General features: G+C 41.8%; 49 protein-coding genes and 3 pseudogenes (1 of these 52 running past the window's edge). 25 read left to right on the forward strand and 27 right to left on the reverse strand.

Features of this window, described 5'->3' with window-relative positions:
* Positions 1 to 1,135 carry the 5' portion of a potassium-transporting ATPase subunit KdpB gene (gene kdpB / locus ACWM1W_RS13260; RefSeq protein ID WP_448765122.1) on the reverse strand. The gene continues 908 nt to the left of window position 1, outside the view, so 1,135 of the gene's 2,043 nt are visible here — the first part of the coding sequence; its start codon is at positions 1,133 to 1,135; its stop codon lies beyond the left edge, outside the window.
* An 11-nt stretch (positions 1,136 to 1,146) separates the two neighbouring features.
* Positions 1,147 to 2,871 (reverse strand): potassium-transporting ATPase subunit KdpA, encoded by a 1,725-nt coding sequence (gene kdpA / locus ACWM1W_RS13265; RefSeq protein WP_298893953.1) that lies wholly within the window; start codon positions 2,869 to 2,871, stop codon positions 1,147 to 1,149.
* 313 nt (positions 2,872 to 3,184) lie between these two features.
* Between kdpA and ACWM1W_RS13270 the strand changes: the two genes are divergently transcribed.
* Positions 3,185 to 3,982 carry an undecaprenyl-diphosphate phosphatase gene (locus ACWM1W_RS13270; protein ID WP_448765123.1) on the forward strand — a complete coding sequence of 266 codons (798 nt, stop codon included), beginning with the start codon at positions 3,185 to 3,187 and terminating at the stop codon, positions 3,980 to 3,982.
* 55 nt (positions 3,983 to 4,037) lie between these two features.
* Here the strand turns inward: ACWM1W_RS13270 and ACWM1W_RS13275 are convergent, their stop codons facing one another.
* From ACWM1W_RS13275 to ACWM1W_RS13310, 8 genes and pseudogenes are all read right to left on the reverse strand, one after another.
* A complete protein-coding gene (locus tag ACWM1W_RS13275) occupies positions 4,038 to 4,973 on the reverse strand; it encodes a recombination directionality factor (RefSeq protein ID WP_261635334.1) in 936 nt (311 codons plus the stop codon).
* Between the two features lie 195 nt (positions 4,974 to 5,168).
* Entirely contained in the window at positions 5,169 to 6,227 is a 1,059-nt protein-coding gene (locus ACWM1W_RS13280; protein WP_448765124.1) for a YqaJ viral recombinase family nuclease, read from the reverse strand.
* A 195-nt stretch (positions 6,228 to 6,422) separates the two neighbouring features.
* Positions 6,423 to 7,454 (reverse strand): DUF932 domain-containing protein, encoded by a 1,032-nt coding sequence (locus tag ACWM1W_RS13285; RefSeq protein WP_448765125.1) that lies wholly within the window; start codon positions 7,452 to 7,454, stop codon positions 6,423 to 6,425.
* Between the two features lie 22 nt (positions 7,455 to 7,476).
* Positions 7,477 to 7,755 (reverse strand): hypothetical protein, encoded by a 279-nt coding sequence (locus ACWM1W_RS13290; RefSeq protein ID WP_448765126.1) that lies wholly within the window; start codon positions 7,753 to 7,755, stop codon positions 7,477 to 7,479.
* 104 nt (positions 7,756 to 7,859) lie between these two features.
* Entirely contained in the window at positions 7,860 to 8,729 is an 870-nt protein-coding gene (locus ACWM1W_RS13295) for a YagK/YfjJ domain-containing protein (protein ID WP_048882503.1), read from the reverse strand.
* A 458-nt stretch (positions 8,730 to 9,187) separates the two neighbouring features.
* Positions 9,188 to 11,641, reverse strand: a complete 2,454-nt coding sequence (locus ACWM1W_RS13300) for a hypothetical protein (RefSeq protein ID WP_448765127.1) — start codon at positions 11,639 to 11,641, stop codon at positions 9,188 to 9,190.
* A 273-nt stretch (positions 11,642 to 11,914) separates the two neighbouring features.
* Positions 11,915 to 12,088: pseudogene (locus ACWM1W_RS13305) on the reverse strand (tyrosine-type recombinase/integrase); the annotation flags it as partial.
* An 87-nt stretch (positions 12,089 to 12,175) separates the two neighbouring features.
* Entirely contained in the window at positions 12,176 to 13,345 is a 1,170-nt protein-coding gene (locus ACWM1W_RS13310) for a hypothetical protein (RefSeq protein ID WP_448765128.1), read from the reverse strand.
* A gap of 96 nt (positions 13,346 to 13,441) precedes the next feature.
* On the opposite strand from ACWM1W_RS13310, the gene ACWM1W_RS13315 reads away from it, so the two are divergent.
* Positions 13,442 to 13,657 (forward strand): hypothetical protein, encoded by a 216-nt coding sequence (locus tag ACWM1W_RS13315; protein ID WP_448765129.1) that lies wholly within the window; start codon positions 13,442 to 13,444, stop codon positions 13,655 to 13,657.
* Here the strand turns inward: ACWM1W_RS13315 and ACWM1W_RS13320 are convergent.
* The 4 genes and pseudogenes from ACWM1W_RS13320 to ACWM1W_RS13335 all read right to left on the reverse strand — a co-directional run bounded on the left by ACWM1W_RS13320 (position 13,646) and on the right by ACWM1W_RS13335 (position 20,098).
* Positions 13,646 to 14,848, reverse strand: a complete 1,203-nt coding sequence (locus ACWM1W_RS13320) for a tyrosine-type recombinase/integrase (RefSeq protein ID WP_448765130.1) — start codon at positions 14,846 to 14,848, stop codon at positions 13,646 to 13,648. The genes ACWM1W_RS13315 and ACWM1W_RS13320 overlap by 12 nt on opposite strands.
* 215 nt (positions 14,849 to 15,063) lie before the next feature.
* Positions 15,064 to 15,135: pseudogene (locus ACWM1W_RS13325) on the reverse strand (hypothetical protein); the annotation flags it as partial.
* A 288-nt stretch (positions 15,136 to 15,423) separates the two neighbouring features.
* Positions 15,424 to 17,481 (reverse strand): annotated as a pseudogene (locus ACWM1W_RS13330) (bifunctional diguanylate cyclase/phosphodiesterase).
* 427 nt (positions 17,482 to 17,908) lie between these two features.
* On the reverse strand, positions 17,909 to 20,098 hold the full coding sequence (locus ACWM1W_RS13335; protein ID WP_005232197.1) for a carboxy terminal-processing peptidase: 2,190 nt from the start codon (positions 20,096 to 20,098) through the stop codon (positions 17,909 to 17,911).
* A 199-nt stretch (positions 20,099 to 20,297) separates the two neighbouring features.
* Here ACWM1W_RS13335 and nagZ point away from each other — a divergent pair, with 199 nt between their 5' ends.
* Together nagZ and ACWM1W_RS13345 are read left to right on the forward strand one after the other, a co-directional pair.
* Positions 20,298 to 21,320 (forward strand): beta-N-acetylhexosaminidase, encoded by a 1,023-nt coding sequence (gene nagZ / locus ACWM1W_RS13340; RefSeq protein ID WP_312307678.1) that lies wholly within the window; start codon positions 20,298 to 20,300, stop codon positions 21,318 to 21,320.
* Positions 21,321 to 21,443: 123 nt separating this feature from the next.
* Positions 21,444 to 22,307: a class I SAM-dependent methyltransferase gene (locus ACWM1W_RS13345; RefSeq protein WP_005232201.1), complete on the forward strand. Its 864-nt coding sequence runs from the start codon at positions 21,444 to 21,446 to the stop codon at positions 22,305 to 22,307.
* Positions 22,308 to 22,336: 29 nt separating this feature from the next.
* Here the strand turns inward: ACWM1W_RS13345 and ACWM1W_RS13350 are convergent, their stop codons facing one another.
* Complete coding sequence (locus tag ACWM1W_RS13350) at positions 22,337 to 23,674, reverse strand: alpha/beta fold hydrolase (RefSeq protein WP_034169889.1); 1,338 nt, start codon at positions 23,672 to 23,674, stop codon at positions 22,337 to 22,339.
* 324 nt (positions 23,675 to 23,998) lie between these two features.
* On the opposite strand from ACWM1W_RS13350, the gene ACWM1W_RS13355 reads away from it, so the two are divergent.
* From ACWM1W_RS13355 to pta, 3 genes are all read left to right on the forward strand, one after another.
* Complete coding sequence (locus ACWM1W_RS13355) at positions 23,999 to 25,264, forward strand: glutamate-5-semialdehyde dehydrogenase (protein ID WP_005232205.1); 1,266 nt, start codon at positions 23,999 to 24,001, stop codon at positions 25,262 to 25,264.
* A 405-nt stretch (positions 25,265 to 25,669) separates the two neighbouring features.
* On the forward strand, positions 25,670 to 26,893 hold the full coding sequence (locus tag ACWM1W_RS13360; protein WP_005232206.1) for an acetate/propionate family kinase: 1,224 nt from the start codon (positions 25,670 to 25,672) through the stop codon (positions 26,891 to 26,893).
* A gap of 54 nt (positions 26,894 to 26,947) precedes the next feature.
* Positions 26,948 to 29,086, forward strand: a complete 2,139-nt coding sequence (gene pta / locus ACWM1W_RS13365) for a phosphate acetyltransferase (protein WP_312307680.1) — start codon at positions 26,948 to 26,950, stop codon at positions 29,084 to 29,086.
* A 307-nt stretch (positions 29,087 to 29,393) separates the two neighbouring features.
* Here the strand turns inward: pta and ACWM1W_RS13370 are convergent, their stop codons facing one another.
* Positions 29,394 to 29,633 carry a DUF2171 domain-containing protein gene (locus ACWM1W_RS13370; RefSeq protein ID WP_004781996.1) on the reverse strand — a complete coding sequence of 80 codons (240 nt, stop codon included), beginning with the start codon at positions 29,631 to 29,633 and terminating at the stop codon, positions 29,394 to 29,396.
* 770 nt (positions 29,634 to 30,403) lie between these two features.
* Here ACWM1W_RS13370 and ACWM1W_RS13375 point away from each other — a divergent pair.
* Positions 30,404 to 31,930 carry a fumarate hydratase gene (locus ACWM1W_RS13375; RefSeq protein WP_005232211.1) on the forward strand — a complete coding sequence of 509 codons (1,527 nt, stop codon included), beginning with the start codon at positions 30,404 to 30,406 and terminating at the stop codon, positions 31,928 to 31,930.
* Between the two features lie 61 nt (positions 31,931 to 31,991).
* On the opposite strand, the gene ACWM1W_RS13380 is transcribed toward ACWM1W_RS13375, so the two are convergent.
* The 4 genes from ACWM1W_RS13380 to tig form a co-directional block, all read right to left on the reverse strand.
* Complete coding sequence (locus ACWM1W_RS13380) at positions 31,992 to 32,708, reverse strand: DUF2846 domain-containing protein (RefSeq protein ID WP_005232213.1); 717 nt, start codon at positions 32,706 to 32,708, stop codon at positions 31,992 to 31,994.
* A gap of 167 nt (positions 32,709 to 32,875) precedes the next feature.
* Positions 32,876 to 34,186, reverse strand: coding sequence for an ATP-dependent protease ATP-binding subunit ClpX (gene clpX, locus ACWM1W_RS13385; RefSeq protein ID WP_005232215.1), 1,311 nt, complete (start codon positions 34,184 to 34,186; stop codon positions 32,876 to 32,878).
* Positions 34,187 to 34,215: 29 nt separating this feature from the next.
* Positions 34,216 to 34,821, reverse strand: a complete 606-nt coding sequence (gene clpP, locus ACWM1W_RS13390; RefSeq protein ID WP_004781985.1) for an ATP-dependent Clp endopeptidase proteolytic subunit ClpP — start codon at positions 34,819 to 34,821, stop codon at positions 34,216 to 34,218.
* A 190-nt stretch (positions 34,822 to 35,011) separates the two neighbouring features.
* Positions 35,012 to 36,343: a trigger factor gene (gene tig / locus ACWM1W_RS13395; RefSeq protein ID WP_461603267.1), complete on the reverse strand. Its 1,332-nt coding sequence runs from the start codon at positions 36,341 to 36,343 to the stop codon at positions 35,012 to 35,014.
* A gap of 502 nt (positions 36,344 to 36,845) precedes the next feature.
* Here tig and ACWM1W_RS13400 point away from each other — a divergent pair.
* From ACWM1W_RS13400 to rdgB, 8 genes are all read left to right on the forward strand, one after another.
* Positions 36,846 to 39,098 carry a TonB-dependent receptor gene (locus ACWM1W_RS13400; protein WP_004781982.1) on the forward strand — a complete coding sequence of 751 codons (2,253 nt, stop codon included), beginning with the start codon at positions 36,846 to 36,848 and terminating at the stop codon, positions 39,096 to 39,098.
* A 71-nt stretch (positions 39,099 to 39,169) separates the two neighbouring features.
* Positions 39,170 to 39,853 carry a Fe2+-dependent dioxygenase gene (locus tag ACWM1W_RS13405; RefSeq protein WP_005232220.1) on the forward strand — a complete coding sequence of 228 codons (684 nt, stop codon included), beginning with the start codon at positions 39,170 to 39,172 and terminating at the stop codon, positions 39,851 to 39,853.
* Between the two features lie 428 nt (positions 39,854 to 40,281).
* Positions 40,282 to 41,979, forward strand: a complete 1,698-nt coding sequence (gene leuA / locus ACWM1W_RS13410; protein ID WP_034169885.1) for a 2-isopropylmalate synthase — start codon at positions 40,282 to 40,284, stop codon at positions 41,977 to 41,979.
* Positions 41,980 to 42,091: 112 nt separating this feature from the next.
* On the forward strand, positions 42,092 to 43,252 hold the full coding sequence (gene metX, locus ACWM1W_RS13415) for a homoserine O-succinyltransferase MetX (RefSeq protein ID WP_004781977.1): 1,161 nt from the start codon (positions 42,092 to 42,094) through the stop codon (positions 43,250 to 43,252).
* Positions 43,252 to 43,845: a methionine biosynthesis protein MetW gene (metW, locus tag ACWM1W_RS13420; protein WP_004781976.1), complete on the forward strand. Its 594-nt coding sequence runs from the start codon at positions 43,252 to 43,254 to the stop codon at positions 43,843 to 43,845. Before metX ends, metW begins: the two co-directional genes overlap by 1 nt.
* Entirely contained in the window at positions 43,842 to 44,432 is a 591-nt protein-coding gene (locus ACWM1W_RS13425) for a tetratricopeptide repeat protein (RefSeq protein WP_004781974.1), read from the forward strand. Before metW ends, ACWM1W_RS13425 begins: the two co-directional genes overlap by 4 nt.
* Positions 44,433 to 44,538: 106 nt before the next feature.
* A complete protein-coding gene (locus ACWM1W_RS13430) occupies positions 44,539 to 44,769 on the forward strand; it encodes a hypothetical protein (protein WP_004781972.1) in 231 nt (76 codons plus the stop codon).
* Positions 44,770 to 44,875: 106 nt separating this feature from the next.
* Complete coding sequence (rdgB, locus tag ACWM1W_RS13435) at positions 44,876 to 45,502, forward strand: RdgB/HAM1 family non-canonical purine NTP pyrophosphatase (protein ID WP_004781971.1); 627 nt, start codon at positions 44,876 to 44,878, stop codon at positions 45,500 to 45,502.
* A gap of 258 nt (positions 45,503 to 45,760) precedes the next feature.
* Here rdgB and ACWM1W_RS13440 read toward each other — a convergent pair whose 3' ends face one another.
* Both ACWM1W_RS13440 and ACWM1W_RS13445 read right to left on the reverse strand, forming a co-directional pair.
* The gene (locus ACWM1W_RS13440; RefSeq protein ID WP_004781969.1) at positions 45,761 to 46,642 is read right to left on the reverse strand and encodes an AEC family transporter; all 882 of its coding nucleotides are present in this window, start codon (positions 46,640 to 46,642) and stop codon (positions 45,761 to 45,763) included.
* Between the two features lie 112 nt (positions 46,643 to 46,754).
* Positions 46,755 to 47,537, reverse strand: a complete 783-nt coding sequence (locus ACWM1W_RS13445) for an NRDE family protein (protein WP_004781968.1) — start codon at positions 47,535 to 47,537, stop codon at positions 46,755 to 46,757.
* A 93-nt stretch (positions 47,538 to 47,630) separates the two neighbouring features.
* On the opposite strand from ACWM1W_RS13445, the gene lgt reads away from it, so the two are divergent.
* From lgt to ACWM1W_RS13460, 3 genes are all read left to right on the forward strand, one after another.
* Positions 47,631 to 48,443, forward strand: coding sequence for a prolipoprotein diacylglyceryl transferase (lgt, locus tag ACWM1W_RS13450; protein ID WP_004781966.1), 813 nt, complete (start codon positions 47,631 to 47,633; stop codon positions 48,441 to 48,443).
* A gap of 89 nt (positions 48,444 to 48,532) precedes the next feature.
* A complete protein-coding gene (locus ACWM1W_RS13455) occupies positions 48,533 to 48,925 on the forward strand; it encodes a hypothetical protein (protein ID WP_004781964.1) in 393 nt (130 codons plus the stop codon).
* Positions 48,918 to 49,304 carry a hypothetical protein gene (locus ACWM1W_RS13460; protein WP_004781963.1) on the forward strand — a complete coding sequence of 129 codons (387 nt, stop codon included), beginning with the start codon at positions 48,918 to 48,920 and terminating at the stop codon, positions 49,302 to 49,304. The genes ACWM1W_RS13455 and ACWM1W_RS13460 overlap by 8 nt, the downstream gene beginning before the upstream one ends.
* 49 nt (positions 49,305 to 49,353) lie before the next feature.
* Here ACWM1W_RS13460 and ACWM1W_RS13465 read toward each other — a convergent pair whose 3' ends face one another.
* Complete coding sequence (locus ACWM1W_RS13465) at positions 49,354 to 49,899, reverse strand: CHAP domain-containing protein (RefSeq protein WP_208461842.1); 546 nt, start codon at positions 49,897 to 49,899, stop codon at positions 49,354 to 49,356.
* Positions 49,900 to 50,287: 388 nt separating this feature from the next.
* Here ACWM1W_RS13465 and ACWM1W_RS13470 point away from each other — a divergent pair, with 388 nt between their 5' ends.
* The 6 genes from ACWM1W_RS13470 (at position 50,288) to msrA (ending at position 54,664) form a co-directional block, all read left to right on the forward strand.
* The gene (locus ACWM1W_RS13470; RefSeq protein ID WP_005232256.1) at positions 50,288 to 50,779 is read left to right on the forward strand and encodes a lipocalin family protein; all 492 of its coding nucleotides are present in this window, start codon (positions 50,288 to 50,290) and stop codon (positions 50,777 to 50,779) included.
* A 171-nt stretch (positions 50,780 to 50,950) separates the two neighbouring features.
* A complete protein-coding gene (gene thyA, locus ACWM1W_RS13475; RefSeq protein ID WP_034169878.1) occupies positions 50,951 to 51,793 on the forward strand; it encodes a thymidylate synthase in 843 nt (280 codons plus the stop codon).
* A 98-nt stretch (positions 51,794 to 51,891) separates the two neighbouring features.
* A complete protein-coding gene (gene dfrA40, locus ACWM1W_RS13480; protein ID WP_005232285.1) occupies positions 51,892 to 52,404 on the forward strand; it encodes a trimethoprim-resistant dihydrofolate reductase DfrA40 in 513 nt (170 codons plus the stop codon).
* 25 nt (positions 52,405 to 52,429) lie between these two features.
* Positions 52,430 to 53,476, forward strand: a complete 1,047-nt coding sequence (locus ACWM1W_RS13485) for an Lnb N-terminal periplasmic domain-containing protein (RefSeq protein WP_005232289.1) — start codon at positions 52,430 to 52,432, stop codon at positions 53,474 to 53,476.
* A gap of 103 nt (positions 53,477 to 53,579) precedes the next feature.
* Positions 53,580 to 54,041, forward strand: coding sequence for an META domain-containing protein (locus tag ACWM1W_RS13490; RefSeq protein ID WP_034702341.1), 462 nt, complete (start codon positions 53,580 to 53,582; stop codon positions 54,039 to 54,041).
* A 98-nt stretch (positions 54,042 to 54,139) separates the two neighbouring features.
* Positions 54,140 to 54,664, forward strand: a complete 525-nt coding sequence (gene msrA / locus ACWM1W_RS13495) for a peptide-methionine (S)-S-oxide reductase MsrA (protein WP_004781907.1) — start codon at positions 54,140 to 54,142, stop codon at positions 54,662 to 54,664.
* Positions 54,665 to 54,753: 89 nt separating this feature from the next.
* Here the strand turns inward: msrA and ACWM1W_RS13500 are convergent, their stop codons facing one another.
* The 4 genes from ACWM1W_RS13500 to purU all read right to left on the reverse strand — a co-directional run bounded on the left by ACWM1W_RS13500 (position 54,754) and on the right by purU (position 57,643).
* A complete protein-coding gene (locus tag ACWM1W_RS13500) occupies positions 54,754 to 55,158 on the reverse strand; it encodes an ExbD/TolR family protein (RefSeq protein ID WP_004781905.1) in 405 nt (134 codons plus the stop codon).
* Positions 55,158 to 55,781, reverse strand: a complete 624-nt coding sequence (locus ACWM1W_RS13505; RefSeq protein WP_004781903.1) for a MotA/TolQ/ExbB proton channel family protein — start codon at positions 55,779 to 55,781, stop codon at positions 55,158 to 55,160. The genes ACWM1W_RS13500 and ACWM1W_RS13505 overlap by 1 nt, the downstream gene beginning before the upstream one ends.
* A 25-nt stretch (positions 55,782 to 55,806) precedes the next feature.
* Positions 55,807 to 56,583: a hypothetical protein gene (locus ACWM1W_RS13510; protein WP_005232296.1), complete on the reverse strand. Its 777-nt coding sequence runs from the start codon at positions 56,581 to 56,583 to the stop codon at positions 55,807 to 55,809.
* A 193-nt stretch (positions 56,584 to 56,776) separates the two neighbouring features.
* A complete protein-coding gene (gene purU, locus ACWM1W_RS13515; protein ID WP_005232297.1) occupies positions 56,777 to 57,643 on the reverse strand; it encodes a formyltetrahydrofolate deformylase in 867 nt (288 codons plus the stop codon).
* Between the last annotated feature and the right edge of the window lie 28 nt (positions 57,644 to 57,671).

The raw sequence follows: 57,671 nt of genomic DNA on the forward strand, positions 1-57,671 counted from the left end.
TGGACGCATTAAAAGCGATAAATTCAGCCTGTTCAGGCTCGGCCACTCTTTCACCTTGCTCTTTGGCCAAAGCAACCACCGATTTACCTTCTGGCGTTGGATCGGCCAAAGAAGTCAGTACCGCCGCTTGGCGAAGTTCAGACTCCGTCACTCCTGTTAAGGGATAAAAAGCAGTCGCCTGACGGTCACCGTAAGTAATAGTTCCGGTTTTATCGAGTAGTAAAACATCTATATCGCCTGCAACTTCAACCGCCTTGCCTGATTTGGCAATCACATTGGCTTTGAGCGCTCTGTTCATCCCTGCAATTCCAATAGCTGGCAATAAGCCGCCGATGGTGGTTGGAATCAAGCAGACCAATAGCGCCACCAATAAAATCGGGCTGATTTCAATATGCAGGAAATGTCCAATCAACGGCAGGCTGACCACGACGATGATAAAAGTCACAGTCATCACGGTCAGTAAAATACCTAAGGCAATTTCATTCGGTGTTTTTTGACGGTTTGAGCCTTCGACTAAAGCAATCATTCGGTCGAGAAAGCTATTTCCCGCCTCTGCGGTCACTTGCACGATGATCCGGTCGGTTAAGACTTTGGTTCCGCCAATCACCCCAGATTTATCTGTGCCCGCTTCACGGAGTACCGGCGCAGATTCACCTGTTACTGCAGCTTCATTGATCGTAGCAAAGCCCTGAATTATTTCACCATCTGCGGGAATCAATTCCCCTGCACGCACTTCAATCAAGTCATGCATGTTCAATTCAGCCGCTGAAATCTGCACCCCATCCATATCATCTTTAGAATGGATCCGGCGCGCCGTCAAATTCTGACGCGCTTGACGCAGGGATGACGCCTGTCCGCGGCCTTTGGCTTCAGCAACCGCTTCGGCATAATTGGCAAAGAGAACCGTCACAAATAAAATCAACGTCACCAATAAGCCAAAAACCAAACTAGATTGACCTAGAATTGTACTAACCAGTGTAATCAGCGTCCCAAGCCAAACGATGGCCATCACCGGATTTTTAATCACATGCTGCGGCAGCAGTTTAATAAAGGCATTTTTCCATGCTTCAGCTTGAACTAAGGTTGAAGCTATGGTGTTTTGCTGTGTTTGAACAGTGTGTTTTGAATGATTCATTGTACTCACCCTTAACCTTGAACCAATAACAGATGATCAGCAATTGGCCCCAAGACCAGGGCTGGCATAAATTGCAATAAGGTCAACATCACCACAATGGCAATTAAAGTCAGTGCGAATGTTGGCGTTTCGACTTTTAAACTGCCGCTGCTTTCAGGTGCTTGGCGTTTAGCAGCTAAACGTGTAGCGATGATTAAAGGAATAATTAATGTCGGGAAACGGCCGAGCAATAAAGCAATACCGCATGTGACATTCCACCACACGGTATTGTCTGATAGCCCTTCAAAGCCTGAGCCATTGTTGGCAAATGCAGACACATATTCGTACAGCACTTGAGAAATGCCGTGGTATTGCGGATTACTGTTGCCCGTCAATTCAGGAAAAAATACAGTTATTGCGGTTAAACCAAGAATGACGATGGGTTGGATCAAAATCACAACAGCGAGCAGCTTGATTTCACCGGCTTCAATTTTGCGGCCAAACAATTCTGGGGTGCGGCCGGTCATTAAGCCTGCAATAAAGACTGCTAAAAACAGATAAATAATGAATTGCTGTAAACCACAGCCAATCCCGCCCCAAATGGCATTGATCAGCATATTGGACAATTGCACCATACCTGTGAGCGGTGCAGATGAATCATGCATCATATCCACTGAGCCGTTATTGACTTGGGTGGTGACCGCTGACCACAAAGCAGATGATGCCTCGCCAAAACGCACTTCTTTACCTTCCATGGCGGAAAGCAATGTCGAAGTCGATGAAAGGCTTTCTGACCAGATAGCGCTAGTCGCAGAAATGATCGACATCAGCAGCATTGAAGCAAAGACCAAGCCTGCGAATTTGGCGCGTTTGGTGAAAAAGCCCAGCATAAAAATCACCGAAACAGGGATCAGTAAAATCGCAAGCATTTCCAGAAAGTTTGACAATGGTGTCGGATTTTCCAAAGGTACACTGCTGTTCGGACCATACCAGCCACCACCATTACTGCCCAATTGCTTAATTGCTACCATGGGCGCAACAGGGCCTAAAGGTATTTTTTGCGTTGTTAATTCGCTGCTTTGGTCGATGACTTGAACTTCTGGGCCGCCTTGAAAAGTCGATGGTACGCCTTGGCTAGTGAGCAATAATGACCAAACCATGCATAAAGGAATCAGAAAGCGGAACGTCGGACGAATCACATCGGCCCAATAGTTGCCGACATTAATTTGTTGCACTTTATGCTTAAAGCTGGTCTGTTGATCGGTTTCAGAAAGTGCATTGGATTGTTTGTAGAACAGTGCTCGAACTGTAGCCACCACCATCGCCAGGCCCATCATCGGCGTGATGATCTGCAAGCCGACAATGCCGACCATTTGCGATAAATATGACAGTTGCGCCTGTCCTGAATAGTGCTGCTGGTTGGTATTGGTCAGAAACGAAATCATGGTATGCAGCGCCAAATCCCATGACATATTCGGTGCATGGTTTGGGTTCAACGGCAGGCTGGCTTGAACCATAAATAGAGTCCAAGTCACCAAACCGATCACTGCACAGCTCATGACAAAATTGAATGAATAGGTTTTGACATTCATCCCCCGTTTGGGATTGATTCCTAAAACCGCGTAAATGGGCTTTTCAATCCAATTGAATAGAGGATCAATTTTCATATCGCGGTTGTGCATAATTGCTGCGAGGTATTTACCCAAGGGATAAGCCAGAACAAAGACGATGGCTAAAAGCAAAGCAAACTCTAACATGGCATTTCACTCCTATGTTTCAGAGCTGAAATCTGCTTAAAGAAGTTGAAATAAGATATATTTTGATTGTTTTGTACAACGCAATTTTTTTGATGCTGTACCTGCTGATGCGCGTGAATGACCGCACTCATGTTTTTTATCCTAAGCATTGGGATATTCCACTATCTAGTATGAAAAATAAAACCGTAAAGTCTCTATCCATAACTTTGGATGCCGCGTAAAGAAAGCGTAAAAATTTGGCTCAGTGAATTTATAAATGCAGAAAAATATCTTAAAAGTGATGGCTATTATTATTCTGTGACTCACTTTATTTATGGATATAATTTCAGTACTTAAAGCCTTATTTTTAGGTTTTATAGAAGGTTTAACGGAGTTTTTACCCATTTCCAGTACTGGTCATTTAATTTTATTTGGCCATTTAATTGATTTTCATTCAGACTCAGGCCGTGTCTTTGAAGTTGTCATTCAACTGGGCGCAATCTTAGCCGTTTGTTGGCTCTACCGTAAAAAAATTATTAATCTACTATATGGTTTTATATCAGGTGATTACCATGCGAGACGTTTTGCGATAAATGTCTTCATTGCATTTATTCCTGCAGTAGTGATCGGAGTTATAGCTGTTGATTTTATTAAACAAGTTTTATTCAGTCCTTCGGTTGTTGCATCTGCACTGATTATTGGTGCACTGTTAATTTTTGCTGTAGAAGCTAAAAATTTTAAAGTCCAAACCATTGAGGCAACCAATATTGGATTCAAACAGGCCATTGTTATTGGTTTGGTTCAATGTCTTGCGATGATTCCGGGGACTTCACGGTCTGGTGCAACCATTATTGGGGGGATGTTGGCGGGTTTATCACGTAAAGCAGCTACTGAATTTTCTTTTTTCCTTGCCATACCAACAATGCTTGGTGCCGCTACTTATGACATATTTCGCAACGTTGATGTTTTAACTTCAGAAAATTTATTGAATATTTCCGTAGGCTTTGTAACCGCATTCATCGCAGCTTTGCTTGTAGTAAAAGCCATGGTTAAATTTGTAGAAAAACATACTTTAAAAGTTTTTGCTTGGTATCGTTTGGTATTAGGTTCAATCATCTTATTTATTTTTTAATACAAGCAAAAAAATAAATAAATTAAAGAGAACTCGCTGTTCTCTTTAAGTTTTTTTAATTTACAACCCGTACATTCTGCTGCAAGCTTTTCTGAATCTCTTGTACAACACCCTCTCCCTGATGGAACTTAGGCCCTGATTTAGATTCCTTTTTGGTTCTAGTTTGCAGGGGTTCAGATTCAATAAGTTCATCTATATCAAACTCCTTAACTACCTCCAAGCCTTCCTCTATATCGACCTCCATCCTTCCATTCGCAAAACCCTTCCTTGCAGTAAAGTCTAAAGCCTCCTGATAAAACCCAGCCTGCTTACTCTGCTCATCAATCTGCTTTGCCTGAATAATGGCTTCATTCAAGCTAATCCCCTCCCTTAAAGTTAGATCCACGTAATACACCGGCTGACGATAGCTTTGTGTCGTACTCTTGCCCCGCAATATCAATTGCAAGGGTAGACATGACAGCAAACCATTTGATGCCGCATGGTAATAACTCAGCCGTGCAGCCAAAGTACGGATACTGTTAAAGCCTGTAGTTCTAAAGATGAAGGTGCCAAACTCATCCGATTCATCTAAGTTCACATGCAAACGACCATAGGGCTTGCAGTTCCCTCCTTGAGCCAATGGACATAAATCAGGGGATGGACAGGGAAGTTGCTCCACGCCTTGATTGGTTAAACGCTGGCAGGTTTCTCCATTACCGACACAGACAGGTCTTCCAGTCTGTCGGTCAAACAGGCTGTATTCTGCACGCAGGTTTAAATCAGGATCATTAAAGATCATTCTGACGGGGATTGAACGTAGCTTTTGATTCGAAGCATTCGCTCGCAGCTGATCATCCAGTGGATGTTTAACCCAGCCTTCTTTGCTTTGAATCTGGGAAGTAATGGTGAACTGGTCATCCTTTTCCGGTAGGCGTTTGCCATTCTTCTCGATCATTCGACCGATACTGATACGCCCTAGGATTGGAGGGGTAATTGCTAAACCTTTAATCATGTTGATATTCCTTAATGTATTACCTTACAAATTTGGGTCTATGTATGTAGGTCGGAACAAGGACCAAATAAGTTACCCAAAGAATGTAGAGCCAGATAAAGTGCTACAGAGATCGCGACCGATTTGCTCTCTACCGAAGGGTAGAGAGCGGGGAGCGATTTTTGTGAATTTTTGATTTGGCGCTGTAGATAGGACTTAGTCGGTATAGATGTTGAATCGACGACTGCCCTGCTTTTGAAGTGGATAAAGGTCGATGAGTTCAGGCTGGTGCTGAAGCAATGCCTTGGTATTTAGACTGATAGAATCCTTCGCTTTCTTCCAGACCACTGAGCCATGAGCAAAGACAGCTCTTTCCTTGTCTTGCATCATCATCTGAATTTCATGTTTAAGTTGGTCAAAACGTTCCTGCTTATGCTGAATCTCTTCCTTCATTTTGATGAGCTTGTCGAACATCAAATTAGCATTTTCATTTTGCGAGAGATCCTCTACGGTTAAAGGTACATGGGCTGGGTAGAGCTGTTGAATGGCTTTAGCTGCCGATTCACTGGTATCTACTGATGGCGGTATATCCTTTTCTACACATTCCCAAAAATATCGTTCTGCTTTGACAATATGCTCAATCACTGATTCAGACCGTGTCACTTTGAAGATCTTGGTTTCATGCCCACAGATCAAGACACAAACATGTGCTGCCTGTTTACCAGTCACTGCCAGTTGATGTTGTACCTGACACAGCACGTATAAAGGCACACCATCACGCCACAACTTTGCTCCATGCTCACCTGCGGTTTTACATTCCAAGATCTGAACGTCATCACTGCCAACCACGCTGTAATCTAGATTGGCTAACATAAAGTGTTTATCGGGATCAGGATGCTGAAGTACCGCATTGATCCGTCGCACCTTGTTATGGGTGTGCATGCTATAGAACTCTGCCACCAAAGGTTCCAGCTGCTTGCCCCAATACAGCGGTGCTACACCTGAGCTTTCATCTTCTATGGATTGAGCCTGCCGTCCGGTTTTGATCAGCCAGAGTTCCAGCATCGACATATAGGGATTGAGACCACAGGCAGTCGCGGCATCACTGCTGCCAATGCCTTGCTTACGAACTTCGAGCCAATCCTGATATTCCATCCCTTTGGTATTGACCAATCGCTTGGCTGCTGTTGAGCGTTTGGTGGTGATGGTTGGATTAACTACAATCTTTGATCCTACAGTCGTAGGCTGATGGGAAATAGGTATAATTTGATTCATGGAATGATCCTTATAAATTCTGATCTCTGTAAAAGAAATGCATAAAAAAGCCATACCCGACACGAGGTCGGGTATGGCGATATGCATGCTGATTCAGATTATTGATTGTGAGTAGTAAGTAGAGAGAGTTACGTGTGTGCTGTACTCAGCGATTGTTGAGACTTGCGGGGTTAATGTTGGATGAATTACATGAGCTTAGGCTATCAAAGATAAAGCCTGTTCCAGTCCACGTTGCTTAAGACCTGCGCCTGCACCAAACCAAGCTGAATCAAGACGATGATCGGTACTCATGGCACGTCGTTCATGATCCACAAATTCTGTGATGGAACACAGTAAGCCATAAGCAGTGTCTTTGGCGGATGACAGGTCAGCACCACGTCCTTGCCCATTGAACATGTCCAAAGCTTTATTCATGGCACGACCATTTGGTTCAGGCTTTTTCTCTTGAGCTTGCTGTGCGACATTACGATAGAACTGAATGATGTTTTCTTCAGGATCGGAAATTGACATGGTGCTGTTGTTGAATACGGCATCAAAATAAGCTTTGGCTTCCTGCTGACTCACCTTACGCTGTGTGAGTTGTTTCATTTCATACATGTGCTCATCCCATGCACGAACTGAAATACCCAATTGTTGTTTCACTTTCTCTGCATCAAACTTGGTGCTATGTGGAACCTTCACTACACCTGCACTACTGCTCTGTCCACGTAGAGCAATGGCTAAGGTATTGTTACAGACCACTCGGATACTAGTGAACTGTGCTGTAGTTGCCAAAGTGCAATCACATGCAGTAGCCAGCAGAATATAGCCATTACTGACATCCTTAGCCTTTAATGCGGTACTTTGACCTGTACGCGCCAAAGCCCAGAACTTCTTCCCGCCTTTCAAAACCCCTGCGGTTTCTAGCTCAAAGCCGGATTGCTCAGTCAGATCCCGGTAGAACTCCAGAATTTCTTTAGGCTGAACTTCCTGATAACGCTGACTGACCACAGATAAAGGCGCATGTGTATCTGAACGATACAACACTCGCTGTTCTTCAAATGGCATGATAATGCTCTGACCACGTTCATTCTGTGCCATATAGCTGACGTTCGAGGATTCAATCCGCCAGTCCATCCCGGCTTGCTGTGCCCAGACTTCCAGTGGTTGTTTCGGACTCAGCTGATTGCCTAGACCATGCCAAGGGGTTTCGCCAACATAGGCGATTTGTTCGATTTGATGTGCCATCGTTCTTATCTCCTATGATAATTCAACGAAAATTCTGCTGACAGTGATTGCAGTGATAATAGGTCAGCGTGATCGGCTTTTTCGGCTCATCAAACATGCTGCTAAATAGACCACCAATGACCGCACCTGCAATACCACCAATGAATGGAGATACAGGCAGTGGCAAACTCTTTGAAATGGATGCACCAATGGTTGCGAACGATGCAGATGCGGCTAGACCTGTAGAATCAGATCCACTCACCTGCTGATTGACCACTTGAATGACTTGATTCGATAAGCAATAAGGGCAATTTAAACTCATAATATATACCTCTAGAAATGACAAAGGCTCACCGATGGGTAAGCCTTGCAAAGTTAAAAAACTCGTTTTCATCTAGATAATGTATATCTAAGATTATTTTCAATTCATTGAAATGTACGCATCTTGGCTTTGCATTTCACACGCAGATGTTGCGCATCTTTTTCAGGTCGTACTAAATAGCGCACAGCATTAACCATTTTTTCTACTTCAGTAGAATTATTTCTGTGGATTCGACCAATCCCTAAAATACCCAATTCCGTGTATTCTTGGATCTGCTCAGGATCATGACAGTTAAAAAAGTATCCTAACTTGCCTGTGATTTTCTGCCATGCCTTTCCAACTTGATGAGCAATACCCCATCCCTCCTGCTTTAAATGCCCATTAAAAAATAGTACCAGATGACAGTGATAACCCTTATCTACTCCTTGCTCTAATGCCCAAGCATAATCAATCAGAGCATTGAATGGCTTTTCCCGCTCGCTTATCTGCGCTCTTAGCTCTTTAACATCCTCATAAAAATCAGCAATGTTGATCAAGTGTTGGTACTTTTTAATGTAACCCAAATCAATGCGAACAACCTCTGTCCTCGCATACCGCTCTACAGCGCTCCTAGCTTTCCTTTCTAGCGATCGAATATTCCGTGTCTCATTTTCACGGTGACGTCTTAAAGCTTCTCGATGTTCAGATTGATACCCCTTAAAATATCGCTGATACTCAGCAAATGATTTTCTTTTAAGTTCTTCAATGAGTTCATCTAACCTTAGACCCGCAATGTCATTCTCTTCTAACCAATTACACCATGCATTGATATATCCGAAGTAGTCATAAGACCGTATGTACACTTGATCTAATTCCGTCAGAAGCTCAGCAAATTCTAAATAGAAATCATGCGGTCTACGATGAGCTCTAATCCATAGCTCAGTGACGACTTCAAGTTGGATAGTTAGTTTAGATTCATTAATTGGCTTACTCATGTTCAATACTCAATCTGGAAATAGCTCCATATGAGAGGGTTAAACTGTATGAATATAATTTTTAGGTTGAATCTAGTCAGGTATACAACTCTATGAATAGTCTAATGATTAGTCTCCATATAGATATATTTAGTTGTATTTAATTAGTTGTATTTAATAATCTTAATCAACCTGCGAAAATTGAACTATAGCTTTTAGATTTCCCTTGTGATACTCACCTAATTGAGCAGTCTTCAATGATCAAATTTGCTGAATCTCTTAATTATTAAGTCACTCCCAACATCTTTTGATAAAAAAAAGTTATGCGGTAAGTATTTAGGAAGACAAACGAAGGAATTTACTTGAATAACCTTTCCCGAATATATCCCCAACCCGTATACGAGTTTTCTCATCATACTATGTAGCTATAACTTTTTGCCTAAACATCAGCCTTAATATCATAAACTTATCAAACTACTTTAGACTAGGGATTGTAGAGAATGGGCTATTCTTTCTACTCTATTCTCTTGAATATCAGCTTGCTTATTCATATCCTCTTGAGATGAATTACCATTGATTTCATTTACGCTTTCTTTATTTTCAGATGGGCTCACTTCATTGTGTGGAGTGTTTTTTTCATCCGTTTTTTTGGTCATGTCTTTTCTAATTCTGCCTCTTAAAAATAGCTCTGGTCTTTTATGATTGCTATGTCTTGTATTTTTATATCCACTGAAATATTCATATGCAGTATAGAAATTCACAAGATCATTTATCAGCTGTGGAATAAGCTTGTCTCTTTTATTTACAATAAAATACTGAGGTCCGCCTTCTTTAAACCACAAACTAGGAATTACTCTCAAGTCCGGGAATTCTAGGGTATCTTTTTGCTTAGCAGTATACCTCTTAGTGAATTCCTTCCAATAGTTCTCGAATTCAAATTTCACATCTTCTACAACAGCCTCTGCACGAAGATAAAAAATAGCCGTACAGTCAATAGAGTAGTATCTCCCCTCAAGAAGAACAAAGTATCCAATAAAGGCATCTAAATATGCTCCTATACTCCTTGGAGCGCGTTTCGCTTTCTTTAGAAACTGAGTAATAATGATTTTTAAGCTACTAATATCCAATCGACTTTTACTGTTATCAATTTTAAAGCGTAGTAGAACTGTAGTTTCTTTAAAACTATTTTTTAAATAACGCCTTGCTGATATCGCGTTCTTTTGTGCCAACTTCTCCATGTAGCATAGTTTGCTTTGGGAAATTGAAATATTGCGTTGCTTCACTATCTCTAGCTCTTGTGCTATTAGATCCGTCATCTCAGCCAGATTTCTATCACGTAACTGATGTTTTAAAGATGACCTACTTAAATTTCTCTGAAGCAATGAAGTATTATAGATAGTCCAATTAGCTAACCCAGAAAAATTAATATCCCTACTATTCTCTAACAGAGCTAAATACATCCTGACCAGACTCGGCCATTTAGAAGGATTAGGGCTAATCGACAGTCTCGTAGCTAAATTGTCAATAGATCCACCCTCCAAATAAGCTAGGAACAAATTGACTCTTTGCAATATTTTTATTTGCCAGCTCTCTAATTCTTCAGAGTGTTGTAACTTTCCATAAAATTGATGAATGGATTTCGCATATTCAGGAGCATATTTAATTAAACCGGTGTCCTCCCAAACTGAGTTAAAGTCATATGACTTTTTCTCTAAGTCATCCTTTTCTTGTCTTTTTGACTTTTTCTTATCATTTCGATCTTTTAAACGACTATCAGCTTTTCTTGTAATTAGACGTATAGGCGTATCAACTAGTTCACTCTCAGCAGTATGGTTATCAGGACTAATAATCTTTCCCATTCCATAAAACAATCCCACAAACCACTTCAACATAAGAGCTAATTTTTTGCGATTAGGGAGTTTGAATTCTTTTATTTCTTTTACACCTAAGTGATCAAGAATTTGATCAATCGCAATAATTTCTGACCGAATAAAAGGAGTGATCTGACTACTACGAAAATATATCTTTAACTCACGATGTAATGACGCCTTGATTTGATTGGTATCTATTTTATGTGTTGAACTGTCTAGAATAAATCCAAGCATTAATCGGACTTCACCATTCAGCTCTATCTCACCTTTTACAAGGATAGATAACCAAGGTAAATCGGTTCCTGGCTCAAGATCATTTAACTCCTCTACTAATAATTGTATTTTTCTTTCGGCCGGAGCTGTAGCTATTATGTCATCTACTTGCCTAGTATGAATTAGATTTTCAATCTCCTTATCAGAAAAATCCTGTACCTGAAATTTCACTAACACAAGTGCTTGTCTAATTTTCTTAACGTCATGTAGCACATCCAAAATTTCATGGGCAATCTCATCACCTTTATCTTGATCGAAATTAAATTTGTAGTTCTTTTGCTTTTTTAAATACTCCTTATATTGAGTAATCGTTTCAAAGACATCTCCATGAGGAAAGTCTTCAACTTTCCACCTGTCAGATTGAATCTCACTTCTGAAGATACAAGATTTCTCTTTATCTAAAAAATTAATAAAAGCATGAATTTTTTCTGGCAACTTGTAATATGTAGTCGCTAGTCCCATAAGTGCAACGTCTATTACTAGACCATTATAAAATTCAACTATCTGCTTTTTTTTCGCCTCATTTTTTGAAAGGCAGGCATCTTCCCAGTCTACGTTGTCATAACCAATAAATTCTTCAACTAGCTCCAAACGCTCATACAGTTTTTCTAAAATTTCGATAGTTTCCCGAAATATCCCTTTTTGAATTTTCTTTTTTTGAGCACTTACAAGCCGATAGCTATCCGTATAGTAACGTTTCAAAAATCCAAAAATTTCTTTATCACCCAGTTTTTCTAATTGCCCAATTTCGGGGAGTTCACTAAAAACTTGTAGTTTTATCTCATTCATGATTTAAATATTCTAGATATTTTCTGATGAAAGTTGAAATTTAACACTTCAAACCCTTATGTTTCAAGCAACCAATTTTCTACTCAGAAAAATTAAAAACTGTTATACCCCATTCATATACTTTTAAACCCTATATCATAAAATTTAGCCCCTTATTTAAAAACTATTAAGACATCACACGTACTCAGGTTTTCGTTATTACGATGACAAAAAAATCACGCTAAAAAGCGTGATTCTGGAGAAATTTTTTAGTCATTTAATTCAGCCAATCCTTTACTTTTCCCCATACCACTCCATCAATCTTACCTGCTCATTCCAATATTGCACTCGGTTATATGCCGAGCGAATTCTGTTCTGTGACACATGGGCAAGCTGGCATTCAATAGCAGCTGGATTCCACAGATTCAATTCATTTACGACTGTACTGAATAGCGATCTAAAACCATGTATGTTTATTCAACCTGTATAAACTTAACGCTTTAGCCCTACCAAAATAAAATCACTTGAGCATCATTTTAAGTATGCCTTAATGTTTTAAAGCTTAGCCTTAGCTGCTTGTAACTGCTTTTTGAAAAATGCATTAGAATTCGGATTATAGAAAAAATCATGAATAAACACTCTTTCGTTCATTCCATACATTTTTTCTTCCACCAAGCACTCTATAGTTATACGTAGGAGCCTGTAAATTTCATAGACACGATCGTAGCAGTCAAATATAGTTTTTTCAGACACAGAGAAACCAAAGTCAGCTAATTTTTTTCTTGCTAGCTTGGCACATGAGATATCCGAATCTACGACATATTGAGGGGACTCTTTGAACAATGGCTTATCGAGATTATTACCTTTCTGAAGGATCAAATGCCATGCACCAATTAAGGCAATCCAATTAGCCAAGCTATCTGAGAAAATGGGATTATGTCCTAATCGCTCTTCAATATTTATAAGAAAATTTTTCAGATCATTCTTAGTCTTTAAAGTATGAAATCCCTTATATTCAATTCCCTTTAATGAATTAGCTTTCCCCCTAACCTTAATAGTAGCTGCTACTTTTTCATAATCTTCTAAAGCATTTAAGTTAATAGTCTGCTCTTCGAAGGAGTACTGTGCAATCAAGTTATTTTTAAAAACCTCAAATTCTAAAAATAACATTGCTCTATAGAAAAGTTTATTTAAAAAACTCTCATTAATGACTTTATTCTTTTTTTGATATTTAGCTAATATTAAAAAATTAAAATCTAGAAATTTACTAAGTACCCCTATAGTTATATTATCGTACTCAAAATATAGAACTTGACTAACAATTTTAAAAGCAGTAGCACTAGTAATTGATTGGATTGGAGTTTGGATTAATATTTCATTTAAATCTTGCTTATAATGATCTATTTTAAAACCTAATAACTCTACTTGTTGAATTAGGTAAGCACGATATTTTTCTTGCATTTGAACATAGATATCATCTTCAATTAATTCATCCTGTCCAAAAGTTAACTCAAAATCTATACCTATCAGTAACAAATGTTTGTAATGCTCCCTTATCAACACACCTTGAGACCTACGATAAGCCAATGAATCAATAGTAGCTAATAATTTACTATATATACTTAACTTCTCTTCTGAGAAGCTCTGCATGGCTGCAACATCATGAAAATACAAATAATCTAAAAGTCTGACTGTGCTATTTTGAAAATCGTTAAGTTTTGGCATAAATGTGTATTCTTAAAAAAGTTTGCCTTATTTCGGAATTATTACCCATTTCATCTTATTTACAATGATTTCAATTTATTTCATTGGTAATTATAAATGTCGTACCTGACATCCAAACAAGTGCGTGAAAGATTTAATATCAAAGCAGCTGCTACATTATGGAGATGGCAACAGCCAACCCAAAAAATGTTTGCAGAGCCATTCCCCCAACCAATAAAAGCAGTAAAGGGCTCTACAAGTCTTTGGGACAGAGAGCAAATAGAAACATGGGAAGCAAAATTTTTCAGAAATAATGAAAGCCTAACTAGTTAGGCTTTCCAATTTATCCCACCATTGCTTGTAAGCAATCGCCATTTCTTTCTGATAATCATGATAGTCATATGTTCCCTGTTCTCCTGGCATGGTATGACCAATCATTAACTCTGCAATATCACGCGATGTAAAACGACTAAAATGAGTACGAGCGGTACGTCTTAAATCATGCATAGACCAATGCTTCATTTCAACATCATAATGTCTTCTTGCATATTGCATGACATTATACGGTAGCTTACCCGGGCCATTTTGCCCATACATCTCTCTAGTCCCATTATTGACAAACATATAGATAGAATTATTTAGCTCCATAGCCTGCTGAATAAAAGGCTCAATTTCAGGCAAAATCGGTCTAAGAAGAGATCGCTTCGTATACTTACCTGTCTTATGGTTTTCAGGCGGCACAGTCCAAATCTTACGTTCGAAATCGAAATCCGATTTTTTCGCCATCCTCAACTCACTGTACCTATTCGCATAAAAGAGACATATTTTAATAAACAGCGCATTTTTCAATGCCATTCTAGATTCATCACAAATTTTCCAAATTAGTGCCACTTCATCATCTTCAAGAATTCGATCGACTTTATTCTTTTTAATATTAAGATCACGTTTGCCTGTTATATGGCGTATTGGGTTGTTATCAATAAGCCTACGGTTTACACCCCAATCCAAGCATTGCTTAGTATTGGTCAGCAATCGGTCTGTAATCGAAGCAGATTTTTCAAAATGATCTTCTAGTAACTCTAACCACATATGCAGTGTAATTTGATCTGCTGGCAGAGATCCATATTTAGGAAACACATACAACTCGAAGGATCGCAATTGTTGTTGTGCGTTTTTCTTATTCACCATGCAATATTTTTCATGCCATTCTAAATAGAGTTCCTCAAAAGTTATTGCATTCGTCACCTTATAAACTTCTAATTTTTTATATATTCTTGGATCATGTCCTGCCTCTAGAACACCTTTCATTTTTTGCGATTCTTGCCTAGCTTGCAATAAAGTCAGATTTGGGTAAGAACCCAAATCTAGGCGAGCTTGCTTACCCTCATATCTAAAACGCATTTGAAAAGTGATCTTACCTTTAGGTGAGACACGTACACTCAAGCCATCCCTATCGGGTTCGACATGTTGTTCAGCTCTAGCCTTACCTAAATTCTTTTTAAGCCATGTGTCTGTAAGTGGCATTTAACACCTGTGTACAAAATTTTAAAGAAGAAAAAATAACATAAAATATGTACACATTAATGTACACAAAACTTCTGAATAAACTTAATGCAACTTGAAATACCATGCAATGGGTATCAAAATAAATTTAATTAAAATACTGTAAACTATGGAAATATTAGATTTATTTTAGAGGCTTTTGAAATGAGTTGAAATAAGATGAGTTATAGTGTGTTATTTGGGTGGGAAATAATGGCGAATGTACGTCGCTGAGCGACCTGCGCCGCTAACTCATCTTTAAAACTCATGGAAAGTACCTACTGCAGAACCGCAGTGCTCAAGATCAAATACGATCAATATGAAAAATTGACGATATTGTAGCAGATTTCTAAAGCCAATAAGCAGCCCTATAAACTGGAGAAATCGTAGTTTCCCATTCTCTTTTTAGGTTGAACTGATATTTTTTTTGACTCGTTTATTTAGCAGATTGAATTCACTACTCAATCTAAAAATTATAAATCGATAACCACATAAATTTTATAATTTACAATTGATTAGTTTAATAACAAAAAATTCTAAATAGTGATTTACTGAATTTAAGAAACAAAGGTCCTAGCTTCAAGTTGCTCAACATCCATCGGTTTACCCAGCAGATAGCCCTGCATCTGCTGACAGCCCAAACGGGTCAAAATTTCCGCTTGCTGCACAGTCTCAATTCCTTCAGCCGTTACTTTCAGGTCGAGTTTAATGGCCAGCTGAATAATACTTTCCAGAATCATTTCTTCCTTGGAACCTGCACTCAGATCCTGAATAAATTCCTTGTCAATTTTTAACTCATCGACAGGCAGGTTTTTTAAATACAGAAAGCTGGAATGCCCAGTACCAAAATCATCAATCGCTAGCTGGATGCCCATTTGACGCAGCTGCTACAAAGTCCGGATACTCGAATCAATATGATGCATGGCAGTCGATTCAGTAATCTCAATCATCAAATGTTGAAGATCAATTTTATATTGATTCAGAAGTTGCTCCAGCGTACTGATCAGATGCTTATGCTCAAACTGAATTGCAGATAAATTGACTCCGATCGGGAAAAAATCAGCATGATCAGCTTCCCAAAGCTGAATCTGTTTACAGGCCTGCTCTAAAGCCCAGTAGCCCATCGGAATAATCAGACCAGTTTTTTCTGCCCCCGGAATAAACATATTTGAACCCAGCAAACCATGCAATGGGTGCTTCCAGCGGATTAGCGCTTCTACACCACAGATCTGCTCATCATGGGTAAATTTTGGCTGATAAACCAAGATAAATTGCTGCTCTTCTACTGCTTTATACAGATCATTGATCAGTTTGCTCTGGCTTTTGCTTTCATGCTGATCGGTCGAGAAATTAAAAACAGAATAGGTATTCCGTCCCTGATACTTGGAAGTCAACATGGCGGCATCTGCATTGATCAGCAGATCCTGCAGATTCTGACCATGCTTCGGATACATGGTGATCCCGATACTGCCCGAGATATTAATGGTCTTGCCACTGATCTGGAAACTTTCCTGAATCAGTTCCAGAATCTTTTCTGATATTTTCGAGGCCTGTTCTACTGAAGTATTTTCTAGCACCAGCAGAAATTCATCACCACCGATGCGCAGCAGTTTGGAATCATCTCCCAGAATTTGATGAATACGATAAGCCAGCTGAATCAGTAGCTGGTCTCCAACGTGATGGCCAAATACATCATTCACGGCTTTAAAGCGATCTAGGTCAATGTATAGAAAAGCGATTTCATGCTGGGCATCTTGCTGCCGGTCAGAAAATAGCAATTGTGCATATTTGACCAGATATAATCGGTTTGGCAGTTTGGTGAGATTATCCTGAATCGCCTGATTCGCCAGCTCTTTATTGGCCAGCATCAGCTGACGGTTACGTGATTCAAAGCGTAACTCCAGCATGGCTACACCAAATGCAGTCACCAGTACCAGACAACTAATCAGGATGACTGAAAATAACAAGTCATAATGGGAATGACTGATCTGGCTCAATGGATGGGCATCTTCATAAAAACTGAGTGCCGCCATACCCGTATAATGCATCCCGACAATGGTCAACGTAAGCATACTCGCGACCACGAGCTTCATCCGGATCGTACTTTGTACTGCCTGTCGATATTTGAATGCCACCCAGAAGCTGAGTCCCGCTCCACTCGTTGCAATCAGGATCGAACAGATCATTAATAAAGGGTGATAGGTAGTCACATGATTTTTAACATTCAGGCCCAGCATCCCCACATAGTACATTCCTGACATGCCTAGCCCCATCAGAACAGCACCTAGAATCAGACGGGCACAAGGCAAGGTTTTACGGGTGGTGAGCCAGATGGCAAAGGTTGCTCCTACAAACCCAATCATATAAGAACTTAAGGTGAGTGCAGTATCGATATCATAAGCATCAGGAAAATGAGCTGCCGTCATGCCGACATAATGCATTCCCCAGATCGCCAGTCCCAGCAAGCCACCGCTAAACAGTAAAATAAGGGTTTTCAACCTTAGCGACACATTACGAAATAGAATCTGCTCAAGCGTAAGCGTCAAATAGCAGGCAATAAATGCCACAGCCATCGATCCAATAAGCAGACTGACATCATGATGAGCATGAATCATATAAAATGTTCCATCTGGGCGATCATTTTTATTTTATTGCGCAGCTGTATTCGCACGATTCCCCGCTAAATTTACGCCCTATAAAAAATAAAATACTCTTTTCAGAGTTCATCCCGGCTGCTTCAAACTTGAAGCTATATACAAAATTTATTGCAATATTTTTATCTCTTCAGTAGCTGGAGTGGAGTTTAAAATTGCCCTGAATCGATAAAATAAAAAATTCAGCTTATATATTAGAAGTCTTTGAGATTTTATCAATTGATTAACTTTAATATTCCAGCTTTTTTATTCGACATAAATCACAAATTTTTCTTTTTTATTTAGTTACATAGCACTTTATATTTAATTGATATTGCATTTTATTTGCACAAAAAAACAGCCTATCGAGATAGGCTGTTTTTAGAAATCATATTATTTTATGTGAAAGTTACTGTTTAGACTGTGCTTGAGCATAGTCAGCCAAGACATGCGCGGCTTCCAGTACAAAAGCTTCTTCTTCCGGTAATGCTGGACGCTCTTTGGCTTTCATTTTTGCTCGAGCTTCAACCATGGCATCCAGAGAAGCCTGATAACTTTCCCAGTTCGGATAAGGTTTCAGGCCGGTTGCAGCACGGCGGGCATTTTCAGCTTCTAAAGCTTTACGCTCGATATCCAGCAACTCAGCTTTACGCTGTTCCAGATCCAGAACTACACGTTTTTGGTCTTCGACTTTTTTCATGGCCGCTGTACGCTGTTCCAGATACTTGAATTGAGGGTTCTGAGCGACACGCTGTTGAGATAACTTGGCCAGTTCCGGTACATATTTCTGTACCACACCTTCACGTTTAAATGGTGCAGTTGGAATCGTATCCCACTCTAGGGCATTTTTAGCCTTACGTTCACCAAATTCTTCGTTATAGATATCGACCAGTTTGATATCCGGAATCACGCCCTTATTTTGGGTACTACCACCGGTCACACGGTAGAATTTACGCTGAGTCAGCGTTGCTTGACCATGCGCCAAGCTATCCAGCTGAACCTGTGCAGTTCCTTTACCTGTTGTGGTACTACCAATCACGATGCCGCGTTCATAATCCTGAATTGCTGCTGAATAAATTTCACTTGCAGATGCAGAAGCCAGGTTCACCATTACTGCCAATGGGCCAGCATAGGTTTGTGCGCCGCCATCATCATCTTCAAAGACGCTGACATTACCGTTACCATCACGAATCTGAACTACAGGACCCGATTTGATGACCTGTCCCAGCATGCGTGCCACTTCTTCAAGTGAACCACCCGGGTTATTGCGTAAGTCCACAATAATACCGGCAACATTCTTCGCAGCCAGTTCTTTCAAAGCTTTATTGGTATCTTCTGATACTGAACGATAGTCGGTACCCGCACGACGGGCACGATAGTTCAGATAGAAAGATGGAATTTCAATCACACCGTACTGATATTTTTTACCATCACGCTGGATTTCAACGGTACGGGTTCTAACCCCGGCATCTTCTTCCTGAATCACATCACGTACAAGACTGACATTACGCGCCTGTCCCATGGTCGCACCCGGGCCTAATAACTTCAGCGTTACTTTGGTGCCGCGCTTACCACGAATCAGGCCAACAATTTCATTGCTCGGCCAGCCGATTACATCGACCATCTGTTCGCCGTCTTGAGCAACGCCAACAATACGGTCACCTGATTTTACCTGTCCTGATTTGCTGGCAGGCCCACCTTCTACAATGGTTTCAATCTTGGTGTAATCTTCATTACCACGTTCCGGACGAATCGACACCCCAATCCCTTCCAGCTGCAATGTAGTCTGACGGTTCAGCTCCATCGCATCTACAGGCGGGAAATAATTACTGTGCGGATCATAAGTCAGCATCATCGCGTTGAGGGTTTTGTCCAGTACATCATCGCTCTTGATCCGGCTAAGACGTTCTAACTGACGGGTATAACGCTTAGTCAGAGTTTGAGCAGGTGTTAAATCTTCCGGCCCAGTCAGATCCTGGCCATTTGCCAGTTCTGGATTGGCTTTGAGTGCATTCTGCTTAGCTTGCTCTTCTTCCTTACTGATCGTCAGGTTAATCAGCTGAGAAAGCAGCATTTTTGACCAGTGAGCACGTTGTTCAGCCTGAGTTTTAAAGAATGGCGCTTTTTCGCGATCCGTTTCGATATATACATTCTTCTGATTCAGGTTTTGCGGTTTTTTCAGTTCTTCCAGCATAAAGGTATAGAACTGGGCTAAACGCTCACGATACTGTGCATGAATTTCATAAGGGCCAGACAAATTACCAGCTTTCAGATTGGCACCGAAAGTAGCGCCATAGCGTTTTTTATAATCTTCTATTTCAGATGCCAGAAAAAGACTGTGATCTGCATCCAGACTGTCAATATAAAAATCAAAGATACGCTGTGAAGTCTGAGCATCCAGACGCATATTCAAATAATGTTGGCGATCAACGAGAGTTGCCAGTTGTCGGGATACCAATGCCTGTTCTTGAGAAGGTTGAAGCACTGCTTTGCTGACTACTTCTTTACCATCAGCTGCAATTGCATCATTCACCACATGGGTAAAAAATAATCCGCCTGTCGCAATCGCAACTGCACAAGCTATTGTTTGAAATTTCATAAATAATTCGTACTTCCTTGGCCTCAAGACCAATTTGACCGTGTTGCTTTTCGAGCAGAACTTAAAGTATTCAGCATCTTAAACAACTTAATATGTTTATGTCGTGTAGTTTTATCATATTCTGTGCTGACAAAGTGTAGCAAATCATTGCAGAATTCAGGTATTGTTTTCCCCGAAAATTCTAAAATGGATTCCGCATATGATTGGCGCATTGATGCTCGACATCGCAGGCACTACCCTTACTCAAGAAGATATTGAACTCTTGGGTGCACCACAAGTCGGTGGTGTGATTTTATTCGGTCGCAATATTGAATCTCCTGCCCAAGTCCGTGCCTTGACTGATCATATGCGCCAGGTTCGTCCAGATATTCTGATTGCAGTGGATCAGGAAGGTGGCCGTGTACAGCGCCTGAAACAGGGCTTTACCCTGCTGCCTGCTACGGGTAAATTTGGTGAGCTTTACCAGACTGATCGTGAAAAAGCACTGGAACTGGCCGAGAAATGTGGCTGGTTAATGGCCACCGAAGTACTGGCTGTCGGAATTGACTTTAGTTTTGCGCCTGTGCTGGATCTGAATGATATTAGTGATGTGATTGGCGACCGTAGCTTTGCTAAAAATATTCAGGATATTATTCCACTGGCTGGTGCTTTCCTGAAAGGTATGAAACGTGCTGGTATGGCTTCGACTGGCAAACATTTCCCGGGACATGGTTCGGTTAAGGCCGATTCGCATGTGGCCGCTGCCATTGATATGCGCAGCTATGAAGAAATCCAGCAAAAGGATATGCAGACTTTTATCCAGTTACAATCACAACTCGATGCGCTTATGCCTGCCCATGTTATCTATAGTCAGGTTGATCCAAATCCAGCCGGTTTCTCAGAATTCTGGATTCAGAAAGTGTTACGTCAAGAACTTGGCTTCGACGGCGTACTGTTCTCGGATGATTTAAGCATGCAGGCTGCCTGTGTGGCTGGCGGTGCTGATGCCCGGATTCAGGCGGCATTAAAAGCAGGTTGTGATATGGGATTGGTCTGTAATGATCGCGCAGCACAGTGTATTGCACTTGAGGGTATTCAGGATCTGCTATTGCCCAATCAGCACCGCCTGGAACGCATGCGCGGAAAAATTCCAGAGATTCGGATCGGCACTGAACTGGATCTTGGAGATGAATGGCGCCAGATCCGTGATGAAATCAGCCAGTTTAAAGATCAGGTTCTGTAATTTTTTAATGATCTGAATACGACAAAGGAACACGACAAGGTGTTCCTTTTTTATTATCATGTTGAAAAGACTGCTATATTAATGAGCAGCATTGAATTAAAACAACAATAAGGTCAGGACGACATGACAGAATCTCTTTCACAACATCGCCATATTTCTTTTACTGCACACTATACTGGCTATATCTGGTACAAAATGGGGATTTCACATCCGGTATTTGCTACCTCTAAAGGTAAATTCCTTGCCAAACTGGTTCATCCACTGGAGTCATGGGCTGAACGTCATGTAGGCGGCAGTATGCGCACCACCCTGAAACAGCGTCATCAAATGATTGACGAACACCTAGGTCAGTTAATTAGTGAATATCCTCAATTACAGGTACTGGAAATTGCCAGTGGCTTATCCCCACGCAGCTGGAATTTTAGACAGAAATTTCCCGGGATTAATTATCGGGAGCTGGATCTGCCCGATATGGCTAGGATCAAAACCAATGCTTTGCAGCAGATTGATCAGGATGCCCCGGAAGTATTGAGTGCCGATATTTTTAGTGCAGAACTGGCGAATATTTTTAAAGTCTTTGACCCGCAGCAACCTCTCGTTATTATTAGTGAAGGCCTGATCAATTACTTTGATCAAAAAATGCTGTTTACTTTACTCAAAGGCATTACCGAATATGGTCAAGACTTTAGTGAAGTGCATTATCTCAGTGATATTTATCCTGAACCGGTCAAAAATAAACTGGCGAGCTTTATCTGGGCCTGCAGCCGTCTGCTGAAATTCATGTCACGCAGTGCGTTTACCTTTCATTTTAAATCACCTCAAGAACTACAGCAGTTTTTTCAGCAAGCTGGGTTTATGCAGGTGGAGGTCGAACAACCAAAACGTTATTTTGCAGAGCCTCGACAGCAGAATCCTCATTATGAACAGGATGAACATCTAGGCGATTTGGTCTGGATGATTCATGCAGTGAAAAAAAACAGCGTTTAATTACGCTGTTTTTTTATGAATTCTATTGTTTAGATGACTGCATCGAATACTTCAGCCTGTTGAAGGGCTTTCTCTTTCTGGACAAAGCGTAGTAAACGCTCTGCCACATCAAAACTGCCATGCTTGAACAAAGCACGTAACTGAGTATCATCATGTTCGAAGATCAAACATTCGATCTTGAATTCGCCTTCTTCATCTTCCAGATACAAAGCCAGATCACGTGGATATGCAGCTGCCAGATCGGTTAATCCAGGTTCCAATTCCAGCAATACCCCAAAGAAATTCATATCAATAATTTCTGCCTTGAGTACCAGATCAGAATGACGATGACTTAAATAACGCTGTGGATCCTGAACCGTAATCCGCTCTTCACCGCGCCGTTCGATCTGCTGCATCTGTTCACGGGTGAACGGGATAATACCTTCGAGCTGATCAACCGGTTCATCACGCAAGAAAGTTGCAAACAAATGCATGGTTTCTTTACGGCGCTGTAACTGAGGCACATGATCTGCAGAAGCAATCTGCACATACTGCATGTTTGGACATTGCAGGGCAAAATTGGCATTCTCATGTGGCAAGGTAAAGCTGTCATATTGCCCACAAGCCACCAAAACTTTGCATTGAGGAATCGGTACATTGGTCAGTCTTAAAAGACGGTTACAGTTGATATCATAGCGGTCCTGCTCAGTGGCAGTAAACTCGGACATCTGCTTAAAGAACAACCGTTTTGCTGTTGGCGACATACGGGTTTCTTTTAAACGTGCATGATTGACCAGATACAGAATCACCGCTTGGCCGAATTCATCCATGCGCTGTTCTTTCATTAAATGCAGAGATTCTTCCAGCAGCATGCGCCAGCTTTTGCGGGTCTTTTGCATCACACCCATCAAAATCATACGGTCTACCAGTTCAGGGCGCTGATCCGCCAGACAGGAAGCCACCACTGAACCCAGAGACATTCCCAGAATAGCCACCTTAGGCAATTGCATCTGATCCAGCCATTGGCCTAGCATCGCGGCCAGATCTTCGAGTTCAAGTGTTCCTGCAGATAAGCCGGTATCAACGTTAGTAATTTGCTGGTTGGCCCCCATGGAAGGTAAATCAATTAAAATAATAGGTCCCGCATCAAATAACTGTTCTACACAATATTTGTAAGAATTAAAGTTCTGAAAAGCTCCCCCAATAATCACCATTGGGCGCATATGCAAAGTATCAGGACGCGCAATGGCCATATACTCGATTTTCCAGCCATCGATCCATGTCGTACGTGCTGGTTGCTTGAAACTGTGCTTATCATAAAGATCAAAAAAACCATAATGGCTATGTTGGTCCAATGCCTGGGCATCCATCTGGATAATGGAATTCATATTCCTTTCCTCCGTCCTTGCCTTATTTTTATTGTGCAAGTCATTATTTACAGATCTTATGCTTCAGGATTATTCCGATTATCCTGAACACGCATCCTGCGCTGTAGTAATTATATCAATGACATCTATGTCGCTACATTTCATTCTATACAGAGCGGCTTTTCACAAGCAACTGATTCGACAACCACTTATCTGCTTTTAAAGATAAAACAATTTCAAAATGTTTAGAAACAGTGAAAAGCTTATGATTTTTAAGTGATGGGCTTCATTGTCCGGCATCAGACTGTTAATATCAAAGTGAAATTTCTAAGTGATTGAACCGCTATGCAAGAGTCTATTGAACAATACATGCAAACGGTAGGACAGCAGGCACGCCAGGCTTCTCGCATTTTGGCTCGTGCGTCTACCCAAACTAAAAACAGCGCATTGTCAGCAATTTATACCGCTTTAGAAAACAGTCAGGCCGCTATTCTGGCTGCCAACCAGATTGATATGAATAAAGCTCACCAGAACAATCTGGACAGTGCCCTGCTTGATCGCTTAGAACTCAACCCCGCACGCTTTAAAGGTATGTTACAGGGCCTGAAAGATGTGATCAGCCTGAAAGATCCAATTGGTGAAATTACCGATATGGCTTACCGTCCTACAGGCATTCAGCTTGGCAAGATGCGTGTGCCTTTAGGCGTAGTGGGCATGATTTATGAATCACGTCCCAATGTAACTCTGGAAGCTGCTTCACTGGCATTGAAATCCGGAAATGCGATTATTCTGCGTGGCGGTTCAGAAGCTTTGGAATCTAACCAGGCCATTGCAACTGCCATCCAGCATGGCTTGAAAGTAGCAGGTTTGCCTGAAGCGTCAGTTCAGGTGATTAACACAACTGACCGTGCTGCGGTTGGCCAGCTGATTACCCTGACTGAATTTGTCGATGTGATTGTACCGCGTGGTGGCAAAGGCTTAATTGAGCGCATTACTGAAGAGGCACGTGTGCCTGTGATTAAACATCTGGACGGGAATTGTCATGTTTATGTTGAAGCACAGGCTGATCTGCTCAAAGCACTGCCCATTGCTTTAAATGCCAAAACCCATCGTTATGGCGTATGTAATGCCATGGAAACTTTGCTGGTTGATGAGAAAGTTGCAGAAGACTTCTTGCCTCGAATTGCTGAGCTGTATCAGGAAAAACAGGTAGAGCTTCGTGGTTGTCGTGAAACCCAGCGTATCTTGGGCAATCAGGTAGTCGCAGCAACAGAGGAAGATTGGTACACCGAATATCTAGGTCCGATTCTGGCAGTTAAAATCGTATCAGGTGTTGAGGAAGCTATTGAACATATCAATAAATATGGCTCGCATCATACCGATTCAATTATTACGGAAAATTACAGCATCGCTCGCGAATTTTTAGCTGGTGTAGATTCGAGTTCAGTCATGATCAATGCTTCTACCCGTTTTGCTGATGGTTTTGAATATGGTTTGGGTGCGGAAATCGGCATTTCGACAGATAAAATTCATGCCCGTGGCCCGGTTGGCTTAGAAGGCCTGACTTCCCAGAAATGGGTAGTCTTCGGTGATGGTCAGATTCGTCAGTAAATAGATAATAAAATCGGCCTTGTTCGCAAGGCTGATTTTTATGCATTGAGTTGATAAAAGACATGTTCAAGTAAATATGCAACCTTTATAAAATTGCATATAATTTCTTCATATCCATACCTAAAAGATAGAATAAATAAACATTATTTTTAAGAAATATAAGCTACAGTTTGATAGATCATTTTTTAACAGTATTTTATTTATAAATGAAAACTATGAACTGATAAATTTTAATTATTATTGTCGCTATGGTCGATAATGCTTAAGTCTAATCGGCTAAAGTCTATCTAGGACAGTAAAAAAACCCATGTTAAAACATGATCACAGACCTATCTTGTGTCGCTTTTGCCAGCAGACAGGTCAACGAAATGGATGAGAATTTTAATTAGAATCGGGTAAACAATCGTGTCTAAATCAGTATTAGTTATTAATTGTGGCTCTTCTTCAATCAAGTTTGCCCTATTGCTTGAAGAACAGAATTTCCGTATTCACGGCTTAGCTGAGAACTTAGGCACAGAAAATGCCCGTATTAAAGGTGTGACTGTCGGTAATGAACCCGTCGATATTCATATTCCTTTTGCAGATCATAAGAAAGCGCTAGAAGTAGGTTTAGAGCGTCTAGCGAATTACAAGCCGGATGCCATTGGTCACCGTGTGGTACATGGCGGCAGCCTGACCAAGGCAGAACTGATTACTGACGAGATTATTGAAAAAATTCGCGAAGCAACTCCACTTGCGCCTTTACACAATCCGGCTCACCTGATCGGAATCGAAGCGACTAAACGTTTATTCCCAGATTTGCCACAAGTCGCAGTATTCGACACAGCTTTCCATCAAACCATGCCGGCACATGCTTACCGTTATGCCCTGCCTAAATTCCTTTATACCGAATATGGCGTACGTCGTTATGGTTTCCATGGTACCAGCCATGCTTATGTATCAGATCGCGGTTCTGAACTTGCGGGCAGCTTCAAACAAGGTGGCTGGTTAACAGCGCATCTCGGTAATGGTAGTTCGACCTGTGCCGTATGGAATGGCCAAAGTGTAGATACATCAATGGGTCTGACGCCACTTGAAGGTGTGGTGATGGGTACCCGTAGTGGCGATGTCGATCCAAGTTTGCATAGCTTCCTGGCTGCAAACTTAGGCTGGGATGTATATAAAATTGACAAGATGCTCAACAAAGAAAGTGGCTTGCTTGGTTTATCTGACAATCTGTCTAATGACATGCGTACTTTGATTGAAGCCTCAGAACAAGGCAATGAAGATGCGACTCTTGCGATTGAAGTATTCTGCTACCGTCTGGCGAAATCTTTAGCTGCTTTAAGCTGTGGTCTGCCACGTATTGATGGTCTGTTTTTTACCGGTGGTATTGGTGAAAACTCGGCGTATATTCGTGAAAAAACCATGGTTTATTTACCACATTTCGGTTTCAACCTGGATAAAGACGCTAATAGCAGTTTGAAGCGCGGCACTGAAGGCCGGATCGATAACGGTACAGGCCCACAAATCTGGGTAGTTCCGACTGATGAAGAAGGCCGAATCGCAAAAGAAACTCATTATGTGGTAGAGCATGAAGTGGAGCAAGCTACTGCAAAAAAGTCTGAACCTGAAGCTGCGCTTGCATAAGCAAGCCCGGTTCCCTTTTACCTAATTTCTATTATTGCGCGACTGATATTACTTATGAAAACGATTTTATTGGTGCCGACCGGGGAAGGCGTCGGCTTAACTTCAGCCTGTTTAGGTTTGGTATATGCTTTAGAATGCCAAGGGGTAAAAGCAGGTTTTGTGAAACCTTTTTCACAGGAAAAAAGCCAGGAAACAGATCGCACTACAGCACTCTATCGTCATTTATCCCAAAGTGAAACTGTTGAACCGATTGCTTATGAAAGCCTGATTCAACGCTTTAATCTGGGTGAAACAGATGAATTGCTTGAAGATGCAGTACGCCTGCATCGTGAGATTGCCAAAAATCACGACCTGATTATTGTTGAAGGTTTGGTACCAAATAGCCGCGATACCTTTGCGCCAAGCTTTAATGCAGCCTTGGCGCAGGCACTAGATGCCAAAGTCATCATTGTCAGCAATGCTGATATCAACCAGCCTGAAGTGGCAGCTGAAAAAGTTGAAAGCCAATTACGTTATTTAGGTGGTTCCTCTTCTACCCGTATGGCTGGCGTATTGTTTATGCGCACCAAAGGCTTACCAGAAGATTCTGCACAGATCCCGGTGACTATTGATCCCGGTTTACGCCTGATCAGTGATACCAACAAATTTATAGCAGCTATTCAGAAAACCCATGCCCATATTGGTTCTGAAAAGCTTCCAGTCATTGGTCTGGTTCCATTCAGCAATACTTTAAGTGTGCCACGTATTTCTGACCTAGCAGCACATATTTCAGCAGACTGGGTCAATCTGGGTGAAGCAAAGCAGCGCCGTGTTTTACACAGCAGTTTAATTGCGTCCAATATTGAACATGAATTACATAAATTCGTGGCTGGCGAACTGATTATCAGTGCATCAGACCGGATTGATGTCTTGCTGGCAAGTAGCCTGGCGAGCAGCAATGGCATTCCATTGGCAGGTTTGGTGCTGACTGAACATTATGAGCCAAATTCGACTGTATTGGAGTTCTGCCAGACAGCGATTAAACATGGTCTGCCTATTCTGCATACGCCACTCAGCACTTTTGAAACTGCCCAAAGTCTAGCCAATTTAAGCAATGAAATTCCATGTGATGATACTGAACGTGCTGAACAGGTCACTCGTTTTGTGTCCAGTCATTTAAATGAAGAATGGATTGCACAGCTAATTAATGGTTCTTACAAGCCACGTCTGTCTCCTTCTGCATTCCGTCATGAGCTAGTACAAAAGTCGATTACTGCGAAAAAACGTATTGTGCTTCCGGAAGGTGATGAGCCACGTACCATTCAGGCGGCTGCGATCTGTCAATCTCGCGGGATTGCGCACTGTATCTTGCTGGCAAAACCGGAAGAAGTGGTTGAAGTTGCCAAAGCACGTAATATTGACTTACCGCACGATCTTGAAATTATTGATCCCGACCTGATTCGCGAGAATTATGTCGAAAAAATGGTTGAACTGCGTAAAGGCAAAATCAACGAATTGCAGGCACGTGAACAGCTACAGGATACTGTCGTACTCGGTACTATGATGCTGGCACTTGATCAGGTGGATGGTCTGGTTTCTGGTGCAGTACATACCACAGCAAATACCGTTCGTCCTGCTTTCCAGTTGATCAAGACAGCACCTGAATATTCATTAGTCTCTTCTGTATTCTTTATGCTGCTGCCAGATGAAGTCTATGTCTATGGTGACTGTGCGATTAATCCAGATCCGGATGCCGAACAACTGGCTGAAATTGCAATTCAGTCTGCTGACTCTGCAAAAGCCTTTGGCATTGATCCACGTATTGCTATGATTTCTTACTCTACCGGGACTTCAGGCACAGGTGCAGACGTAGAAAAAGTCGCGAAAGCGACTGAGATTGCTAAACAGCGTCGTCCTGATCTGTTGATTGATGGTCCACTGCAATACGATGCCGCTTCAGTTGAAAGTGTGGGCCGTCAGAAAGCACCTGACTCACAAGTGGCTGGTCGTGCCAATGTGTTTATCTTCCCTGACCTAAATACCGGTAACACCACTTATAAAGCAGTACAACGTGCGGCAAATGTCGTAAGTGTCGGTCCGATGCTACAGGGTTTGAACAAGCCGGTGAATGACCTGTCACGTGGTGCGCTGGTCGATGACATTGTGTTTACCATTGCTTTAACTGCGATTCAGGCAGATCAGCAAGCTAATTAATTTTCTTTAACACTCACAACCATCCGGTCAAAAGATCGGGTGGTTTTTTAGTGATCTATTTAACAAACTTTCTCAATAATCATTGAAGGAGCTATAATCTACAGATTGTCTAGCTCAAAAAATTATGCAGGTTCTTAATCCGCGCTATGAGTAAATAAAATTAAAATAAAAATATTGATGACACAAAAGAAATGCCAGCCGATCGGGCTGGCATTTACCACTTTAACAGATCAGATTTGCCTATTTTAAACTTACATCCAGTTTGAGTATTTAAGCCAAACCAGAATAAGTCAGGCAACGATCATACTTATACCGTGGTCCATTCTTTGTGCACATCTTCTGCTGTTTTATTCAAGATCACGCTGTCATCTTTCACTTCGCTTACCCAGCTAATCGGAATCAGATGATGCTCATTATTCTCGTCATCACTTCTTGTCAATTTAATCTTGTCCTGACCTTCTAAATGATCCACTTTACCAACTTGAGTACCATCTGAAGCAATTACTGAAGCATGTTCTTTGATGTCATTTGTATTAAAGTTACTCATTACAATTGCCCTATTTATAGAAGTTGAGAGACCTCAGTTTAAGCCCTAAAAAATTGGCTGTGTGTAAGGGTTTTCAGGCTTTGGGTTTTTCTAGGTTAATAATGTAATGAAGAAAAATAACTGTGTCACAGGCATGTTGTGGCAAGACCAAGATGATTGAAATATTGTTTTTTTTATTAAGGTAATTTGAAGATTTGAAGATTTGAAGATTTGAAGATTTGAAGATTTGAAGATTTGAAGATTTGAAGATTTGAAGATTTGAAGATTTGAAGATTTGAAGATTTGAAGATTTGAAGATTTGAAGATAGGCTAATTTTTTAGCTCTTAAAATGTAAAAAAGAAGATAAAGCTTAAGCTTGATCTTCTTTCTGGCCGTAGAACCAAGTAGCAGCGATATAAAGACTAAAAGCAATTACCATCAATACACTAGTCAGGGTCATAAAGAAAACTCATCATTCATTTGATAAGCGCATTATGTAAAAGTTTTATGACAGTTATATGACAATGATGAAATTTCCATAATTTTAATTAATTAATAAAAATCATATATTTATAATAAATTTAATTATATTCAAATAAACTTTAAGCTGAAATATGACAGTAAATATGACAAAAACCGGTCATTTTTAACCAATCTTTCAGCCAAAGTAATATGCCTTATTGCTTAAACTATAAACTTTTGGCCAATGTCCCTGCAAAACGCCCACAACCAGATTCATTTGTCTTATAATTTAGCCCGCTAGCTAACAGCCCGCTCAAGAGATATTTGTATGACAACTATTATCAAGCAAGATGACTTGATCACATCGGTTAAAGATGCGCTTCAGTTCATTTCTTACTATCATCCACAAGACTTCATCCAAGCGATGAGCCGTGCGTACGACCGTGAAGAGAACAAAGCTGCGAAAGATGCGATCGCGCAAATCTTAATTAACTCACGCATGTGTGCAGAAGGCCACCGCCCTATCTGCCAGGATACTGGTATCGTCAACGTATTTGTTGAAGTGGGCATGGATGTTAAATTTGATTTAACCATGAGCCTGGACGATGCGATCAACGAAGGTGTACGTCAAGGTTATCTTGAAAACTCTAACGTGCTTCGTGCATCTGTACTGGCTGACCCTGCTTTTGGCCGTAAGAACACCAAAGACAACACGCCTGCTGTGATCTATCACAAACTTGTTCCAGGTAACAAAGTAGACATCACTGTTGCTGCTAAGGGTGGCGGTTCAGAAAATAAATCTAAACTGGCAATGTTGAACCCGTCTGACTCAATCGTAGATTGGGTACTGAAAACTGTTCCAACTATGGGTGCAGGCTGGTGTCCTCCTGGTATGCTGGGTATCGGTATTGGTGGTACTGCTGAAAAAGCCATGATGCTTGCAAAAGAAGCATTGATGGAAGAGATCAACATGGACGAATTGCTGCGTCGTGGTCCACAAAACAAACTTGAAGAACTTCGTATCGAAATCTTCGAGAAAGTAAACGCATTGGGCATTGGTGCTCAAGGTCTTGGCGGTTTAACCACTGTTCTAGACATCAAGATCAAAGATTATCCTTGTCACGCTGCGGGCAAACCAGTCGGCATGATCCCGAACTGTGCTGCAACCCGTCACGCACATTTCACGCTTGATGGTTCAGGTGTTGCGCATATTCAAGCACCAAGCCTTGAAGACTACCCATCAGTCACTTGGGATTCCTCATCTTCTAAACGTGTTGACCTAGACAACATTACCCAAGAAGAAATGAACTCTTGGAAACCAGGTGATACATTACTTCTTAACGGTACGATCTATACTGGCCGTGACGCTGCACACAAACGTATGGTAGACATGCTGAACAACGGTGAAGAACTTCCTGTTGATCTGAAAGGCAAATTTATCTACTACGTAGGCCCTGTTGATCCAGTAGGTGACGAAGTTGTAGGCCCTGCAGGTCCAACAACTGCGACTCGTATGGATAAATTCACTCGTCAGGTATTAGAAGCAACTGGTCTTTACGGCATGATCGGTAAAGCGGACCGTGGTCCTGCTGCTGTTGAAGCAATTAAAGACAACAAAGCAACTTACCTCATGGCGGTTGGTGGTGCTGCATACCTCGTATCTAAAGCAATCCGTGAAGCTGAAGTGGTTGCATTTGCTGATCTGGGTATGGAAGCGATCTACAAGTTCGTAGTGAAAGATATGCCTGTTTCTGTTGCAGTTGACGTAAATGGTACATCTGTACACGCGACTGCTCCAAAAATCTGGCAAGCGAAAATTGGCAAGATTCCAGTAGTTGACGCTGCTGCAGGCTAATTTAAGCTGCATGAAAAAAGCACCCTTAATGGGTGCTTTTTTATTGGAATTTTAAAATTAATTACCAGGTTCTTGGATCCCAGAGTTTAAACGGTGTGGTTAACTGTACATCTGTAGATGGATCATATTCAGTCGCCTTAATTTTCTGGGCTTTCTTGCGGATTTTCCCAGTTTCCTGATCCTGTGCAAAAAAGTTAAAACTGTCCGATTTTAACTGGGTAAAAGCAATTTCATTGAGTCCCATACTGCTTGGCATTAGCATCAGAGGTCCCGGAACACTACGACGGGTGCTTAAATTTTCTTCATCATACTTAATAAAATAGGATTGACCCGCTTCTACTGTAAAGTCCAAATACTTAGGTTTTTGGAAGTGCAACGCACCTAAAGGGCGACTGGTACTCAAGCGATAAGTACCTGCAGGCAACTCAATCCAGTAATGATGATTATGCAATAAACTCGGAATACGATGCTGATTGATAAATAGGCTGGCAGCGACAATTTCCTGACGGTTCCATTTGGAATCCGGGCGGTATAAATAAACGATTGCAGCATCCTCATGCTGAGGTTTAACTGCCTGAAAATGATTACCCTGTTTCTGGTTGACCCAGCCACCAATCGTAAACATCCCCACCCGATGCTGTTCGACGAAGCCCGGTTTTTTTTCAAGATCAATATTTTTTAAAGTGCTGAGTGGCTGTGTAGGCTCAACTACGGCTTTTTTACCGTGACAACCCATCAGCGCCAAACTGCCGATGAGCACCATTGCGACTCCACGCATGCTTATCCCTCACTGCGTCTTTATTCTTGTATGTAAGTACTTTGCGATATATTTTTATAGCTTTCGGCGTCCACGCCTAGATGTTGAGATTAGCATCTGCTTTTATCTTTTGGAAATAAAAAACGTGCGAAAACACGGGGTTTTCACACGTTTCTGACGAATAGCAATCAAGCAGATTTGCTATTCACCACCTTTAAATCAACTTTTACCGCTGTTTCTGGTTCATCATGTGGTTGACGTTCAGCAAGAAATTCTGGTGCAGCTTCACCATTAATGACTGCTTCATTGACTACCACAGTGCCTACATCGCTACGACTCGGCAAGTCATACATGGTTTCTAACAATGAATTTTCCAGAATCGAGCGCAGGCCACGCGCACCTGTATTATGTTCCAATGCTTTTTTCGCAACCGCACGTAGTGCTGAATCTTCAAAGATTAAGTCCACATTTTCCATCTCAAACAGATGTTTATATTGACGGGTTAATGCATTCTTCGGCTCAGTCAGAATCTGCATTAAAGCTTCTTCATCCAGCTCATCTAAAGTCGCAATCACGGGTAAACGACCAATGAATTCTGGAATCAGACCAAATTTCACTAAGTCAGTCGCTTCGACCTGACGGAACAATTCAGACAGCTTTTTGCTTTCGTCTTTATTACGGACTTCTGCAGTAAAGCCAATACCACCTTTCTCCTGACGCTGCTGTACGATTTTCTCAAGACCTGAGAATGCACCGCCACAGATGAACAGGATATTCGAGGTATCAATCTGAATGAATTCCTGCTGCGGATGCTTACGACCACCTTGTGGTGGAATTGAAGCAACCGTACCTTCGATCATTTTCAGCAAGGCTTGCTGTACGCCTTCACCTGATACATCACGTGTAATGGATGGGTTTTCAGATTTACGGGTAATCTTATCGATTTCATCGATATAGATAATGCCCTTTTGCGCTTTTTCGACATCGTAATCAGCTTTTTGCAAAAGCTTTTGTACAATGTTTTCAACATCTTCACCCACATAACCCGCTTCAGTTAGGGTTGTTGCATCTGCCATGGCAAATGGAACGTCCAGAAGACGGGCAAGGGTTTGTGCCAGCAAGGTTTTACCTGAACCGGTCGGACCCACCAGCAGGATATTACTTTTGGCAATTTCAACGGAATCATCTGCTTTCTTACCATTGGTCTGTACTTTCAGACGTTTGTAATGGTTGTATACGGCCACAGATAATGTCTTTTTCGCTACGTCCTGACCAATCACATATTGATCGAGCGCCGCACGGATTTCATGCGGTTTCGGTAAAGGACGGTTCGCCCAGTCATTGGTTTCGACCTGTTGACTGGTTTGAACCAAATCTAAGCATACGTCCACACATTCATTACAAATGTATGCGTCCTCGCCTGCAATCAGCTTTCCGACTTCAGACTGCGTTTTACCGCAAAATGAACAATGCTTTTGTCCTTGAGGATGTTCGGACATATTTACTCCAATATCTCAATCTCTAAAACTTATGGACGTTTCGTTAGAACTTCATCCACAAGACCGTATTCTTTCGCTTGCTGAGCAGTCATGAAGTTGTCACGGTCTGTATCGCGTGCCACTTTTTCATAGTCCTGACCGCTATGTTCAGCCATTAAACGGTTTAAACGTTCTTTAATGAACAGAATTTCACGTGCGTGAATTTCAATATCTGATGCCTGGCCTTTGAAACCACCCAAAGGCTGGTGAATCATGACACGTGCATTTTCAAGGCAGTAACGTTTGCCTTTAGTTCCTGCATTGAGCAGGAATGCGCCCATTGATGCTGCCTGACCCATACAATAAGTCACAACATCCGGTTTAATAAACTGCATGGTATCGTAGATCGCCATGCCAGCAGTCACCGAACCACCCGGTGAGTTGATATATAAATGAATATCTTTATCTGGGTTCTCAGCTTCTAAAAACAACATTTGCGCAACGATCAGGTTGGCCATATTGTCTTCAACTTCACCTGTCAGAAAAATTACCCGCTCACGTAAAAGGCGTGAATAAATATCAAAAGAACGCTCACCACGAGAGGATTGTTCTACCACCATTGGCACTAAAGCGTTTTCAATCGTTGGAACATACATAGGTTTATTTATTCCTAAATTTTTGTGACTTAATCCATAATCACAATATGAGGGATAATCAATGAAATTGCAAAATAATCGCGAATAATTCCATCATATTTTTTGCATTAGTTTTGTGAAAATCAGATATGTCAAGAAATTACTAATATGAAAAAAGGCGCACGAAGCGCCTTTTTAGGGAAAGCTTGAATTAGCCTTGTTGACGAGCTTGTTGCTCTTTCAATAAGTCTTCATAGCTTACAGTCGCATCAGTCACTTTAGCAGATGCTAGGATGTGATCAACAACTTGGTCTTCAAGTACAACTGCTTCGATTTGAGCACGTTGTTGCTTGTCATTTTTGAAGTATTCGATCACTTCATTTGGATCTTCGTAAGAAGAAGCCATATCTTCGATATAAGCTTCAACGCGCGCTTGATCTACTTCAATTTTCGCATCAGCAAGAATGCGGCTTACCAATACGCCAAGTTTAACTGATTTCTCAGCTTGTTCTTTGAACAGGTCATCTGGAAGCATGCTTGAATCAAATGCTTTCGCGCCTTGAGCACCGAACTGTTGAGTGAACTGCTGGATCATTTGTTGACGTTGACGGTCAATTTCTTGAGCAACCATTGCAGATGGAAGTTCAACTTCGTTTGCAGCTACAAGTGCATCGAAAGTTGCGCCTTTAACCTGGTTACGCAGGCCGTTTTTCACTTCACGTTCCATGTTTTTACGAACGTCAGCTTTCAGTTTTTCAACGCCATCTTCTTCACAAATACCGAAGATTTTCAGGAATTCAGCATCAATTTCTGGAAGTTTTTGTTTTTCAACAAGTTTTACATTGATTTTGAATTGAGCTTGTTTACCAGCAAGGTTTTCAGCTTGGTAATCTTCAGGGAAAGTAACATCGATCACTTTCTCTTCGCCTTTCTTCATACCGATGATGCCATCTTCGAAGCCAGGGATCATACGACCAGAACCTAAAACAAGTTTAAAGTCTTGCGCAGCGCCGCCTTCAAATTTTTCGCCATCAACAGTACCTTCGAAGTCGAAAGTTACTTGCATGTCTTTTTTAGCCATGCCTTTAGTTTCAGCCCAAGAAGCGCGTTGTTTTTGAAGATTTTCAATCATCTTCTCAACGTCTTTGTCATTTACTTCGGACGCTTTACGTTCAACTTCCAGACCTTCGAATTTCACTTCAACTTCTGGATAAACTTCAACAGTCGCTTCATAAACTAAAGCGTCGTCTTTCATTTCAGTTTTTTCGATGTTTGGCATACCAACAGCGTTGATTTTTTCTTGTTGGATTGCTTCGAAAACTGTGTCACGAATGATGTCGTTGACAACTTCTTGGTAGATACCAGCGCCGTATTCACGACGAACTACGTTTACAGGTACTTTACCTGGACGGAAGCCGTTGATCTTCGCAGTTTTAGCAGTGCGTTTTAAACGAGCTTCAAATTGCTCATTAATACGGCTCGTCGGTACAGAAACATTTAAACGACGGGCAACGCCCGAAACCGCTTCAGAAGTTACTTGCATGGCTTCCTCTATATATTTGGTAATAACAGGTTTATAAAAATGTGCCACATTATATGACAACATTTGCAGATATACAAAACACAATACTTGAATCGTCTTTATTAATGCTGTAATAATCAAATTTATTCAGTCAAATTCATTTTTCTTTGATTAAATATCCCTTCCCTCAAATAAGAATAGATATATTGATTACTGAAACTGGACAGATCATCTCTTTAATCTGCATTTATGGATTTTTATAGTGCTTTTAGTAAACTTTTCTTTATCTTTTCTTCAATTTTTTTAAACTCTAATAATCTCAATAAAAGTAAAGATAATAATCTATTAATCAGATTTAGTTTAAATACATTAACTTAGAAACATTTTGATACACCATAACATCGCTAAAGGCAATTAATATAATTTTTAAAATCGTCATTTCCTATCTAAAAGTAATTCTTAATTTAAATAAGAATTATTATTATTCGCATACATAAATTTTATGCTTTTTTCGGGTTCCCACATGTCGTTTATCAAATCACGTAAAAAACTCGTTTCATCGGCGATTGCCTCTTCCCTCTCGATCGTAACTGTAAATGCTGTGGCTGATGAAAATGTGGTCAAGCTCGAAACTATTCATCAAGAAGTTAAAGCTGAACAGACACCAAGTTTAAAAGTAGATAATTCCGCAAATAAGAAATTTGTTGCACCCTTACTGGATACACCTAAATCTGTATCAGTCATTTCTAAACAACTGATTGAAGACACTCAAGTCACTACACTTTCTGATGCTTTACGTACTGTACCGGGTATTACCTTGGGTGCGGGTGAAGGCGGCAACCCGAATGGCGACCGTCCATTTATCCGTGGCTATAGCTCTGAAAGCTCAATGTATTTAGATGGTATTCGTAATTCAACCTCACAAAACCGTGAAATGTTTGCCATAGAACAAGTTGAAGTCACCAAAGGTTCTGCTTCTGCTATGGGTGGTGCAGGTACTGTTGGCGGTAGCATCAACATGATTTCTAAAGTGGCCAAAAAAGGTGACTTTTTAGAAGGTACTGTTGCTGGCGGTACAGATGCTTACGCACGTGTGACGCTTGATGGCAACAAAGATTTTGGCAATGGGATTGCTACACGTGTTGCCGTTATGGGCCACATGAATGAGAAAGCAGGTCAATCTGATGGTGCTGAATATAAACGTGCTGGTATTGCCCCTAGTATTACTTTCGGCTTAGACACCCCTACTCGTGCAACTTTAAGTTATTACTATTTAAAATCGGATGATACTCCCGATTCAGGTATACCATATTGGGATGCTGGTTTAGGTAAACCACAAGGTAAACCTGCGGAAGTAAAACAAGGCGTTTATTATGGTTGGAAAGATCGTGACTTCCAAAAACAAGAGAACCAAGCAGGGACAATCAAGTTAGAACATGATTTAACTGACAATCTAACCGTTACAAACACTGCAATGTACAGCAAATCTAAAAATGATTATGTCTGGACAAACCCTGATGATTCTAAAGGCAATGTAGCTAATGGCCAAGTATGGCATCGTCAAAACTCTGCCATCACAGATAGCGATACCTTTACAAATCAATTAGCATTGATAGGTAAATTTGCTACAGGTGCCATTAATCATAGCTTTAATGTTGGTGCTGAATACAGCAAGCAAGAAACTGACAAAGGTGGTTATAACATCATTAACAGTAAAGATGGCAAAGTTTCCTCAACTGGGTTTTACAGCGACTGTAAAGACCTTTCAAGCAATTGGTGTACTTCTCTAAACAATCCAACTCAAAAACCATTTTTAGATCGTCTAGAAGCCCGCCAAGACTTTGATGCCACGGTTGAAAGCACTTCTGTATATTTATTAGATAGTATTGAAATCACACCACAATGGTTACTTGATCTTGGTGTGCGCTGGGACAAGTTTGAAGCTGCACAAAACTTTCGTGCTACATCTTCAGCTGCTGCATATACAGCTAACAATGATTCAGACTTCTTTACATATCAATCAGGTATAACCTTTAAACCTGTTGAAAATGGTTCAATTTATGCAAGTTATGCTACCTCTGCCAGTCCTGTTGGCTTAAATGCTGGTTGGGGAGATAACAGCGAAACCATAAATGCTAATAACCAAATGATCGATCCTGAAGAAGCACAAACTTACGAGTTAGGTACTAAGTGGGACTTGTTAAATGATCGTTTGAATTTAACAGCAGCGATCTTCCGTACTGAAAAACAAAATACTCGTGTACAACTTGACCCAACAACTTATGCGAATGTAGGTGAAAGTAAAGTTGATGGTGTTGAATTAGGATTAAATGGTCAAATTACCGATAAATGGGATATTTCGGCAGGTTATACTTATCTTAATAGTGAATTAACAAAAAATGGTAAATCATGCCGTGGTTCAGGTTCAACAGCAACTTGTACAGATAATGCCATTTATAATGGCAACCAAATGCCTAATGTACCTAAACAAGCAGCAACATTATGGACTACCTATAAGATATTGCCGCAATTAACTTTGGGTGGTGGTGCAGTATATTCAGACAAAGTTTATGGTGATGTTGCAAACATCAAATGGGCTCCATCTTATGTACGCTACGATGCTATGGCGCGTTATAACGTTAACAAAAATGTGGATTTACAGTTGAATGTAAATAACCTTTCTGACAAACGTTACTTCACTAAAGCCTATGCTTCTCACTATGCTACTGAAGCAGAAGGACGTAGTGCAGTGTTAGCAGTCAACTTTAAATATTAATTCAATGCAACCGCATAGCCTCCTGATGGGGGCTATGTTATTTTTAAAAGACGATTATTCAGGGGTTTCTCGTGCTGCATCATATTCCAAATGTACTGAGCAAAGAACAGGTGCAATATTTCCGTGAGGAGATGAATAAGATTGAGTGGGTCAATGGCAAGGTTACCGCGGGTACGCTCTCTGCCACCGTGAAACAGAATCAGCAATTACCTGAAGATCATTCACTCACTCATCATCTCAGCAATATTATTCTGGAATCGCTGGGACAGCATGCTCTGTTTTTATCGGCGGCGATTCCACTGGATATTATTCCCCCACTTTTTAACCGCTATGAAAATAATGAATCTTTCGGCTTTCATGTCGACAATTCAATTCGTCGTATTCGCGGCAGCAGTGAACGCCTCAGAACGGATTTATCCTGTACGGTTTTTTTAAGCGAGCCGGACGAATATGTCGGTGGTGAACTGGTAGTCGAAGACACTTACGGTTATCACGAAGTAAAATTGCCTGCCGGCGATATGATTCTTTATCCATCCACCAGCCTGCATGAAGTTACGCCAATCACTTCCGGTTGTCGAATTGCTTCATTTTTTTGGGTACAAAGCATGATCAGGGATGATGCAGAGCGGCATATGTTGTTTAATCTGGATCAGAGTATTCAAAACTTGAGAGTGCAGCTGGGTGATCAGCATTCAGAAGTTATGAAACTGACCAACCTGTATCATAATTTAATGCGTAAATGGGCTGAACTTTAAAAGAGGCTCTGTCTTCAATGATCTTTATAAACAACTGGATCTATTGTTTATCAAAATATACTGAGTTGTGGCACAATTGAACGTAATAAATAACGCATTATGTCCAAATTAAGAAAATATAAAATACAATATTTAGAATAAGTGAAAATATTTTTCAATTCTTAAAGTTTATAAGAAAATCTTTATTAACATACGACTAAAATCCATAGAAAAAGCAAAAACTTTTCACGTTTTCTGGACTAAAATTAATCTTATAGGTTCACCATGCAGGTGTCTGGTCGATCCTGATGATCAAGACTTTAAAAAATACAGGATTGATCTTATTTACCCACACCTGCCTGTAAACGAATATATAGACAAAATCTATACTGTAGACCGAGCAACTGCTGCACCAAGCGAATTTGCCAGGCTACCTAAGGAGCTCTCTCATGATGTTGGCTGATCCAAGTAAAAAATACCGTCGCATGTATCAACGTGTGGACTTACCAGACCGTCAATGGCCGAACAATGAAATCACTAAAGCGCCAATCTGGATGAGTACTGACCTGCGTGATGGTAACCAGGCGATCTTCGAGCCAATGAACATCGAGCAGAAGTTCAAAATGTTCCAGATGTTGGTAAAAATCGGTTTCAAACATATTGAAATCGGCTTCCCTTCTGCATCTCAAATTGATTTCGACTTCACCCGTAAATTGATTGAAGAAGGTCATATTCCGGCTGATGTTTACATTGAAGTACTGGTTCAGGCACGTGACCATTTGATCGCACGTACTTTTGAATCTTTACAAGGTGCGAAACGCGCAATCGTGCATATCTACAACTCTAACTCTCCAACCTTCCGTCAAAAAGTGTTGAACGTAGATGTTGAAGGTGCAAAACAGTTAGCGATTAATGCAGCGCAAAAAGTGAAAGAATACGCAGCAAAACAGCCTGAAACTGAATTTGTTTTCCAGTACAGCCCTGAATGTTTCTCTGCAACTGAATTGGAAGTGGCGAAAGACGTTTGCGACGCTGTGACTGAAATCTGGGAAGCATCTCCAGAAAACAAAGTGATCTTGAACTTGCCAGCCACTGTCGAAGTCTCTACACCAAACGTGTATGCCGACCAAGTGGAATGGATGCACCGTAACATCGAGCGTCGTGACGGCGTGATCATTTCAGTTCACTGTCACAATGACCGTGGCTGTGGGATCGCAGCGTCTGAATTGGCGATCATGGCCGGTGCTGACCGTGTCGAAGGTTGTGTATTCGGTAATGGTGAGCGTACCGGTAACGTGGACGTGGCAGCAATTGCCTTAAACATGTACACCCAGGGTGTTGCACCAAACTTGGATTTCTCAAACATCAACGAAATCATTGCGACTGTTGAAGAATGTACTGGCTTGCCAGTCCACCCACGTCATCCATATGCGGGTGACTTGGTCTTCACTGCATTCTCTGGTTCACACCAGGATGCAATCAAAAAAGGTTTTGAATTCCAGAAAAACGAAGAAATCTGGGATATGCCGTACTTGCCAATCGATCCGAAAGACCTGGGCCGTGACTATGACGCCGTGATTCGCGTGAACTCACAGTCAGGTAAAGGTGGTATCGCTTACTTGTTAGAATCGAACTATAACGTGACTTTACCACGTCGTTTACAGATCGAATTCTCGCAAATCGTACAGCAAAAAACCGATGAAGATGGTACTGAGATTTCAGCACAAGCGATCTGGACATTGTTTAAAGACACGTATGTTGATGCTAAAGATGCACATTACGCTGCCAAGAACTATAAATTGTCAGATGAAAATGGCAACCAGGTGATTGAGCTAGATGTTGAAGTCAATGGTGAAACTCAGCGCTTACGTGGTGAAGGTAACGGTCCAATCTCTGCGATTTTGGATGCATTACAATTGCCAATTGACGTCTTGAACTATGAAGAACGTAGCATCAGCTCAGGTGCACATGCCAAAGCATTGGCATTGGTTGAACTTCAAGTGAAAGGTACCGGTAAATCCGCCTTTGGTGCTGGTGTCCACGATAACATTGTGACCTCTTCAATTGAAGCGATTATTGCATGTACCAACCGCCTGATCGACCAGGATGTGTTAAGCACTGAACAGGTGATTGCTGCTGCCGTCTAAACCCGGTATTTGAATTAGCGATAATTCATAGCAGTAAAAAGACTTTAGAAGGATACCTGCAAATGGTATCCTTTTATTTATTCATACTAAAGATTTAAGGCGAATCATTCCCGTGTCTTTTCCAGCTGACTCAGTGGGCCTTGTTGTCCCACAAAAGTTCCAATTCGAACAGCCGTTAGAGCTTGAATGCGGTCGCATCCTCCCACGTTTTGAACTGATGGTAGAAACTTATGGCGAACTGAATGCCGATAAGTCCAATGCCATTTTGATCTGCCATGCCCTGTCTGGCCATCATCATGCTGCAGGTTATCATCATGAAGATGATAAAAAACCAGGCTGGTGGGATGCCTGTATTGGCCCGGGTAAGGCAATCGATACCAATAAATTCTTTGTGGTGGCGCTGAATAATATCGGCGGTTGTAATGGTTCTACTGGTCCTACCTCTCCTAATCCCGAAAATGATAACCGCCCATATGGTCCAGACTTTCCGCTAGTCACTGTGCGTGACTGGGTGAAAACTCAGGCGATGCTGTCTGACCGTCTGGGGATTGATGTGTGGTATTCCATCATTGGCGGCTCACTCGGGGGCATGCAGGCCTTGCAATGGTCGGTAGATTATCCGGACCGTCTGCAAAAATGCGTGATTATTGCCAGTGCACCGAAACTGTCTGCACAAAATATTGCCTTTAACGAAGTCGCGCGTCAGTCGATTCTGTCTGATCCGGACTTCCATCATGGCCGTTATCTAGAAAATGACAGCTATCCAAAACGAGGCCTGATTCTGGCACGGATGGTCGGTCATATTACCTATCTGTCTGAGGAAGCCATGAAGCAGAAATTTGGCCGTGATTTAAAATCTGGCAAATTCATGTATGGCTTCGATGTGGAATTCCAGGTCGAAAGCTACCTGCGTTATCAGGGTGAACAGTTTAGCCGTAACTTTGATGCCAATACTTATCTGATCATGACCAAAGCACTAGACTACTTTGATCCTTCACGTGAATATCAGCAGTCACTGGTCAAAGCGATGGCGCAAACCAAATGTAAGTTCCTGGTGGTTTCATTTACCACAGACTGGCGGTTCTCACCTTCACGTTCTGTTGAAATCGTAGACGCCTTAATTACCAATAATAAGCCTGTCAGCTATCTGGATATTGATGCTGAGCAAGGCCATGACTCCTTCCTGTTCCCGATTCCTCTGTATGTAAAATCCTTGCGCGCCTTCCTGGGCGGTGAAGAACATCTGCGATCAACACCGAAGGAGGCTGTGTAATGCGTATTGACCAACAACTTGCTGAAAAATGGATCAAGCCCGGTTCACGTATCCTCGACCTCGGTTGTGGTGATGGCGAACTGCTGGCCCATATGAGCAAAAAGCACAATATTCGTGCATATGGATTAGAAATTGATCAAGAAAAGATTGCAATTGCGATCAGTCGCGGGTTAAATATCATCCAGCAGGACTTAAACCTCGGTTTAAGCCGTTTTGCTGACCAGTCTTTTGACTATGTGGTGATGGCACAGGCTTTGCAAGCTGTAGATGCACCAGACGTATTATTGCGTGACATGGTGCGTGTAGGGAAACAGGCCATTATTACCTTTCCAAACTTTGCGCACTGGAAGACTCGTTCTTTCTTGGCATTAAAAGGGAAAATGCCGGTTTCGGAAGCCTTACCCTATATGTGGTATAACACCCCGAACATTCACCTATGTACTTTCCGTGACTTTGAAGCATTATGCGCGGAAAACAACATAAAAATTATTAATCGACTCGCTGTGAATGGGAATCAAGAAGATAGTTTGCTTAGCAAACATCTCCCAAATCTGTTTGGTGAAGTCGCAATTTATCGAGTGAGCGCTCTATGAAAAAATTATTATTAAGTACGACGCTACTGGCTGGACTTTTTGGCATGCAGGCCCATGCCGATTACGTTGCACCAACGCCTTCTGTGGCCAGCCAAGCAGCGCAATATTCAGTAATGGACATTCATAGTCTGACTAAAGCAGCTAAAGCGGGTCAGCCTGGTGCACAATTTTATTTAGCAACCAAATATCAATATGGCAAAGACGTCCAGAAAGATGAACGTCAGGCCTTTGCATGGTACAAAGCTGCTGCCGACCAAGGTCTGGCAGTGGCTCAACTGAATGTTGGCCGTATGCTGGCAGATGGTATTGGTACCAAAAAAGATGAAACACTGGCTCGCCAGTACTTCGAAAAAGCAGCTAGCCGTGGTGATAACCGTGCCAGCTTCAATCTGGCCATGATGGAAGAAAAGAAGAAAAACTACATGGGTGCTTACCAGTGGTATGAACTCTCTACCCGCGATGGCATGCTGGACAATAAAGTGATTACTTTATCTGAAGGTAAGAAAACTGCATTGGCAGCTAACTTAACCCAAGAACAGATCCGTCAGGCACGTGACCGTGCAGACAAATGGATTCAGGCACAATAAGCTAAAATTTTTAAAGAGCACCTTCGGGTGCTTTTTTTATACTTTAAAAAAACTGTAACATATTAAAAATAATAAACTATTTCTAAAGCCTATAAAGGGAATTTACATGAAAAAATTTAAGGGATATGCATCATTGCTGTTATTTTTTCCATTAGTCGCATGTACAGTCTCAACAACTTCTTACAACACTTGGAATAAGCCTGGCATAACTAGATATGAAGCAGATAATGCTCTCGCAAAATGTAAATATGATTTAGGCTTAGCCAAAATTGATGCAATGGATAGAGAAGATATGGTTAATAACTGTATGAAGGCTCAAGGTTTTAGAAATAGATAAAATTAAAAGCACCTTCGGGTGCTTTTTTATTACCGGTTTATTTCACGTAAATTGGCAAGCAAGGTTAAAATAGTCCCTCCCTTAAAGTTCAACAACGAGATTCAACATGACTTCAACTGACTGGTTATCCCAAGGCACACTGGTATTAGCAAGTAATAACAAAGGCAAAATTGCAGAATTCGAAAAGATGTTTGCCGAGCTTAAACTACCGGTTGAAGTGATTCCTCAAGGCAAGCTAAATATCGGAGATGCGATTGAAGACGGTTTAAGCTTCGTAGAAAATGCCATTATCAAGGCGCGTCATGCGTCCAAAATTTCGGGTAAACCAGCCATTGCCGATGACTCAGGAATTTGTGTGCCCGTACTCGGTGGTATGCCAGGAATTTATTCAGCCCGTTTTGCCGGTGAACATGGCAATGATGCAGCCAATAATGAAAAGCTTTTAAACAGACTAAAACCGTTACGCAAAGATGGTGAAGCGATTGAAGGTATGTTTGTGTGTGTACTGGCCTTAGTCCAGCATGCTGAAGATCCACTGCCACAAATTTTCCAGGGCATCTGGAAAGGTGAAATTCTGGAAGCACCACGCGGTGAAAATGGTTTTGGTTATGATCCATTATTCTGGTTACCAGAACTAGGAACTTCTAGTGCGGAACTGAGCAAAGAAGAAAAAAATAAAATTAGCCATCGTGGTCAGGCGATGAAACTGTTTAAGGCGAGTTTGGAAAAATAAATCTAATTCCTAAAAGGAGTCCTCCCTCCTTTTAGGAGGGAGTTAGAGGTCATTCCCTCACCCTTGGGGAGAAGGAGCCCTCCCTTTTTCAAAGGGAGGTTGGGAGGGATTCTTCCATCTCACCCCTTACTTTTTATTCTCATTCATTTCTACAAAGAACTTAATCCTCCTCAATCCCTTCCCTAATAAAGGAAGGACTTTCAAAAACTTTATACCCTCTCTCTAACTCTCTCCCAGAGGGAGAGAGAACTTTTAAATTTATAAACCCGGTACCAACATATGCACCACCACCCCATATACTCCAATCAAAATTGAACTCGCAATCGTTCCTGAAGCGATATATTTGGCTGAATAACCTGTGCCCTGATAATGGGTCTCCAGTGCCACAATATTCGCGGCGGGTGGAAGCAGGAAATACATCATCATCACAGCATAAATCAGGGCTTGATGTGGAATCGGTAACAAGAAATAAGCCCCTGCCGCCAGACCTAGAGCCAGCACAAAACGACCGCTGATCAAGATCAAACTACGTTTTAAATCACTCAGTTGAATCCTGACTTTACTCAGCCACATTCCCAGAATACACATACCGGCAAAAGTCACTAGAAGCTTGTTGGCTGCATAGCCCCATTGAATCAGCGGATGCGCTTCATAGGCACTAAAATCCCAGAAGGACAGAATCGCTGCAATAGAAAGCGCAATCACTGGCGGGGATTTCAGCATATTTTTAATAATGAATTGGGGAGCCTGTTTTTCAGCACTGACTGCCACTACTGCACTGACATTGCCAAATAAGGAACCACCAATATAAAGAGCAACAATAGTATTTAAGGCATCCGGACCAAATACAGCTAAGGCAAAAGGAAAGCCAAGCCAGACCCCATTTAAATAACTAAAACATAATGCCCGCAATTTATCTTTGGAGAAAAGAAAGAACAGGCCAAATAGAAACAGTGAGCTAAAGATACTAAAACCGATCAGCCACAAACTGCCCGGCTTATAAAACACCATGTTGTAAATGACAATCAAGGGAATCAAAAGACGTGCCAGCAAGGCCGCCATGAATGGACGGATCGACTTTAAATAATGAACGCCCCAGAATCCAATCAGAAATGAAATAAGCGGAAGGAGCAATGCCATAGGAAAGCTGAAAATGCGTAGATAGATGGGCTTTATCCTAGCATACCTATCTGTTTTCAGAGTTCACTGTTTAAACTGATCTTTTTATAAATATCATCACCAATACTGTTATTTAGCTAATAATCGGAATAACTTGTTCAACGATCTGTCCTGCTGTTTCACCCTGCTGGGATTTTTCCAGCCACTGCCACTCATCGGTTTTCATTCTCAGGAAATTGGAACAGCGCGTGCCATAAGCCGGACTTTGAATAAAGGTTGAAGACAACAACTGTTCCAGTTCATGTGAAATCCCGGTCTTCGGCAACAACTCCGGAATGATCTTGCGTTCATCTTCCAGAATATCCCAAACGGCATAATAAAGATCAGATTCAGGCATATTTGGATACTGCAGCATGGGCAGAAATTCCTGGGTAAAACGCTTGCGCAGGTGTCGAGTCTTTTCCCAATGTTCCGTGAGCAAGCCATTGGACACTACATACACGCCATGTGCTAGTACTTGTGGTGCCTCACCACGGTTACTCATATAGACTGCCTGCTCTCGATCGCCGACAAACAGGTTAAAGCCCGCATAATCACATTGACATTTTTCCAGTTCTTGAGCAAACCGGATAGGTGTCAATTCGGATTCCAGAAAATGCTGAATGATATGTCCACGTGAAGTTGGGTAGTTATTCTTGTCATTACCATCTCTGAAATTGGTAATCACTGCCCATCGTCCTGAAACCGTTATACCCATCCAGGTACCACCAGACTGAAGATCCTGCCCGGCAATAATCGGACTGTTCTCCCATTCATGTAATGCCTGGGTTGGACGTTGATAGAACTCATCACGATTTGAAATCAGACATAATGGCGTTTCATCCAGAACCCGCCAAGCCAGTGCCACAATACACATAATTGATGCTCTCGATCTTTACACATTGAATGTACAACATTTTTCTTCGCTTTCAGCTAAAATCTGTGCAAAACAGAATCACAAGGAACAGGAATGCTCACCTATCCAAACATAGATCCCGTTGCAATTTCGCTCGGACCTTTGCAAGTCCACTGGTATGGACTGATGTATCTCTTGGCTTTTTTATTTGCCTGGGGACTGGCGACTTATCGCTCTAAACAACGCGGCTGGACACCAGATATGGTCTCGGATCTGATTTTCTTTGGGGCGCTAGGTGTGATCATCGGCGGCCGGGTTGGTTATGTTTTATTCTACGGTTTTTCTCAGTTTTTGGAAAACCCACTCTGGCTGTTCCAGATCTGGACCGGTGGCATGAGTTTCCACGGCGGTTTCCTCGGCGTAATCCTGGCAATGTTATGGTGGTGCAAGAAATACAAAATGGCCTGGTTCCAGACGCTAGACTTTATTGCACCCTGCGTTCCGACAGGTCTGATGTTTGGCCGGATCGGTAACTTTATTGGTGGTGAACTCTATGGCCGTCAAGTGACTGATCCAAACTTTGCCTTGGGCATGATTTTCCCAACTGATCCATTACAACTGGTACGTCATCCCTCACAACTGTATCAGGCGCTCTGTGAAGGCCTGATTCTGTTTATTGTACTGTGGTGGTTCAGTAGCAATCCACGTCCACGTATGGCGGTTTCTGCGGTATTCCTGACCGGCTATGGTCTGGCCCGTTTTATCGTCGAGTTCTTCCGTGAACCGGATAATGGTCAGCTCTTTATTGGCTGGATGAGTAAAGGACAATTCCTGAGCCTGCCAATGATCCTGATTGGTCTGTGGATGCTATGGTACGCCTATCAGAAGAAAGTTTATGACTGGGGTCCACAGAAAAATAACGTATAATTTTTATAAATATTGCGAGGCCTCTGCCTCGCTTTTTTATATTTAAAATATGCTAAAGTGCTTTTTATCTTTTCTGTTCATACATCATCATGCTTGAGTTCTGGTTCAATCCGCAGGTGTCAATCCTAAAAAAACTGCTGTTCTTTGTTGTGATTGCTGCAATTGCCGTAGGTCTGTACTGGATGGAACCTTTGCCTTTAGATGCCATCCTGATGTTTGCCGGTACCGGAATTATTTTCCTGATTTGTCGTTACTGTAAAATTCATTTCGCAGCAAAAAATCCGACTGGCCCGTTCTATCGTGTCCTGACCTGGATTCCGATTGCCTTATTAATCAGCCTGATTTTTATGAACATGAAACAGGGTGAAATCTTGCTGCCAGGCGCTCAGGGAATTGCCTTTATGGCTTTGGCAATCTGCCTGTTTTCGCCTCTGTCTTTGCTTAATCAGAACAAGCCGGATTCAGGTTCACCACATGCTTGAATTCTGGTATTCCGAACACTGCAATCGTCAGCTCAAGCTCATCATTATTATTGCGGTATGTATCGTAATTTACATAGCATCGACTGTAACGAAACTGGGTTCGATATTTGTTGGAATCAGTCTGGCGATTGGAATGCTGATGCACGTCTTGCGTGAATTCAGATTAAAGCTTTCTCCTGAAAATCCTTATGCTGAAGGTTTTCGTGCTTTAACGATGGCGATTCCGATTGTGGCAGTAATTAGCCTGATCGGTTATTTACCCAAAACAGGTGAGATCGGAGAAACTGTAGCGCTAGGTCTACAATGCTTAGGCTTTGTGGCGATTGGACTGTTTATCGTGTCGATTTATAATCAACGTGCGAAACGCTTCGAGGATTGAACCATTTCGCGACTTTCATTTTTAAGTTCTGAAATTTTCAGCGTCGGATTTAAAGATAGGAATCCAGACGGTAATACGTATATTTCACATTGGAATTACGATAGACCGCATAGCCATTCTGTTTAAAATCAGAAACCCAGGCTGAACCAGAATACGCTGCAATATGACCATACTGATGCTGTGAAGTCCGGTCGATAATATAGATATCACCTTTTTTCGGACGGTCAAAAGACAGGTTGATTTTTCGATAGCCCAATTGCTGCAGGGTGTTACCCCAGTCAGCTGCGGCAACAGGATGATTCATAATTTTTGCGCCTGAAGACTGCAATCCGACGCGAATACTGCGTGCACATTTCTGTGTACTGGTACTGCGGGTAATGCCTTGCAGGTAGCTGGTGAATTTTTCAATATCGAAACGCTGGCCGTTCATTGCACCGAAAGTCTTGCGAGATTCAGAGTTTTTGTTACGAGCTGACGCAGAGGTATAGCGCTGAGGCTGACGTTTGGAATTTTGTCCCGATTGGGAACGAATTATGACGTTCGCTTGAACAGGAGCATGCACTTCGCTCATATTCACTTGATGATCATAAATCATATTGGACCAAGTACTCCTCGCCTGTAAGTTTGGCTTTCAAATCTTCAACACGCGGTGAATACTAGACGGTTAAATGTTACTTTTCACGTTAAAAATGTAAATATATTTTTCCGCATTTATTTAATTTTACTTAACTTGTTATTTCTTTTAGATTTATAAAATTTACAATTTTCACAAAAAAGTTATAAATTCACTACTTTTCAAATTAATTAGCAATTCTGCTCAGACTATTTCTAAATCAATATTTGAGCGCCTTTCTGACTAAATCTGTAATTTTACTCACGATAATAAAGTCAACATTTCACTACGGGATTACATCATTCTGGCTAACAACTCTCGTATTAGACTGATTTAGTAAATTTAAATTGAGATGATGAGGAAGAAAAATATGAGTCATGATGTAAAGACTATTTCAAATTTCAATTTAGAACAATATTTAGGGATCTGGTACGAAATTGCCCGTCTGCCTATGAAACACCAACCTGAAGACAGTACTGATATTTCCGCAGCCTACAGCCTGAATGAAAATGGCACAGTCCGCGTCCAGAACCGTTGTCTAGATGGTGCGGGCAAACTCGATGAATCTATTGGGGAAGCCACTATTGTTGATGCAGAACATGGCAAACTGAAAGTCAGTTTCTTGCCTGAAGGTTTGCACTGGGTACCTTTTACCAAAGGGGATTACTGGATTCTCAAACTGGATGACAAGTATGAGACCGCCTTGGTCGGTGAGCCAAACATGAAATATTTATGGCTCCTGCATCGTAAGCCGACACTGGATGAAACGACCAAACAGGAATATCTGGCCTATGCTGAATCGCTGGGTTATGACCTGTCCGATCTGATCCATACGGTACATACCGGTAAGCCAACGGCTTAAAAAAAGATAATAAAAAAGCATCCATCATGGGTGCTTTTTTATGCCCTTTTCTCTCATGTTTAATCATTTTCACTGCTATGCGGAAGTGCTCAAAAAAATGTTATGATGAGCGCAATTTTAAATTGCCCAATTCAAAGAAAAGCAATTTGCAACAGATTTTAAGAGAGACCTATGCGCCAATATCTTGACCTTTTACAACATATCCTCGACAACGGCGGCGATAAAGGCGATCGTACCGGCACAGGTACACGTTCGGTATTTGGTCATCAGATGCGCTTTGATCTTTCCAAGGGCTTCCCTTTACTTACCACTAAAAAAGTTCATTTCCGTTCGATCGTGATTGAACTGCTGTGGTTCCTGAAAGGTGATACCCATGTAAAGTATCTTCAGGATAATAAAGTGACCATCTGGGATGAATGGGCCACTGCGGAACAGACCGCACGCTTTGGTCGTCCAGAAGGTGAACTTGGTCCAGTCTATGGCCATCAATGGCGTAATTTTGGTGCCACTCAAAATGCAGATGGCAGCTACAATCAGGATGGTTTTGACCAGATCAAATGGCTGATCAATGAGATCAAGACCAATCCAAATTCACGCCGTCTGATTGTGTCTGGCTGGAATCCGAATGAAGCGAGTCAGGTGGCTTTACCGCCTTGCCATACCCTGTTCCAGTTCTTTGTACATAATGGCAAACTGTCTTGCCAGCTTTATCAACGTAGTGCTGACGTATTTCTTGGCGTTCCATTTAATATTGCCAGCTATGCCCTGCTGACTCATATGATTGCGCAGGTGTGTGATCTGGATGTAGGCGATTTTGTCTGGACGGGTGGTGATACGCATTTATATGCCAATCATTTTGAACAGGCTAAACTTCAATTGAGTCGTGAGCCTTTAGGCCTGTGCCAGTTAAAACTGAATCCTGAAGTTAAAGACCTGTTTGATTTCAAATTCGAGGATATTGAAATTGTGGGTTATGAATCACATCCAGGAATTAAAGCGCCAGTTGCAGTTTAATTCCTGTTAAACCCCGGAAAATATTCAAATCCCACTTTGCTTAAAGTGGGATTTTGCATTTTAATAGCAATAATTTTTATCTGTTTTTGAGTATGGGTATGGCATTTCAGGATTTAGAAGTCGTTCATGTCGTGGCAATGGATCAGCAGCGCTGTATTGGTAAGGACAATGACCTGCCTTGGCATATCTCAGCAGATCTCAAGCACTTTAAGGAAATCACTCAAGGCGGCGTAATTGTCATGGGCCGTAAAACGCTTGAGTCGATGGGCCGTGCGCTGCCTAAACGTGTGAACTGGGTGATTACCCGCGATCCTGACTGGTCCTTTGAAGGCGTCAAAGTCGCGCATACGATTGAAGATGCCTTGACTCAAGCCGTGGCCGATGTGCAGGCTTCAGAAAAACCGAATGCTATTTTTATCATTGGCGGCGGTGAAATCTTTAAACAGACTCTGGAGATCGCTGATCGTCTGGAACTGACCCATGTTGAACTGGATGTACAGGGTCATGCCTACTATCCGGAAATTCCGGCCGAGTTCAAAAAAGTTGCGTCAGAACAACATATCGATGACAAAACCGGTATTGCATTTGAGTTCGCAACATACAGAAAATAAGCCTATTTTCTATAAAAGATCGAACATGCAAGGACAAGACAATTCAGAAAAGCATTGGAGCCTGTGGTTATTAGGGAGTCTGTTTAGTGTATTTGTCCTGTGTTCAAGCCTTTGGCTGAGCCTGATGCTCTGGGTACAACAACCCTTGGGCAAAATTGGCAGCATCATTCTGGTTGGTCTCTGGCTTGTGTTTGCCTGTGTGGTCTTGGGCATTTATTTCACCAAGCATCTGATTTCCCGACAGGTGGATACAGTGCTTTATTTGCTGGCCTTTCTGTTCAGCTTACTGGCTTATTTAAGCATGGAGCCTCGTCAGGATCGTGACTGGAATCCTGAAGTTTCCCGACTGCTCTCCTATGAGCAGCAAGGCAATCAAGTCACCTTGCACAATATCCGTAATTTTGACTGGCAAGCAGAGGGGCAATATACCGAACGCTGGGAAAGCCGGAGTTTTGACCTGAACGACATTACCGGAGTAAACATCATTACCTCTTACTGGATGGGGCCTAAAATTGCCCATACGCTGGTCAGTTTTGATTTTGCCAATCAGAAACCACTCGTCTTCTCGATCGAAATTCGCAAAGAAAAGGATGAGAAATTTTCTGCCATTGGCGGCTTCTTCCGAAAATATGAACTAAGTCTGGTCGCCTCAGATGAGAAAGATATTGTATATACGCGTAGCAATATTCGTGGCGAGCAGGTCTACTTTTTTCCGGTAAAAATGCCGCAAGCAGAAGCTCAAGCCCTATTTAAAGAATATCTGCGTAAGGCTGATGAACTGGCCAAAGAGCCTAAATGGTATAACACCCTGAGCAGTAACTGCACGACTCTGGTCTTTGATATGGCTCAGGCAGTATCTCAACAACAGCTTCCTTCAGATTACCGCTTGCTGGCTTCTGGGTATTTACCTGATTATTTATATGATTTAAAAGCGCTAGATCAACGCTGGGATATACAAACCTGGTATCAGCGTGCACACGTTAATCCACGAGTTAGAGATACCGGTCAGATCTCCAGTCAGGAGTATTCACAACGCCTGCGTCAAGGCCTACCTGAGTCGAATTCCAGATAATTTTCCAAGTTATCTAACTTAAAGAAAGATACAAAATCAACTGGCATATATTTAATTTTTTTGTTTATATACAAATAGCTAACTCAGAATTAGAGTCTCTCTCATGCTAAAAAAATTAACAGCAATCATGATTTTAGGTTCAGTCTTTGCAATGTCGGGTTGTGAAACTGTACCTAGTACCTCATCAGTCAAAACTGAAAATAATTTACAGCTCCTGCAAAATCGTACCTGGATTGTGAACCAGATTGGTAATACTGAAATTACTACAGCACCGACAGCACGCAATATTCCAAGTCTGCAATTCGATGCAGCGACTCAACGCGTGTCTGGCGCAGATGGCTGTAACCGTATCATGGGCAGCTACACTGCCGGTAAAGATACTCTCAACTTAAGCCAGATGGCGAGTACCGAAATGGCTTGTCTGGATAATGAAGGTCTGGATCAGAAATTTAAGGAAGCACTGAGCAAAGTGACCCATTATCAGGTCTATGGTAAAACCCTGAAATTAATGGACCGTCATGGCAATTTACTTATTCAGTTAGAAAGTGCAGTACAGCCTCGCTAAGTTCTGACTACAAAAAGCCTGTATCGTGCAGGCTTTATATCTTTCATACTCATATGAACATTCAATAATCAGCACTCTACAATGATGAGGACTTAACCATGCAACAAGCACTATTTGGTGGTGGATGTTTTTGGTGTACCGAAGCAGTATTTTTACAGCTTCAGGGCGTACAGAAGGTCGTCAGTGGCTATGCGGGCGGACAAAATCCTAATCCGACCTATGAGCAAGTCTGTGGCGGTGATACCAATCATGCCGAAGTGATCCTGATCGATTTTGATGAAAATCAGATTACGTATAGTCAGTTGCTCGAAGTTTTTTTCGCAACCCATGATCCAACGACATTAAACCGTCAGGGCAATGATGTCGGCACGCAATATCGTTCTGTGATTTATTATTTTAATGATGAGCAAAAAGAAACTGCACAGCTCACAATAGATTCATTAAAAGCTGAAGGGCTGAATATTGTGACTGAACTTAGCCCTGCACCGACTTTCTATCCTGCCGAAGAATATCATCAGAATTTCTTTGCCAAGAATCCGAATCAGGGTTACTGTAATTTTGCGATTCCGCCCAAGCTGAATAAATTACAACACAAGTTTATGACGCTGCTTAAAACTCATTAGACTGGATTCTGCTTGATCATATGCCCTATTAAATTAAGGCAATAAAAAAGCGACTGAGATCAGTCGCTTTTTTATTTGAGAGCAAAAAATTAATTATCGGTTGCAAAGGCAATATCGCTGAGTCCGGCTCCACTCGCGCGTGACATCACTTGAGCAACAGTGTCATAACGTGATTCTTTATCTGCTTTCAATACGATGGTCGGTTGACGCTGTGCCTGGCTCGCCTCATTGAAACGGGTTTCAAGTTGATCCAGGGTCAGTACATCGCCATTCCACGCTACATCACCTTTGGCATTGATGCTAATGGTGACATTTTCAGGTGGTAGGTCAATAATTTCTGCAGTGGTTTGCGGCAAAGTTAATGGAATTGATGGGTTCGCAACGGTCGCTGTCACCAGAAAGATGATCATCAATACCAACATGATGTCGATCAAGGGAATGAGGTTCATCTCATTCATGCCTGTATCGTTGTCTTCACCCAATTGAAAAGCCATTAAGCTTGACCTCCAACTAAACTGTCTTGTGCTACTTTTGCATCAGCCTTCTTTGCAGAAGAATCCTGTTGCAACATGGTATCAATCAATAAGCTATGCGCATGGTCTTGCAATTCATTGCTTAAAGTACGGTTAACACGTACACAGATGTTATATGCAAGTACTGCAGGAATTGCCACAGCCAGACCCAGACCGGTCATGATTAGCGCTTCACCCACTGGAGTCGCTACTTGTGCCAGACCTGCCTGACCACTCTTACCCACGGCAACCAGTGCGTGAAAGATCCCCCATACTGTACCGAACAGGCCGACAAAGGGTGAAATTGAAGCGATGGTACCTAGGACGGATACACCTTTTTCTGCATTGCCTTTTTCTAATGCGATCTGACGCAATAAAGCCTGCTCAGCTACAGCTTTACGTTGTTCAAATGCCAAAGGAGTCATTTTATTTTTCAATTGTCCTAATGCTTTAGATAATTGAGCATAGGCAATCTGTTTAAGTTGGCGAGTGCCCATTAAACGCAGCACAAAAATGGTCCATGTCGCAATCGACATTGCCAATAACACGAAATACAGTGTCTTACTGACTGCATCAGCATGTTGCCAATAAACTGAAAAGTTCATATTCGAACTCCTAATGGGTTAGCCGTTATTTGGTAATCTGAAAATCGAAAGGCTGTTCCACTCGGGTTGGATAAGCCACACCATTTTCAATATATTTGGTCAGTTGTGCACGACGTACCGCTGATTCAACTTTGCGCGTAACGGCCGGACTACAACTCGAATTTCGTGCGGTCGCAGAGACCACTTTCCCCTGCTCATTTGCAGATACATCCACCATCAATGAACAGGCTGATTTTAACTCTCCTGCCGAGAGCGACACTTTTGGTGCACGCTGCCACGATACGCCGCCGCCAATTGCAACACTTTTTGGTGCTGGCGGAGCAGGTGGAGCCGGCGGTGCGACAGGTGCTGGTGGCGCAACCGGCACAGGTGCAGGTGCTACTTTTTTAGTTTCAGTCACGACCGCAGGAACCACTGGGCTTGGTGCCGGTTTGGCTTCAACTGGCGGTGCAGTAACAGGTTTAGGCGTTTCTGCTTTCTTCACCTGCTCAATTTTTTCTACTTTTTTGGGTGGCGGTGGCAGCGGTTTTTCTACAATTTTAACTTCTTTCGGCTTTGTTGGCTCTTGTTTAGGCTCTGGCGGCTTTGGCTTCGGTAGTAAAGGTTTTGGTGCTTCCTGAAGTTTGACGAAACGGACTTTTAGAGGCTCTTTATCGACTGGTTTCAGTTCAGGTGCTTTCATCTGGCTGACTGCCCATAAAAGACCCACGTGTCCAACCAGAACCGCCGCCAGAATAGAAACGACTTTCTTTTTCATCTGATTTGACGGTGGTGGTGTCATGGGAGCAGCAACTTGACTCATTAAATCTATTTACCTCGAAGAGATGATACGAAACAAACTATCAAGCTCATCGGTTAGCACAATTAAAGTACGCCAATAATAAATGAGAAGTGTTTTCATTTGCAACTACTAATCCCACTTTTCTCCATTATTTTTGTTTCAAACAAAAAAGACATACTTAAAGTATGCCTTTTTTAAACAGAGATGCAAGTGCTTATTGGAACACGACAGTTTTATTGCCGTCGACAATGACACGGTCTTCCAGATGCCATCTCACTGCACGTGCCAGTACATTACGTTCAACGTCCTGACCCAGTTCACGCAGCTGTTCCACAGTAAAGTCATGGTTCACACGCTCTACATCCTGCTCGATGATTGGACCCTGATCCAGATCAGCTGTCACATAGTGTGCAGTTGCACCGATCAGTTTTACACCTTTGTCATACGCTTGTTTGTAAGGATTGGCACCCACGAACGCTGGCAGGAATGAATGGTGAATATTGATCACTTTCATTTCCCATTTACTTACGAACTCTTCATCAAGAATCTGCATATAACGGGCTAATACCAGCAGATCGTTGCCCTGCATCAGTTCATCGATCTGTGCATAAGCTTCACGTTTGTTCTCTTTGGTCACCGGAACCACTTCAAACGGAATACCGAAGTTTTCGACTGATTCACGTAGAGTCTCGTGGTTAGATACTACTTTAGTGATTTCACATGGCAGACCGCCGCGTGCATGACGCCATAGCAGTTCAAGCAACGCATGGTCGACTTTAGAGACCAGAATACCGACCTTTTTCACATCACTAACCAGTGCCAGACGCCAGTGCATGCCATAACGCTCTGCAACATTGGCAGCAAAAGTCTGCAACAGGCTTTCTTTACGGCTTTGCAGATTGTCCAGTTCAAACTCAACACGCATGAAGTAACGTCCGCCCTGCGCTGCTGTCGCGTATTGATCAAGCGCCGTAATGTTGGCACCCTGATGATACAAGAAGCTTGAAACAGCCTGCACGATGCCCGGCTTGTCTTCACAAGTAATCAATAAACGTGCGGTATTAGCAGTCGTCATATTCATGTTGGTTAAGGTCACTAATTAGTTAAAT

The organism is Acinetobacter sp. TW_SC_4 (assembly GCF_054861205.1).

What these genes read in the sequence shown, in the direction of transcription:
- kdpA (WP_298893953.1), bottom strand. Translation starts at nt 2,871, where the DNA reads ATGTTAGAGTTTGCTTTGCTTTTAGCCATCGTCTTTGTTCTGGCTTAT.
- ACWM1W_RS13270 (WP_448765123.1), top strand. Translation starts at nt 3,185, where the DNA reads ATGGATATAATTTCAGTACTTAAAGCCTTATTTTTAGGTTTTATAGAA.
- ACWM1W_RS13275 (WP_261635334.1), bottom strand. Translation starts at nt 4,973, where the DNA reads ATGATTAAAGGTTTAGCAATTACCCCTCCAATCCTAGGGCGTATCAGT.
- ACWM1W_RS13280 (WP_448765124.1), bottom strand. Translation starts at nt 6,227, where the DNA reads ATGAATCAAATTATACCTATTTCCCATCAGCCTACGACTGTAGGATCA.
- ACWM1W_RS13285 (WP_448765125.1), bottom strand. Translation starts at nt 7,454, where the DNA reads ATGGCACATCAAATCGAACAAATCGCCTATGTTGGCGAAACCCCTTGG.
- ACWM1W_RS13290 (WP_448765126.1), bottom strand. Translation starts at nt 7,755, where the DNA reads ATGAGTTTAAATTGCCCTTATTGCTTATCGAATCAAGTCATTCAAGTG.
- ACWM1W_RS13295 (WP_048882503.1), bottom strand. Translation starts at nt 8,729, where the DNA reads ATGAGTAAGCCAATTAATGAATCTAAACTAACTATCCAACTTGAAGTC.
- ACWM1W_RS13300 (WP_448765127.1), bottom strand. Translation starts at nt 11,641, where the DNA reads ATGAATGAGATAAAACTACAAGTTTTTAGTGAACTCCCCGAAATTGGG.
- ACWM1W_RS13310 (WP_448765128.1), bottom strand. Translation starts at nt 13,345, where the DNA reads ATGCCAAAACTTAACGATTTTCAAAATAGCACAGTCAGACTTTTAGAT.
- ACWM1W_RS13315 (WP_448765129.1), top strand. Translation starts at nt 13,442, where the DNA reads ATGTCGTACCTGACATCCAAACAAGTGCGTGAAAGATTTAATATCAAA.
- ACWM1W_RS13320 (WP_448765130.1), bottom strand. Translation starts at nt 14,848, where the DNA reads ATGCCACTTACAGACACATGGCTTAAAAAGAATTTAGGTAAGGCTAGA.
- ACWM1W_RS13335 (WP_005232197.1), bottom strand. Translation starts at nt 20,098, where the DNA reads ATGAAATTTCAAACAATAGCTTGTGCAGTTGCGATTGCGACAGGCGGA.
- nagZ (WP_312307678.1), top strand. Translation starts at nt 20,298, where the DNA reads ATGATTGGCGCATTGATGCTCGACATCGCAGGCACTACCCTTACTCAA.
- ACWM1W_RS13345 (WP_005232201.1), top strand. Translation starts at nt 21,444, where the DNA reads ATGACAGAATCTCTTTCACAACATCGCCATATTTCTTTTACTGCACAC.
- ACWM1W_RS13350 (WP_034169889.1), bottom strand. Translation starts at nt 23,674, where the DNA reads ATGAATTCCATTATCCAGATGGATGCCCAGGCATTGGACCAACATAGC.
- ACWM1W_RS13355 (WP_005232205.1), top strand. Translation starts at nt 23,999, where the DNA reads ATGCAAGAGTCTATTGAACAATACATGCAAACGGTAGGACAGCAGGCA.
- pta (WP_312307680.1), top strand. Translation starts at nt 26,948, where the DNA reads ATGAAAACGATTTTATTGGTGCCGACCGGGGAAGGCGTCGGCTTAACT.
- ACWM1W_RS13370 (WP_004781996.1), bottom strand. Translation starts at nt 29,633, where the DNA reads ATGAGTAACTTTAATACAAATGACATCAAAGAACATGCTTCAGTAATT.
- ACWM1W_RS13375 (WP_005232211.1), top strand. Translation starts at nt 30,404, where the DNA reads ATGACAACTATTATCAAGCAAGATGACTTGATCACATCGGTTAAAGAT.
- ACWM1W_RS13380 (WP_005232213.1), bottom strand. Translation starts at nt 32,708, where the DNA reads ATGCGTGGAGTCGCAATGGTGCTCATCGGCAGTTTGGCGCTGATGGGT.
- clpX (WP_005232215.1), bottom strand. Translation starts at nt 34,186, where the DNA reads ATGTCCGAACATCCTCAAGGACAAAAGCATTGTTCATTTTGCGGTAAA.
- clpP (WP_004781985.1), bottom strand. Translation starts at nt 34,821, where the DNA reads ATGTATGTTCCAACGATTGAAAACGCTTTAGTGCCAATGGTGGTAGAA.
- tig (WP_461603267.1), bottom strand. Translation starts at nt 36,343, where the DNA reads ATGCAAGTAACTTCTGAAGCGGTTTCGGGCGTTGCCCGTCGTTTAAAT.
- ACWM1W_RS13400 (WP_004781982.1), top strand. Translation starts at nt 36,846, where the DNA reads ATGTCGTTTATCAAATCACGTAAAAAACTCGTTTCATCGGCGATTGCC.
- leuA (WP_034169885.1), top strand. Translation starts at nt 40,282, where the DNA reads ATGATGTTGGCTGATCCAAGTAAAAAATACCGTCGCATGTATCAACGT.
- metW (WP_004781976.1), top strand. Translation starts at nt 43,252, where the DNA reads ATGCGTATTGACCAACAACTTGCTGAAAAATGGATCAAGCCCGGTTCA.
- ACWM1W_RS13425 (WP_004781974.1), top strand. Translation starts at nt 43,842, where the DNA reads ATGAAAAAATTATTATTAAGTACGACGCTACTGGCTGGACTTTTTGGC.
- ACWM1W_RS13430 (WP_004781972.1), top strand. Translation starts at nt 44,539, where the DNA reads ATGAAAAAATTTAAGGGATATGCATCATTGCTGTTATTTTTTCCATTA.
- rdgB (WP_004781971.1), top strand. Translation starts at nt 44,876, where the DNA reads ATGACTTCAACTGACTGGTTATCCCAAGGCACACTGGTATTAGCAAGT.
- ACWM1W_RS13440 (WP_004781969.1), bottom strand. Translation starts at nt 46,642, where the DNA reads ATGGCATTGCTCCTTCCGCTTATTTCATTTCTGATTGGATTCTGGGGC.
- ACWM1W_RS13445 (WP_004781968.1), bottom strand. Translation starts at nt 47,537, where the DNA reads ATGTGTATTGTGGCACTGGCTTGGCGGGTTCTGGATGAAACGCCATTA.
- lgt (WP_004781966.1), top strand. Translation starts at nt 47,631, where the DNA reads ATGCTCACCTATCCAAACATAGATCCCGTTGCAATTTCGCTCGGACCT.
- ACWM1W_RS13455 (WP_004781964.1), top strand. Translation starts at nt 48,533, where the DNA reads ATGCTTGAGTTCTGGTTCAATCCGCAGGTGTCAATCCTAAAAAAACTG.
- ACWM1W_RS13460 (WP_004781963.1), top strand. Translation starts at nt 48,918, where the DNA reads ATGCTTGAATTCTGGTATTCCGAACACTGCAATCGTCAGCTCAAGCTC.
- ACWM1W_RS13465 (WP_208461842.1), bottom strand. Translation starts at nt 49,899, where the DNA reads ATGATTTATGATCATCAAGTGAATATGAGCGAAGTGCATGCTCCTGTT.
- ACWM1W_RS13470 (WP_005232256.1), top strand. Translation starts at nt 50,288, where the DNA reads ATGAGTCATGATGTAAAGACTATTTCAAATTTCAATTTAGAACAATAT.
- thyA (WP_034169878.1), top strand. Translation starts at nt 50,951, where the DNA reads ATGCGCCAATATCTTGACCTTTTACAACATATCCTCGACAACGGCGGC.
- dfrA40 (WP_005232285.1), top strand. Translation starts at nt 51,892, where the DNA reads ATGGCATTTCAGGATTTAGAAGTCGTTCATGTCGTGGCAATGGATCAG.
- ACWM1W_RS13485 (WP_005232289.1), top strand. Translation starts at nt 52,430, where the DNA reads ATGCAAGGACAAGACAATTCAGAAAAGCATTGGAGCCTGTGGTTATTA.
- ACWM1W_RS13490 (WP_034702341.1), top strand. Translation starts at nt 53,580, where the DNA reads ATGCTAAAAAAATTAACAGCAATCATGATTTTAGGTTCAGTCTTTGCA.
- msrA (WP_004781907.1), top strand. Translation starts at nt 54,140, where the DNA reads ATGCAACAAGCACTATTTGGTGGTGGATGTTTTTGGTGTACCGAAGCA.
- ACWM1W_RS13500 (WP_004781905.1), bottom strand. Translation starts at nt 55,158, where the DNA reads ATGGCTTTTCAATTGGGTGAAGACAACGATACAGGCATGAATGAGATG.
- ACWM1W_RS13505 (WP_004781903.1), bottom strand. Translation starts at nt 55,781, where the DNA reads ATGAACTTTTCAGTTTATTGGCAACATGCTGATGCAGTCAGTAAGACA.
- ACWM1W_RS13510 (WP_005232296.1), bottom strand. Translation starts at nt 56,583, where the DNA reads ATGAGTCAAGTTGCTGCTCCCATGACACCACCACCGTCAAATCAGATG.
- purU (WP_005232297.1), bottom strand. Translation starts at nt 57,643, where the DNA reads ATGAATATGACGACTGCTAATACCGCACGTTTATTGATTACTTGTGAA.